At 36.5% G+C, this 57671-nt stretch carries 58 protein-coding genes and 1 riboswitch (2 of these 59 running past the window's edge); of the genes, 12 read left to right on the forward strand and 46 right to left on the reverse strand.

Translation table 11 applies throughout. From position 1 onward, the window contains the following. Nucleotides 1-862 carry the 5' portion of a PTS sugar transporter subunit IIC gene (locus AC6CHV_RS02845; protein WP_121445934.1) on the reverse strand. The gene continues 461 nt to the left of window position 1, outside the view, so only the first 862 of its 1323 coding nucleotides appear in the window; the start codon lies at nt 860-862; its stop codon lies beyond the left edge, outside the window. Nucleotides 863-1398: 536 nt separating this feature from the next. Between AC6CHV_RS02845 and AC6CHV_RS02850 the strand changes: the two genes are divergently transcribed. Next, a complete protein-coding gene (locus AC6CHV_RS02850) occupies nt 1399-2589 on the forward strand; it encodes an ROK family transcriptional regulator (RefSeq protein ID WP_341331376.1) in 1191 nt (396 codons plus the stop codon). A 182-nt stretch (nt 2590-2771) separates the two neighbouring features. Here the strand turns inward: AC6CHV_RS02850 and AC6CHV_RS02855 are convergent, their stop codons facing one another. Beyond that, nucleotides 2772-3665: a selenium metabolism-associated LysR family transcriptional regulator gene (locus AC6CHV_RS02855; protein ID WP_341331375.1), complete on the reverse strand. Its 894-nt coding sequence runs from the start codon at nt 3663-3665 to the stop codon at nt 2772-2774. 116 nt (nt 3666-3781) lie between these two features. Between AC6CHV_RS02855 and AC6CHV_RS02860 the strand changes: the two genes are divergently transcribed. Next, the gene (locus AC6CHV_RS02860) at nt 3782-4813 is read left to right on the forward strand and encodes a YeiH family protein (protein ID WP_341331374.1); all 1032 of its coding nucleotides are present in this window, start codon (nt 3782-3784) and stop codon (nt 4811-4813) included. A gap of 295 nt (nt 4814-5108) precedes the next feature. Here the strand turns inward: AC6CHV_RS02860 and AC6CHV_RS02865 are convergent, their stop codons facing one another. The 3 genes from AC6CHV_RS02865 to AC6CHV_RS02875 are packed head-to-tail and all read right to left on the reverse strand — an operon-like array spanning nt 5109 to nt 7784. After that, on the reverse strand, nt 5109-5528 hold the full coding sequence (locus tag AC6CHV_RS02865) for a hypothetical protein (RefSeq protein WP_341331373.1): 420 nt from the start codon (nt 5526-5528) through the stop codon (nt 5109-5111). Nucleotides 5529-5568: 40 nt separating this feature from the next. Beyond that, a complete protein-coding gene (locus tag AC6CHV_RS02870) occupies nt 5569-6804 on the reverse strand; it encodes a DnaB-like helicase C-terminal domain-containing protein (protein WP_341331372.1) in 1236 nt (411 codons plus the stop codon). Beyond that, nucleotides 6804-7784: a DnaD domain protein gene (locus AC6CHV_RS02875; protein ID WP_498078072.1), complete on the reverse strand. Its 981-nt coding sequence runs from the start codon at nt 7782-7784 to the stop codon at nt 6804-6806. Before AC6CHV_RS02875 ends, AC6CHV_RS02870 begins: the two co-directional genes overlap by 1 nt. Before the next feature lie 413 nt (nt 7785-8197). Here AC6CHV_RS02875 and AC6CHV_RS02880 point away from each other — a divergent pair, with 413 nt between their 5' ends. After that, nucleotides 8198-9367 (forward strand): P-loop NTPase family protein, encoded by a 1170-nt coding sequence (locus AC6CHV_RS02880; protein ID WP_498078073.1) that lies wholly within the window; start codon nt 8198-8200, stop codon nt 9365-9367. Next, on the forward strand, nt 9339-10922 hold the full coding sequence (locus AC6CHV_RS02885) for a tetratricopeptide repeat protein (protein ID WP_498078074.1): 1584 nt from the start codon (nt 9339-9341) through the stop codon (nt 10920-10922). Before AC6CHV_RS02880 ends, AC6CHV_RS02885 begins: the two co-directional genes overlap by 29 nt. A gap of 149 nt (nt 10923-11071) precedes the next feature. Here AC6CHV_RS02885 and AC6CHV_RS02890 read toward each other — a convergent pair whose 3' ends face one another. Then, on the reverse strand, nt 11072-12373 hold the full coding sequence (locus AC6CHV_RS02890) for a uracil/xanthine transporter (protein WP_498078075.1): 1302 nt from the start codon (nt 12371-12373) through the stop codon (nt 11072-11074). 400 nt (nt 12374-12773) lie between these two features. Between AC6CHV_RS02890 and AC6CHV_RS02895 the strand changes: the two genes are divergently transcribed. Continuing rightward, complete coding sequence (locus AC6CHV_RS02895) at nt 12774-13433, forward strand: hypothetical protein (protein WP_498078076.1); 660 nt, start codon at nt 12774-12776, stop codon at nt 13431-13433. Between the two features lie 164 nt (nt 13434-13597). On the opposite strand, the gene AC6CHV_RS02900 is transcribed toward AC6CHV_RS02895, so the two are convergent. The 24 genes from AC6CHV_RS02900 to AC6CHV_RS03015 form a co-directional block, all read right to left on the reverse strand. Continuing rightward, entirely contained in the window at nt 13598-14341 is a 744-nt protein-coding gene (locus AC6CHV_RS02900; RefSeq protein ID WP_498078077.1) for a hypothetical protein, read from the reverse strand. A gap of 134 nt (nt 14342-14475) precedes the next feature. Continuing rightward, on the reverse strand, nt 14476-14826 hold the full coding sequence (locus tag AC6CHV_RS02905; protein ID WP_498078078.1) for a DUF2178 domain-containing protein: 351 nt from the start codon (nt 14824-14826) through the stop codon (nt 14476-14478). After that, nucleotides 14816-15055 (reverse strand): helix-turn-helix domain-containing protein, encoded by a 240-nt coding sequence (locus AC6CHV_RS02910; RefSeq protein ID WP_121445920.1) that lies wholly within the window; start codon nt 15053-15055, stop codon nt 14816-14818. Before AC6CHV_RS02910 ends, AC6CHV_RS02905 begins: the two co-directional genes overlap by 11 nt. Before the next feature lie 261 nt (nt 15056-15316). Beyond that, entirely contained in the window at nt 15317-15694 is a 378-nt protein-coding gene (locus AC6CHV_RS02915; RefSeq protein ID WP_498078079.1) for a DUF1801 domain-containing protein, read from the reverse strand. Between the two features lie 307 nt (nt 15695-16001). Further along, entirely contained in the window at nt 16002-16820 is an 819-nt protein-coding gene (locus tag AC6CHV_RS02920) for an ABC transporter substrate-binding protein (protein ID WP_498078080.1), read from the reverse strand. A 33-nt stretch (nt 16821-16853) separates the two neighbouring features. Next, nucleotides 16854-17282 carry a bifunctional adenosylcobinamide kinase/adenosylcobinamide-phosphate guanylyltransferase gene (locus AC6CHV_RS02925; RefSeq protein WP_440273084.1) on the reverse strand — a complete coding sequence of 143 codons (429 nt, stop codon included), beginning with the start codon at nt 17280-17282 and terminating at the stop codon, nt 16854-16856. Further along, the gene (locus AC6CHV_RS02930) at nt 17234-17857 is read right to left on the reverse strand and encodes a histidine phosphatase family protein (protein WP_498078081.1); all 624 of its coding nucleotides are present in this window, start codon (nt 17855-17857) and stop codon (nt 17234-17236) included. The genes AC6CHV_RS02925 and AC6CHV_RS02930 overlap by 49 nt, the downstream gene beginning before the upstream one ends. Next, the gene (cobS, locus tag AC6CHV_RS02935) at nt 17809-18567 is read right to left on the reverse strand and encodes an adenosylcobinamide-GDP ribazoletransferase (protein ID WP_440273082.1); all 759 of its coding nucleotides are present in this window, start codon (nt 18565-18567) and stop codon (nt 17809-17811) included. The genes AC6CHV_RS02930 and cobS overlap by 49 nt, the downstream gene beginning before the upstream one ends. Further along, a complete protein-coding gene (locus tag AC6CHV_RS02940; RefSeq protein WP_121445913.1) occupies nt 18567-19115 on the reverse strand; it encodes a bifunctional adenosylcobinamide kinase/adenosylcobinamide-phosphate guanylyltransferase in 549 nt (182 codons plus the stop codon). The genes cobS and AC6CHV_RS02940 overlap by 1 nt, the downstream gene beginning before the upstream one ends. Beyond that, the gene (gene cobD / locus AC6CHV_RS02945; RefSeq protein WP_498078082.1) at nt 19115-20197 is read right to left on the reverse strand and encodes a threonine-phosphate decarboxylase CobD; all 1083 of its coding nucleotides are present in this window, start codon (nt 20195-20197) and stop codon (nt 19115-19117) included. The genes AC6CHV_RS02940 and cobD overlap by 1 nt, the downstream gene beginning before the upstream one ends. An 18-nt stretch (nt 20198-20215) precedes the next feature. After that, complete coding sequence (gene cbiB, locus AC6CHV_RS02950; protein WP_498078083.1) at nt 20216-21184, reverse strand: adenosylcobinamide-phosphate synthase CbiB; 969 nt, start codon at nt 21182-21184, stop codon at nt 20216-20218. Continuing rightward, the gene (locus tag AC6CHV_RS02955) at nt 21184-22692 is read right to left on the reverse strand and encodes a cobyric acid synthase (RefSeq protein ID WP_121445910.1); all 1509 of its coding nucleotides are present in this window, start codon (nt 22690-22692) and stop codon (nt 21184-21186) included. Before AC6CHV_RS02955 ends, cbiB begins: the two co-directional genes overlap by 1 nt. Nucleotides 22693-23025: 333 nt before the next feature. Next, the gene (locus tag AC6CHV_RS02960; protein ID WP_121445909.1) at nt 23026-23577 is read right to left on the reverse strand and encodes a cob(I)yrinic acid a,c-diamide adenosyltransferase; all 552 of its coding nucleotides are present in this window, start codon (nt 23575-23577) and stop codon (nt 23026-23028) included. A 32-nt stretch (nt 23578-23609) separates the two neighbouring features. Beyond that, entirely contained in the window at nt 23610-24650 is a 1041-nt protein-coding gene (gene cobT, locus AC6CHV_RS02965; RefSeq protein ID WP_207899836.1) for a nicotinate-nucleotide--dimethylbenzimidazole phosphoribosyltransferase, read from the reverse strand. A 2-nt stretch (nt 24651-24652) separates the two neighbouring features. Beyond that, nucleotides 24653-26035 carry a cobyrinic acid a,c-diamide synthase CobB gene (locus AC6CHV_RS02970; protein WP_121445908.1) on the reverse strand — a complete coding sequence of 461 codons (1383 nt, stop codon included), beginning with the start codon at nt 26033-26035 and terminating at the stop codon, nt 24653-24655. Further along, entirely contained in the window at nt 26032-27522 is a 1491-nt protein-coding gene (locus tag AC6CHV_RS02975; protein WP_121445907.1) for an adenosylcobinamide amidohydrolase, read from the reverse strand. Before AC6CHV_RS02975 ends, AC6CHV_RS02970 begins: the two co-directional genes overlap by 4 nt. Next, complete coding sequence (locus AC6CHV_RS02980) at nt 27519-28586, reverse strand: FecCD family ABC transporter permease (protein WP_121445906.1); 1068 nt, start codon at nt 28584-28586, stop codon at nt 27519-27521. The genes AC6CHV_RS02975 and AC6CHV_RS02980 overlap by 4 nt, the downstream gene beginning before the upstream one ends. Beyond that, nucleotides 28549-29541: an ABC transporter substrate-binding protein gene (locus AC6CHV_RS02985; RefSeq protein WP_246006365.1), complete on the reverse strand. Its 993-nt coding sequence runs from the start codon at nt 29539-29541 to the stop codon at nt 28549-28551. Before AC6CHV_RS02985 ends, AC6CHV_RS02980 begins: the two co-directional genes overlap by 38 nt. A gap of 176 nt (nt 29542-29717) precedes the next feature. After that, a riboswitch (cobalamin riboswitch) is annotated at nt 29718-29919 on the reverse strand. Between the two features lie 218 nt (nt 29920-30137). Then, the gene (locus AC6CHV_RS02990) at nt 30138-30728 is read right to left on the reverse strand and encodes a molybdopterin-dependent oxidoreductase (protein ID WP_440273079.1); all 591 of its coding nucleotides are present in this window, start codon (nt 30726-30728) and stop codon (nt 30138-30140) included. A gap of 105 nt (nt 30729-30833) precedes the next feature. After that, a complete protein-coding gene (locus tag AC6CHV_RS02995) occupies nt 30834-31517 on the reverse strand; it encodes a Crp/Fnr family transcriptional regulator (RefSeq protein WP_440273078.1) in 684 nt (227 codons plus the stop codon). A gap of 180 nt (nt 31518-31697) precedes the next feature. Beyond that, the gene (msrA, locus tag AC6CHV_RS03000; protein WP_440273077.1) at nt 31698-32651 is read right to left on the reverse strand and encodes a peptide-methionine (S)-S-oxide reductase MsrA; all 954 of its coding nucleotides are present in this window, start codon (nt 32649-32651) and stop codon (nt 31698-31700) included. Nucleotides 32652-33294: 643 nt separating this feature from the next. Continuing rightward, a complete protein-coding gene (locus tag AC6CHV_RS03005) occupies nt 33295-33783 on the reverse strand; it encodes a CBO0543 family protein (RefSeq protein ID WP_341331346.1) in 489 nt (162 codons plus the stop codon). A gap of 359 nt (nt 33784-34142) precedes the next feature. After that, complete coding sequence (locus AC6CHV_RS03010) at nt 34143-34586, reverse strand: carboxymuconolactone decarboxylase family protein (protein ID WP_440273076.1); 444 nt, start codon at nt 34584-34586, stop codon at nt 34143-34145. 84 nt (nt 34587-34670) lie between these two features. Beyond that, nucleotides 34671-35309, reverse strand: a complete 639-nt coding sequence (locus tag AC6CHV_RS03015) for an FMN-dependent NADH-azoreductase (protein WP_440273075.1) — start codon at nt 35307-35309, stop codon at nt 34671-34673. Between the two features lie 218 nt (nt 35310-35527). Between AC6CHV_RS03015 and AC6CHV_RS03020 the strand changes: the two genes are divergently transcribed. Further along, nucleotides 35528-36019: an RrF2 family transcriptional regulator gene (locus AC6CHV_RS03020; RefSeq protein ID WP_440273074.1), complete on the forward strand. Its 492-nt coding sequence runs from the start codon at nt 35528-35530 to the stop codon at nt 36017-36019. A 113-nt stretch (nt 36020-36132) separates the two neighbouring features. On the opposite strand, the gene AC6CHV_RS03025 is transcribed toward AC6CHV_RS03020, so the two are convergent. The 5 genes from AC6CHV_RS03025 to AC6CHV_RS03045 all read right to left on the reverse strand — a co-directional run bounded on the left by AC6CHV_RS03025 (nt 36133) and on the right by AC6CHV_RS03045 (nt 39780). Further along, the gene (locus AC6CHV_RS03025; protein ID WP_498078084.1) at nt 36133-36687 is read right to left on the reverse strand and encodes a CBO0543 family protein; all 555 of its coding nucleotides are present in this window, start codon (nt 36685-36687) and stop codon (nt 36133-36135) included. 113 nt (nt 36688-36800) lie between these two features. Next, nucleotides 36801-36998 (reverse strand): hypothetical protein, encoded by a 198-nt coding sequence (locus tag AC6CHV_RS03030; protein WP_440273073.1) that lies wholly within the window; start codon nt 36996-36998, stop codon nt 36801-36803. 185 nt (nt 36999-37183) lie between these two features. Beyond that, nucleotides 37184-38194, reverse strand: coding sequence for a DUF3231 family protein (locus tag AC6CHV_RS03035; protein WP_341331340.1), 1011 nt, complete (start codon nt 38192-38194; stop codon nt 37184-37186). 202 nt (nt 38195-38396) lie between these two features. Further along, a complete protein-coding gene (locus AC6CHV_RS03040; RefSeq protein ID WP_498078085.1) occupies nt 38397-39245 on the reverse strand; it encodes a sialate O-acetylesterase in 849 nt (282 codons plus the stop codon). 358 nt (nt 39246-39603) lie between these two features. Continuing rightward, nucleotides 39604-39780 carry a hypothetical protein gene (locus AC6CHV_RS03045; protein ID WP_440273072.1) on the reverse strand — a complete coding sequence of 59 codons (177 nt, stop codon included), beginning with the start codon at nt 39778-39780 and terminating at the stop codon, nt 39604-39606. 1381 nt (nt 39781-41161) lie between these two features. On the opposite strand from AC6CHV_RS03045, the gene AC6CHV_RS03050 reads away from it, so the two are divergent. Next, nucleotides 41162-41299 (forward strand): hypothetical protein, encoded by a 138-nt coding sequence (locus AC6CHV_RS03050; protein WP_165918121.1) that lies wholly within the window; start codon nt 41162-41164, stop codon nt 41297-41299. A gap of 337 nt (nt 41300-41636) precedes the next feature. On the opposite strand, the gene AC6CHV_RS03055 is transcribed toward AC6CHV_RS03050, so the two are convergent. After that, a complete protein-coding gene (locus AC6CHV_RS03055) occupies nt 41637-42341 on the reverse strand; it encodes a PH domain-containing protein (RefSeq protein WP_341331338.1) in 705 nt (234 codons plus the stop codon). Between the two features lie 459 nt (nt 42342-42800). Between AC6CHV_RS03055 and AC6CHV_RS03060 the strand changes: the two genes are divergently transcribed. Further along, nucleotides 42801-43211 carry a hypothetical protein gene (locus tag AC6CHV_RS03060; protein WP_498078086.1) on the forward strand — a complete coding sequence of 137 codons (411 nt, stop codon included), beginning with the start codon at nt 42801-42803 and terminating at the stop codon, nt 43209-43211. A 142-nt stretch (nt 43212-43353) separates the two neighbouring features. On the opposite strand, the gene AC6CHV_RS03065 is transcribed toward AC6CHV_RS03060, so the two are convergent. After that, on the reverse strand, nt 43354-44778 hold the full coding sequence (locus AC6CHV_RS03065; protein ID WP_498078087.1) for an amidase family protein: 1425 nt from the start codon (nt 44776-44778) through the stop codon (nt 43354-43356). Between the two features lie 379 nt (nt 44779-45157). Between AC6CHV_RS03065 and AC6CHV_RS03070 the strand changes: the two genes are divergently transcribed. Continuing rightward, nucleotides 45158-45556, forward strand: coding sequence for a hypothetical protein (locus AC6CHV_RS03070; RefSeq protein WP_341331335.1), 399 nt, complete (start codon nt 45158-45160; stop codon nt 45554-45556). Nucleotides 45557-45679: 123 nt separating this feature from the next. Here AC6CHV_RS03070 and nadR read toward each other — a convergent pair whose 3' ends face one another. The 5 genes from nadR to AC6CHV_RS03095 all read right to left on the reverse strand — a co-directional run bounded on the left by nadR (nt 45680) and on the right by AC6CHV_RS03095 (nt 49966). Then, a complete protein-coding gene (gene nadR / locus AC6CHV_RS03075; RefSeq protein ID WP_341331334.1) occupies nt 45680-46705 on the reverse strand; it encodes a multifunctional transcriptional regulator/nicotinamide-nucleotide adenylyltransferase/ribosylnicotinamide kinase NadR in 1026 nt (341 codons plus the stop codon). Beyond that, entirely contained in the window at nt 46702-47400 is a 699-nt protein-coding gene (gene pnuC / locus AC6CHV_RS03080; RefSeq protein ID WP_498078088.1) for a nicotinamide riboside transporter PnuC, read from the reverse strand. The genes nadR and pnuC overlap by 4 nt, the downstream gene beginning before the upstream one ends. A 61-nt stretch (nt 47401-47461) precedes the next feature. After that, nucleotides 47462-48244: an NUDIX domain-containing protein gene (locus tag AC6CHV_RS03085; RefSeq protein WP_498078089.1), complete on the reverse strand. Its 783-nt coding sequence runs from the start codon at nt 48242-48244 to the stop codon at nt 47462-47464. A 317-nt stretch (nt 48245-48561) separates the two neighbouring features. Further along, nucleotides 48562-49383: a nucleotidyltransferase domain-containing protein gene (locus AC6CHV_RS03090; RefSeq protein ID WP_498078090.1), complete on the reverse strand. Its 822-nt coding sequence runs from the start codon at nt 49381-49383 to the stop codon at nt 48562-48564. Nucleotides 49384-49681: 298 nt separating this feature from the next. After that, the gene (locus AC6CHV_RS03095; protein WP_498078091.1) at nt 49682-49966 is read right to left on the reverse strand and encodes a hypothetical protein; all 285 of its coding nucleotides are present in this window, start codon (nt 49964-49966) and stop codon (nt 49682-49684) included. Between the two features lie 616 nt (nt 49967-50582). Between AC6CHV_RS03095 and AC6CHV_RS03100 the strand changes: the two genes are divergently transcribed. Genes AC6CHV_RS03100 through AC6CHV_RS03110 form a run of 3 tightly spaced genes read left to right on the forward strand, consistent with a single transcriptional unit; the run spans nt 50583 to nt 54302 of the window. Next, nucleotides 50583-52064, forward strand: a complete 1482-nt coding sequence (locus tag AC6CHV_RS03100) for a spore germination protein (RefSeq protein ID WP_498078092.1) — start codon at nt 50583-50585, stop codon at nt 52062-52064. Nucleotides 52065-52072: 8 nt separating this feature from the next. Continuing rightward, entirely contained in the window at nt 52073-53167 is a 1095-nt protein-coding gene (locus AC6CHV_RS03105) for a GerAB/ArcD/ProY family transporter (protein WP_498078093.1), read from the forward strand. Nucleotides 53168-53171: 4 nt separating this feature from the next. Beyond that, on the forward strand, nt 53172-54302 hold the full coding sequence (locus AC6CHV_RS03110) for a Ger(x)C family spore germination protein (protein ID WP_498078094.1): 1131 nt from the start codon (nt 53172-53174) through the stop codon (nt 54300-54302). A gap of 872 nt (nt 54303-55174) precedes the next feature. Here AC6CHV_RS03110 and folE read toward each other — a convergent pair. The 4 genes from folE to queC form a co-directional block, all read right to left on the reverse strand. After that, entirely contained in the window at nt 55175-55741 is a 567-nt protein-coding gene (gene folE, locus AC6CHV_RS03115) for a GTP cyclohydrolase I FolE (RefSeq protein ID WP_498078095.1), read from the reverse strand. 64 nt (nt 55742-55805) lie between these two features. Beyond that, nucleotides 55806-56534 (reverse strand): 7-carboxy-7-deazaguanine synthase QueE, encoded by a 729-nt coding sequence (gene queE / locus AC6CHV_RS03120; protein ID WP_121449366.1) that lies wholly within the window; start codon nt 56532-56534, stop codon nt 55806-55808. Then, a complete protein-coding gene (queD, locus tag AC6CHV_RS03125) occupies nt 56527-57015 on the reverse strand; it encodes a 6-carboxytetrahydropterin synthase QueD (RefSeq protein WP_498078096.1) in 489 nt (162 codons plus the stop codon). Before queD ends, queE begins: the two co-directional genes overlap by 8 nt. After that, nucleotides 57015-57671, reverse strand: the 3' portion of a protein-coding gene (gene queC, locus AC6CHV_RS03130; RefSeq protein ID WP_498078097.1) for a 7-cyano-7-deazaguanine synthase QueC. It continues 6 nt past the right edge of the window; 657 of the gene's 663 nt are visible here — the last part of the coding sequence; its start codon lies off the right edge, out of view; it ends in the stop codon at nt 57015-57017. Before queC ends, queD begins: the two co-directional genes overlap by 1 nt.

Below are 57671 nucleotides of genomic sequence, written 5' to 3' on the forward strand. Positions count from 1 at the left end.
CACCGCCAATATAGACGAAGTTGTCCATGAAGGACACAGTTATAATATGTTGTAATTCTTCGTTCGCTTGATAAGCCAAACGGTTAGCATCTAAGTTCGCAATCCAAACTGGCTGCATCACAGAGTTGACAACGTTTCCTCCATGAATGCCCACAAACCAGAATAAACTGTTCAGACCAACCACGATAATTGTTCCGAAAACATTATTACCTAATAGTCCTAATGGTTTACCTAGGATGACTTGTGCAATGTCATGGACGTTAGGTAGATTTAATGAGGTTAAAGCCCCGTAAATGACTAACCACATCGTAATAATGACAGCACCTGGAATAATTGCGCTAAAACTTCTAGAAACGGCTTGTGGAACACTGTCAGGTAGTTTAATTTGAATATTTTTATTAATAAACCACTGATAAATATAGCCATTAATCAATCCCATAATGATTGCAATGAATAAACCTTTAGCTCCCATATAAGCAACAGGCATTCCAGCCCCAGCATCAGAAGAAATAAATGGGGTTGCCATGATAAATGCTGATAAGGAAATGATTCCTGATCCAATCCCATCTACTTTGTACTGCCTTGCTAAACTATAAGCAATTCCGAAACTGGCAACTAAACCAATCAATCCGAAACTACTATCTGTTCCTTTCCATAAATAATCCGCAACACCAATTTCACCTAACCATGCTTCCCAACTTGCAATCGGAAAGCTAGCTATAATCATAAAAAGAGAGCCTATAATAATTAACGGCATGGCTAATGTGATTCCATCCCGAATTGCAATTAGAAACTTGTTATTACCTACTTTCGAAGCAACTGGCATCAGTTTTTCTTCCAAAAAGCCATTCACTCTACTCACTTTTCTTCCTCCTTCTTTAATAAGTAAATATTCAAGCAATGAATCAAATACTAATTGCCCTTTATTTCTAATTGTTTACTATTCTTAGTATCTATGTATCTATTCTTTTTTATTAGCAGTTAGTCATCTACTCTAATGAAAACGCAACCATTTAAAAATGTTCATAAAATCCGGAGCCAGTCTTGATGCAAGAAAAAGTGGTCGCTCAAAAAAGAATGGATACTCCTCGGCTAGACCTCCTTAATTTTTATTTATTATTAAAAGTAAAGTAAAACCCAAAAAATTTACTTTAATTAATAATAATTTATAATTAAATACTAGTTCGTGTAAACGCTTTTGTCAATGGATAAAAAATAAAATATTAAATTTTCAATTTATTATCCACCTGCTTACTTGATATAGCCTCCACAATTCTTGGTGAATAACGAATTGTATGCAAATACATGAATATTGATTGATTTGTTATCATTTGTTTATTATAATTTATAATTAATAGGATAAATTCCTTTATTTGGTTGGGAAGGAGTAAAACCACTATGCAATTAACAAATAAACAAATGAAATTACTTGCGAAAATTTTAGATACAATCTATGTAAAGGGACCTATTTCCCGTATTGAAATCTCCAAACTAACCGGCATAACTCCTGCCACCGTTAGTGAACTTACCGGACATTTAATAGAAGATAAGTTGGTTTACGAACTTGGAGAAGATTCTGCAGATAACAAAGGATTAGGCCGTAAGAGGATTCTATTAGATATAGCAGAAGGCCATAGTTTTTATATTGGATGTGAGTTATCTGAAAAATATTTATCCTTCTGTTTAAGTAACAATACTGGAAAAATTCATGAAAAAAAAATCATCAAATTGGATTCTGGAAACCAAAGTGTTGTGTTAACAGTAGATTATTTTATAAATGAATTAAAACAGTTTATTCTTTTTTGTAGCTCCTACCAACCTAAAGCGATAGGTATAGCGTTACCAGGACATTTTAATGAAAAAGAGAAAACGATATACAGCAATAAGGTACTTTGGAAGAATTTCAATCTGGGAGCTGTGTTGGACAGTTTTGATTTACCGATTTACTTTCAAAATAATGTTCATTCTATGGCCATTTCAGAGAGGATATTTGGTGGGAATTACAAGGATCAGAACTTTATTTTCTTTCATGTGGGTAGAGGAATGTTTTGCTCTTATATGTACGAAGGAAACACTTATGGAAAAGGCAATTTCTTAGTGGGTGAAGTCGGTCATACAATTGTTCAACCAGGCGGAGAATTGTGTGAATGTGGTAAAATAGGCTGCTTGCAAACGTACGCAAGTGAAGCATGGATCATCAAAAAATCTCGGATACTCTTTGAAAATTCGAATTCAACTTTCCTGCGGCAATTAGCACCGGACAAGCATAGCATTACGATTGAAACGATTTTAAGATCCTATAAAATGGGTGACGAAGGCGTTATCAACATTCTTAATAACGCCATTAAATACCTCTCGATTACTATCAATAATCTACCAATGATGATTGATACAAATAAGATTATTTTACATGGGGAGTTATTTAATGAGCCTGAATTAACAAATATTCTTAGCCGTCATTTAACTCAAAATGAAATACTCCTCCCTATCGATAATAAATGGGACATCGTATTTAAAAAATATAATGATGTAAATGGAGCCCTAGCAGCATGCGGTCTCGCTGTTTCAAACCTATTATTACAGTATTAATAATAAAGATCATATTTTGTACCTGACCACCAGTACGGTAAAGCTATAATGCGCTAGGGATCAGGTTCTGTGAGTTAGTTAGTTGTGTCACTGAACCTGTCCTTTTTTTATTCTTTATTTCACAAAACACCCCGCTATCGCAGGAAAAACCAGAAGTTCCGTCTATAGATAAGAATCAAAAATTAATATATATTCTTTCCCTTTGCCTTTAGTAATCTAACAAACTCATCCAATACCTTCGTACGAAACGGCGAACCCAAAACAATGAAAAATTGTCTAGGAAACTGTAATCCATTCACATCAATTATCATCAAATCACCACTTTTAAGCTCACTTGCTACTGTAAGCTCTGACAACAAACTAATTCCTAACCCAGCCTTCACAGCTTCCTTAACTGACTGTGTACTACTAAACGTCATAATATTCTTCGGATCAATCCCAAGTTGTTCAAAAACCTTTTCCCCAGCTTCCCTTGTTCCAGAGCCCTCTTCCCTAAGAATCCACGCCTGCTCCTCAAGGTCTTTTAACTCCACGTCACCAAATTCACCAACCAATGCGTTGTTTGGTAAAGCAATAATCACCATTCGATCTGCCGCAAATTCCTCAATTTCAAGGTTCTTTTCTTCTTTGACGTGACCTTCAATAATCCCAATATCAAGTTGATGTGCTTTCACCAACTCAACAATTCTTTCTGTGTTATCAATCTTAACTGTTGGCTGAACATCCGGATACACCGTTTTCATATCTGCTAACACATGTGGAAGGACATACTCACCAAATGTATAACTCGCGCCAATTGTCAACGGTCCTCTCACCTTATTTGTTAGTTCATCCAAAAGTTTCTCCATTCGTGTATATAATCCGACAATCTCTTTCGCATGGTGGTAAACAATCCCGCCCGCTTTATTTAATTGCACATATTTATTTGTTCGTTCAAGAAGTCGAACCCCAAGATTTTCTTCCAAAGTACGAATATATTGACTAACTGCAGGTTGAGTCATATGAAGCTCCTCAGCTGCTCGCGAAAAATTCTTCTTTTCTGCAACCATAATAAATACCTGTAATTGCTGATCCACTTTTCCACTTCCTCTCCGTCTACATTTATTATAACAAATCACTTATCATAACTATAATTAACACTTATTTTACTTATACTCAGTCGCCTAATATAGTAAAAGCAGGAGGTGCACATATGGCGTTAGCTGAATTAAAACAATTACCAATAAAAAAGACAAAACCGGAATTAGCATTGGTTGGCGGGGTTGCTTTTACATTTTTATTAGCACTTTTAGGATACTTATTAGCACTTGTACCAGGATTTAGTAATGTAGGACAAATGGCATGTGCCATCATTATTGCAATCGTTTACAGGCAAATTTTTGGCTTTCCGGAGATGATTCGCTCAGGTATTGTCTTTTCATCGAAACGAATACTTAGACTCGCTATCATTTTGTATGGTTTAAAATTAAACATCGAAATGGTACTTAGCGACGGGATTGGGTTATTAGTAAGGGATGCACTAGTAATCATGTTTGCAATTTTTGCTATAATGTGGCTAGCAAAAGTTCTAAAAGCGGATCAAACTATATCCCTATTACTCGGTGTTGGAACAGGCGTATGCGGAGCTGCTGCCATTGCAGCGGTTGCACCCATTATAAAATCAAAAGATGAGGATACTGCAATAGGCGTTGGGATAATCGCCTTGGTCGGGACTATTTTCGCCATTATTTACACGATCTTAAGACCAATTCTACCAATTGAAGCAGTACAATATGGAATCTGGTCTGGAACAAGTCTACATGAGGTCGCCCATGTAGCACTCGCAGCTGCACCTGGTGGAGAAAATGCACTCGCTGTTGGATTACTAGCAAAACTAGGCCGAGTTTTCCTCCTTATCCCACTATGCTTCATTTTAATTTTCTTCATGAAAAGAAAGAATAACAACAGTGAAACCGGCAAGGCAAAAATCGAATTCCCTTGGTTCCTGGTAGGTTTTATCGTCATGAGTATTCTAGGAAGCTATGTATTTGGCTACTCCATTCCATTGCCCGATGATATAATGAATTTCGTTTTCACCCTTACCACATGGCTGTTAACCGCTGCAATGGTAGGCCTAGGCTTAAACGTAAGCTTAAAAGATGTCCGTGAACGGGCAATCAGGCCTCTCATAGCAATTTCAATTACATCAATAGTGCTTTCAGTAGTTGTGTATTTTACGGTATAACACCAAACTAAAACAAAGGAACAACATTCTTATATATAGAAAAAACTACTTAAATAACTTTAGAAAGAATAGCTATAACAAAGAGAAAGCTTAGGGGCATTTCATATAGTGGGTGGTCGGGCTTATGTAAGGAAGAAATGAACAACTAGCAGTTAGATTTGATAGTTGTTCGTTCTTCTTATTTGTAAGTTTATGTCACAGTGGCTCCCCGAATTTTGTCGCGAACTTATTTTTTTCAAGTCTAATCGGGGACAGGATCACGTGTCCCACGAAAACGATCACCTATTTCTAGTCCTCACCTTTCATAAAAACCCGCTATCGTAGGAAAGACCAAATGCTCTTTCCTCATTTCCCAAAACGTCGTCACTTTATGTTCTCGTAGCAGCTGTGTATTTAGTGAATACGGGTGACAATTTAGTGGTGTTTGATTAAACGTTTTGGCGAAGAACTCAATCGCCTCTTGTTCGAACTCTGCAAAAATAAATACAAACTCATGTTGATTCTTCTTCAATGCGTACACACCGATCTTATGAAAGCCTAATACATTGTGTTCAATCATTTCCCTTACCTTTACATGGTCTGCAGCATTAAGATCTAATTTAGATTCATCATCCTCCAATGAAATCTTGCCCTCTTGGAGTAAATGATGAATGTAATGGGCTAGACTAACTTCTTCGTAGCAAATCGCATCTATGTATAAATCTCTTACTTTCATAATCGTTCTCCCCCCTTTGGGAACTGTCCCCTTGTCCCACTTATTGTTCGATTATCCCTGTATATTCGTTATATGTAACTTGTATGGTTCCTACTGGGCCGTTTCTGTTTTTGGAGACGATGATTTCAAGGAACGGGTTATCTGTTTCCTTGTCATAATACTTTTCGCGATAGAGGAAAAGAATCACATCTGCATCCTGCTCTATGCTGCCGGATTCCCGAATGTCTGACATCATCGGTCGTTTTTCAGCTCTTGTTTCAACAGAACGATTTAACTGTGCCAAACAAATCACAGGGCAATTAAAATCCTTCGCCAATGTTTTAAGATTTCTCGATATTTCGGTTACTTGTAGGTGGGCGTTGCCTCCGTACAGTTCGCTCGAATGAATTAGCGTCAAGTAATCGATGAAAATAATGGGTTTCATGTTTGGAAACTGATGCAACATTTTTCGGGTCTTCGCTCGCATTTCTGAAACGGTTTGACCGGCACCATCGAAAATTTGGATATTGGTTTCATTCAGGTAGCCGATGATATCTGCCCAGCGATCCTTTTGACTCTGACTTAACAATTTTTGAGGATCCCTCATTTTCAACCGATTATAACCTCCTGTTGAAGCTATTAATCTCGTGGTAATAAGCTTTTCAGGCATTTCTAGTGAAAAGACGATTGGCAAATAACCTGCCCAACCCGCTTCCTTTGCAAAATGCAGCATGACGTCAGTCTTTCCCATTGATGGTCTTGCTGCAAGAATCGTAACCTCTCCATCCTGGAAACCTCCCGTCATTTCATCAAGCTTCCTGATTCCGGAGGTGGCCGTTTTCATAACTTCCTGCTCCTGCCATGGAGCCTCATACATCTGGACCAATGCTTGATCAAGTGGCGTATGATCGTTTATCTTCACCTGGTTGATTTTATCCAATTCCCCAATCACTCTAGAAATCTCCCAATTTCCCATACTAGCTAGCGTCAAGATGTTCTTCTTTTCCCGCTCTTTCCATAGATCAATAATAAGTCCCTCAAACTCTTCGTATTTCTCAACATCCGCATGTGAAAGCAGGCTCGATAAATAGGACATGCCCCCGAAGTTTTCAAGATCAGGCATAGTTGTTAGAGAGATCAAATCTATGCTTTTACCCGCATTACTAATGTCAACCATCCGCCGCATTAATTCTTGATGAAGGGCGCCTTCTAGCTGTTCAGGATAAATCACGGTATCCTTGATTAGGTAATTCGCTTTAATCAAGCACCCTAAATAGGCAGTTTCTGCAAAATTCATCAGTCCTCACCTGCCGTTGGATTAAAATGATAGCTGGTCGGAATTTCTCTACCCGTTTTAATGGTTCTAACAGATTTCTGTTTTTCCTCGTTATACAAATCAATTTCATCAACAGTGAGTAACGATTCGTTTTCCCAGTTTTTCAGAATTCCAACTACATAGTTTAGCCTTCGCTTATTGTTTCCACAGGCAATATCCATCGCTTTTAAAATCACCTCTTTCGGATTCAAAAAGCTAGAACCATCCAACCAAGCTAACAATTGTTCCTTGGCATTCACATTGTTCAAACCAAATCCGTTTTGGTCCCAACACTCCACAATCTCCTGAATATCCCCTGACTTTGATTCACTATCTATATTTGGGTAAAGAACCTGTTGTTGTTTTTTATTTTCTTTTTCTTTTTGTTTTTCTTTTTGTTTTTCTTTTTGCCCACGTATCGTACCACGAGTCGACAACGTATCGTCTGAACATGCGTTCGCGTGTTGTATAATAGGCTCTTTTTCCCATCCTGATTGGGTCACAGGGACAGGTCCCTCGTCCCAGTCTGAAGTATTTTCATAAAAAGATTCATAGATCGTAAAAATATCATTTCGATCAATATTTTCAGCTACATATTCAATCAGCGTCGTATCTTCCACTTCTTCCAGTTCTGATACAACACAATCGATAACCGGTTTCCCGCCTTTTTGCAGGTTATATTTTCCCCAGTTTTTAATTGCGATTTCTCTTGTTTTGGGATTGTAACGAATAATTTTGTGGTGGTCGATCATGCGATCCATCAGTGCATGAACCGTCTCAATGGAATACCCCATATCAAAAGCCATTTCTTTTTTCGTAATTCGATAGATTCCAATTTGGGTTGTGTGGGAATTTGTTAGAAGATATAAAAAGAAGTACTTATCCTCCGGCGTCATCTCCTCCGAAACAACCGGATTCTTCCAAAAATCAGTCTTCACAATTCTATACTTTGCCATCATCATCACATTCCTTCCTTTGGGACAGCGGCCCCTTGTCTTTAGGTCAGAGGGACAGGTCCCCCGTCTCAGTCCTGTCGTCATTCGAAGGGATATCAGACCTAGACCTTATCTCAAAATTGAACTACCCCTCGACATTGTTATAGGCAGGGGTTCAAGAAAAAGGGCATCTCTGTATGTGAAAGATTTGTGACGGAATGATGGTGTAATAAGATTATTCGAGTACGACAAAAAAACAGCCCAGAATATATTCAGTCCTACCTCGAGTTTTAAATTATTTTTTAAGCAATGATGGAGGTTCTTATTGTTCCCCCTGCTTTTTAACAATTAACCCTACTAGACTATTTAATAGTTTGTTATAATTCTTTTAATGGTAAAAATTGTGATTTTCTTACAACTATATGACTAGGGGAGAAAAGATGCTAAGATCAAAACTTTCTAACAAAATGTTAAAAAATACGGCTTCAAGGCAGTTTACAGATCGCGAAGAACCGAGAAATTCATTCAGGAAAGCATTCAAGACTTTAAGCGACGACCAGTATAAGGTCCTTATTTTTTACGGGGTTGGAGGAATTGGGAAATCTCGGTTATTGAAAGAATTGTACTCTCTTACTAGTTCGATTGACGCTTCTACTATAAAGGTATCTATTGATTTTCGAGAACAGAAACATCGAGACCCATCGGAGGCGCTCATTTGGTTGAGACAACAATTAACAAAAGAATATCAGATAAAATTTACGACCTTTGATCTTGCATATGCAGTTTATTTTAGTCGGATGAAGTCCCAACTCACCTTAAAATCCGAACGAAAATCTCTTCCTTTTTTAGAAGAAGGTAATTTTGTTGGTGAACTTATAAACGAGCTAGAGAATATTCCTGTTGCGCAATGGATTCCTAAGACCCTTAAATTAATTGATGGCTTTGCACGATACAAAGAAATCCTTCAATGGTGGAATCGAACTGGTAAAGGTATTTTAACAGACTTGAAAGACATGCATCCGAAGGATATTGAAGAAATGTTAGTAGTTTATTGGGCAGCTGATTTAAGGGAATACATGAAAAGATCGAATCAAAAAGCGGTGTTCTTTTTTGATACATATGAAGCTCTTTGGGAGTATGACCGTTCGATAGGTTCCTTTAGTGATAGGGATGAATGGATTAGAGAATTTATTCTTCAGTTCGAGGATGTTTCGGTATTAAATGTCATTTGTGGACGAGAAAAAATCACTTGGGGGGAAGAGGAACCTGAATGGAATCAAGTGGTAGATCAACATTTGATAGGTGAACTATCTCCTGAAGATTGCATTAGTTTTTTAGAATCTTGCCAAATTACAGACAAAACAATTCAAGAAACGATTATCCAAGGTAGTGGTGGCTTACCTTATTATTTAGACTTAATGGTAGATACTTTTCAACTGGTATCAAAAAAACGTATTCCTTGTGTTGATGATTTTTCCAACCGACCAAGTGAAGTGCTGAAACGATTTTTAAAATATTTAGACCGCACTGAGAAAGAAACGTTAAAAAATTTTATCTGTCCCGCGTTTTTGGTCGGAACAATTGTTTACGAACTTGGTAACAGAATTTAAGACATATTATCAACCTACTGCTTTTGATGAGTTCTGTCATTTCTCTTTTATCCAAGAAATTGACCGAAGTGGACTATGGTCCATGCATAAGTTAATGAAGGAAGGGCTGTACAATGATATACCCTCCCCAATACTCGAGAGGGTTCATTTCTTTCTATTAAACTATTATACAGAGACGTTAAAGAAGGATAATCCAGATGTTGAATTACATATAGCTTTTGTAGAAGGACTTCACCATGGAGAAATCATTCTAGACGAAAAGGAAATAACGGATTGGATTTCAACACACTCTCCCCTCTTAGTAAACGAAGGAAAATGGTCTACACTTATTCAAGAATTTGAAAGAATTCTAGATTTCAAAACGGAAAAAAAGAGATTACATGCTTTTGTAAACCATAAGCTTGGAGAGTTATATGCGTTAAAAGGCCAATATCGATTAGGAGAAAAATATTGTATAGATGCCATGAAACTCTATCAAAAACTACAACAATCACAGGAAATTAACTCCTTTTTTCAAGAAATTACAGATATTCAACAAATTTTGGGTGATATCTATAAACATACGAATGAATATGAGAATGCCGTTCATGCCTTTAAGAGCGCATTAACTTATTTGGAGCAATGGTCCAAGGATGAGCCACAGAAATTAAAAGATATTGCCATCGTTCTAACTCGTCTTGGAAAAATATATAAATTCATGTCTCAGTATGAGGAAGCGAAGCAATCATATGAACTGGCACTAGAAAAATGTCTACAAATCATAAATGGTGGTTTTGCGTCTTCGTATATCTATGCTGTATTAGGTGAGGTTCATGAGAAATTAGGAGAATTAGAACATGATGAAGTTCAGAATGAGAACACGAATATAAGCCATTTTTTCCAGGCAATTGATGCATATAATTATGCCTTACAGGATAAAAGTCTAGAAAACTATCTGACAGTCCTTGTTCATAAAGGTCTAGCACATAAGAGACTTGCTGAAGCATATCCGGTGAATACACATGCAAAGGAAAAATTGCAATCTTTCAACCAATCGATATCTTTCTATAATGAAGTTATACAATATGCACCTGATTATGTTGATGGCTATGAAAGACGTGGACATGCAGCTACTGATTTACTAGAACTTAACGTCGAATTGGGGAACGACGAAGAAGCCCTAAAAAACTTTGATTTAGCAGTAAATTCATTTGAAAAAGCAATCGAATTGTCAGAAAAACAAGGAAGTTCACGAAATAGACTTGGGTCAGCCTACCGTTCTCTGGGAAAGTTATATAGAAAGCAGAAAAACTATGCACTAGCCATTGAAGCGTTTGAAACAGCCTTGAAAAAAAGTGATGAAGTCCTTCTGTATACACCACAGTATATTTATACACATAATAGTAGAGGCAAAACGTACATGGAAATGGGTAATTGTTATCGAGATATGGGTAACACTACAAGTGCCAATACAAGTTTTATTAAGGCTATTGAATGTTTTAATAAAACCTTAGAAACATCTCCAAATTCGAGAACAGCGCTAGCATATATTGAAAAGTTAAATCAATTAATTTAAATTTTTAAGTTCGGTCACAGTGACTCCCCGAATTTTGTCGATAATCAATAAAAAAATGCCTGACCCCCATCACAGTAAAGCATTACCGCGCTGGGGGTCAGGCACTCTTATCGGGGGCCAGGCACTCTAATCATTCTAGTAAATGTCCACTACCTGTTCAATTCTACCGTCTCAAATACCTTCCAATTCACTATTTTCTCTAACGTAACTGATAGTAAAACACCTATAATTAAGCCATTGCTAATAAACGGCTGTATATATAGTGGGATGTCAGCGAAAACAGTGGGTGAAATGTTCATGATACTGATCCCAACTAGAACAGGTGCTGCCAATCGAAAAATTGTATTCGAATTAAACGTCTTCCCGTTAAGGCTGCTAAAGGCTGTACCGAATAATTGTAAATAGGCCACAAATAAAACAGCATTTCCTACTGAAATTGGCATGGTTGCAAGGAATGATCCGAACATAGGAACCAGTCCGATTGTTGTTAATAACCCACCACCGATAAGGAATGGTTTCGGATGAAATATTCTTGTGCTTTGTAGAAATCCGATTGAGGATGTAAAGGGTGTGTAAGGTACTAGCCCAAATCCCGTACCAATCGCCGTAAAAACACTTGTCACATAGATAGAATTACGAAATCTATGTTGTGGGGTTTCTTTGTTTATCAGTTTTCCGGCTGCATCAATCGAAGCAATTGTATTGCTCAAATTGATTACCACTGCAAAGAATGTCACGCCAATAATCCCAAACTCTAGATTTGGTTCTCCGATAGGAAATAAAGTGAAAGACATCAAGGATGCTTCTAAAGCCCTTTGGCTAACATCCATAAAAAATAGATCATGCAATATCCATCCAATCATTAAACCTATTAAAATGGAGAAATTACTAATAGATTTAGAGCCTTTAAGTTTTATAATCACAACTAGGATTACAATTCCGATTGATAATAAACTCAACGGTACGTCTAATACTCCATCCTTGGTTAAAGGAAACATTCCTTTAAAGAAGATAAAAATCAATTGGAAGGTTAAGAGAAAAAGATAGACTGACATGACCATTGGACTGAAGATTGACTGAAAAAGTGACAAACCATTACATGCTGCTAAAACGATTGTAAATACGCAAGCGAGTAGAATCCCAGTCGTGATCCCTCCACCAATCGTAGATAGGCTCATTCCCATCGAAGAAGCAGTGAGCCCTAGGTTTAATATAACGCCCCATAACAACCCAGAATGTCCTTCCATAATGGGCATTCGATGTCCAATCCATCCTTGAAACATACAAGCTACCCCTGTAAGGATTAAAGAGCATTTTAGCATCATTCCAATCGTATCTTGAGGCACCTCAAACACGGTTCCTATTGAAATCGGTACAACTACTGTATTAGCAAAAATAAAAATAAGCCATTGAACAGAAGAAAAAACTGTTACAACATACCCTTTACTCATCATTCACACCACTTTCTTGAAACATGTCGACAGTTCGGTCTTTTCCCTATTTTTTTCATCACCAAAAAGAGTCTGCGGAATTGATGTCAGACCCCATCTAGTAAACTTTTACAGAACTAAAGGACAAGCTTACATTCGGAATATAAAAAAGAGTCTTACTTAAACCAAAAGACTCCCTGAAGAATACCATTACTATTCTCCAAAATCAATATACTCCGTTCAGACAACTAAAAATTTTTTCTCTTTCTTGTGCAATAAATCGATACTCATCATGTTTTTATGGATATAACTCTAATGATATTTCAAAGTACTGGGGGGCCGGCACCAGAAATTAAATTTACAATCCAAAAGACTAACCTTGAAAAATTAGGTGAAAATAGAAAAAAAGGATGTGGTCACTATGGAATCCTTTCTCTACTTCTTCCTTGCATTCAGTTATCTTTGTCTATTTGTTTGGGGGATTTTTTTAGTTAAAAAAGCAAGATTACATCTTACCAATTTACTCTTATTCGTCATTATTGGACTTATATATGATAACTTGATCATTGCTTTAGGTAGATTTATCGGTGAAGGAAAAATGCTGGAGAGTATCAGCTATGTTCGATTTTTGTTACACGCCCTGTTTACCCCCACCCTGGTTTTATTTGCATTTGGAATCTGTTTGGGGACAGAATTACCTTGGGCCAAGAAAACCTTCTGGAAGGTCTTAGCATTTCTGATGACTCTCGGGTTAATTCTTTATGAACTATTTACATCAGTAATCAATCTTGAACTTGAACCCCATTGGAAAAATGGCATATTGACCTATACAAGTGCGGGTCATGCGGGTAGTCCGATTATGGTCATTATCGTAACGATTGTACTTGGGATTGTTGGCTTTAGTTTGGCTAAGAAATTTCACTTTTATTGGCTCTTGGTTGGTACAATCGTTATGATTACAGGGGGTCTGTTAATCATCTGGGTCAAACATGAATCAATGATGAATATTTTAGAACTTTTATTAATTGTCACTTTACTTATGACATGGCAATTTCAAGTCCGGTATCTACGGTCACAGTGATTCTCCGAATTATGTCGATAAACAATTAAAAGTGCCTGACCCCTAGTACAGTAAAGCATTACCGCGTTGTGGGTTAGGCCCTAGGAATAAAGGGAAAAACGCTACAACAAAGTCGATCATTCCCTTACAATTGCATAAAGCATTTTCTGTTCTTTCAACCTACCTTAACTACACTTCAATGAAACGGTCTTGTTGTCTTCGATTAATTTCTGGAGTTCTTCCGTACTTTTCTTTTGTTCCGTTGAGCCATGCCTTGACTGCTTCTTTGTAATTTCCTTGTATGAAATCTGATTCGTATTACTCCATTTCTTCCAAGGAACTTTATCGTATTTATGGTGCTGGTAATACTTCCATGGATGGATACTACCCGGCGCAAAATTATACGTGCCCATGTTTACCGGATCGTTAATGATTTGACCTGTTTCAGCATTATAGACAACTTCAAAGCGACCATCTGATGATATAAACTTCACATTATATGCGGCGTCATATTCGTTTACTTCATACCGGTGGTATCTAGCACTGAATAGCTGCCATTTGCCGCATGCCACTAGTTCAATCATTTCCGCTAAAAGCTCAGGTGCCTCTCCATATCGATTCAATTCGTTCCGAAAATAATGAATCTCTTCTGTGATATAAGGAAGTTGTTTGACATGGTGATCAAATGTCTCAACAAACAGATTAAATTGTTTATGTCCGTTAAGAAGCTTTTCATTTCCCACCAAATCATCCATCATTTTTGTTACGATTGCATGTGATGCAGTTGCTTTGGATGTATCAAATCTATACCATTTTTTATGCTCAGATTGGATCTGATCATATTGCTCTGAGAGTTCAGTAGAGTATTCCTCCGATAAAAAATCAGCCTCGACCGCTACAGGCATACTTGGATATACAAAGTCTTTCATTAGTTGGTGGTACCCAGATATCGACACTAATAACAGGAAAAAAAGAAGGAGATAAACCGTTTTTGGCAACCGATTTTTGATAACTATGCTAATTTTTCGAACCTCCTTTTTATCCCACTTCAATCATTCGTTCTTCAACCAATAAAATCTTTTTTATATCGAATAGCTAAATAGACTGCTGAGGCAAGGAAGGCAAACGAATATTTAAATAAGAAGAATATTTGCCACATATATTCTTTCGGGAAAATCACGTCGCACAAAACGATTCCACTTAACATTATGAACGCACTTTTTAATTTTATTTGATTTGTTCTTTCGTCAGCTTCTCCCATTTTTTTCTGTAATACGTATGATAGAATCCCACCGACAAAAACCAATAAAAAACCGCTAACAATAAGAATGTTCCAATTACCTTGTGATTGCTCAGCCCAAGACCTTAATGGATCAAAAATTGCGTTAGATATATTTGACATATTAATTTTCATTTTGATCATTTCCTTTCTCATAAGTAAAAATATCGTTAACATCAACATTAAAAAATTCGGCAATTCGAAAAGCTAACAATAGAGTCGGAACATAATTACCTTTTTCCATTACAAAGATGGTTTGTTTGGAAACTCCAACTTTCTCTGCTAATTCCTGCTGAGACATTCTGGCGAGTACACGATATTCATACACCTTATTTGAGATCGAATCACCAAAATCTTTCTTCATGACCATCACCTCTTGAATCAAATTATAAACTCAGATTTACCAAAAGTAAATTAAACTTATACAAAAATATAAAATATTTATATTTTAATTTAGATTACTTTGATTTAATAAAAGCAAGAATACAAAAAAACCTGACGGAAATCATAATTCCGTCAGGTTCACAGGTCGATCCGGAGTAATTTGGGGGTTGGTGGTCTAGAGGATGATAATATTCATTTTTCCTGACTTTATTTCCAGTAGGAAAACAAAATTATATCCATATTAACAATCTATATCTTCTCCGGCGCGCCACATATCAAGTGTTTTATGGATAAATTGTTCCAAGCCCGTATCTTCAACCTTTATCGATTTTTTTACGCGTATGCAGCCTTTTCCATAATTATAGCCCGCTAATAGGGATTCTGCATTTTCTACCTTATCTATTGTACCTACATAGAGGCTGACATAATGTTTTTGCGCGTTTAACGCTAAGACATAGTTGTCATCTTTACCATAATTCAACATTTTATAGCGAATCACTTCTTCTAACTCGGGTGCATAATCCAAAATCATTTCACGAATCGCGAGCAGTTTCTCTTTTCGCCAATCGTTCTCAAGTAATGCTAAATATTCATCAGAATTCTTAACATCATATTGCATATTAAAGTCTCACTCCTGCATGTTCAATTTACTGATAGTTTACAGGAAGTTTGCTAACTATGCATCTTCAAGATGCTTTCAAACACTCAAAAAATAATACCTATTACCCTACTTATTCTAAAATCTTCGCTCATACACCACATTATTGTACTCAATAAAATCAAAATATGTTTTTCCATTTACTTGAATTCTGACATGGCACCCTTTGAGTTAAGAATGAACTTAAAAAAACGGAAGTCATCATAAACTTCCGCAATTTCAAAACGTTACTTATATTTGGCCTAGATCATGCATCCATCCTTAACTGTTACTTGTGGATTAACAGATCTTTCCCTTCGATAAATGGAGGAAATATAGTTGGATGTAGAATGCTTGCAATCTTATTGAGTCCGAGCAATAATCTTGGAGATGGTCTGCAAAATAATGGTTCTTCTAAAATATACAATTGCTTATTTTGTATCGCCTGCATTTTATCTGATTGTGGACGTTTTAAAATGACTTTAGGGTTCACTTTGTCTTTTTGAACACCTACCCAGATGATGCACATCACATCAGGATTTCTTCGTCTAACTTCTTCCCAATCTGTTTGTACACTCGCTTGTTCCATATCTTGAAAAATATTTCTCCCACCTGCAAGCTCACTCATTTCAGATAACCAATTTGTCGCCCCAGGTGTAAAAATCGGCTTTGCCCACCATTCCCAATAGATTGATCTCTGATTTTCTACTTGCTTCGATAAACGTTGATAGCTTTCAAGAATTTGTTTATATTTATCAAATAATTGGGTCGCTTTTTCAAAAACATTTGTTGCTTTTCCCACAAAAAGTAAGCTTTCTCCTACCTCTAGTAAACTTTCTGGGTTTGGAACAATGACATAAGGAAGGTTTCTCTTCTTCAGTTCTTCAATATTTCGTTCCATCCCAGGTACACTTAAAGATGCTAACACTAGGTCTGGCTGTAGCTCTTCTACTTTATCCATGTCGATATGTAAATCAGGACCCAATCTCGGTAATGTTTTCACCTGTTCAGGCCAATCTGAGTAATTATCTACTCCTATTAAGAATTTAGTTAATCCAAGATATTCAACTATTTCCGTATTACTTGGACAAATAGAGATGAGTCTCATGAGCGATACCTCCTTCTTACAAGCAGAAAAGATTTATTTTAATTTCTTACTTAACCCATTCCATACGTACACCACTTCATCTGACATCTTTACAGCATCCTGCGCGATCCATCCCATCACATCTCGTAGCATTCTATCATTTTTTTGAATGGGTACTATGCCACTGCCAACCTCTAGCATGACAAGCACGATCGGCATATTACGCTTTTTCTCCTCCACATCAAATGCATGAAAAAGTTGTGAATAATCACTTCGAATCTCGTTCATGCTTTTTCCATGGGCAAGTTCAGTTTCAATCCATTTTTCCCAACCTTCAACGACTAATGGTGTATCATTCTCCCATTTGATACTCCAATCCGATAATGAATCACCCATATAAGCAGATGTCCAACTACAACTTTCATATTTCTCTCTCACGATTTTCCTTTTTCCTGCGAAGGCACCGCCGATAACGAGCTGCATGTCCATCCCCCCTCGTTCTTCTTAAAAGTTAAACGTATACAATGTCCATTCGGGATCGTGACTTCCCAGAACGAAAGAGATGATACATATTTTGAAACAACATACCGAATCACGCCTCCATGAGTCATGATAAGAATGGTTTCATTGTGACGCGTTTGTTGAAATCGTTCATTAAAGAAGGCATCAATTCGACCACTAAATGTGTCAGTTGACTCCCCATTCGGAATTATGCCTTTCTCCCAATTGTTAAGCCAGTTCTGATACGCTTTCTGGTCTTTCAATTCGTCATATGTTTTTCCTTCCCAATCCCCAAAATCCAATTCTCTTAATCTATCATCTTCCGTTTCCGGTGCTGGAATATTTAATAATTTCAAAGACTCCTGACAACGTCGTAAATCACTTGTAAAAATATGGTCAAAATGTATGTGTGTCAATTCTTTTTTAAGCTTAATTAGGCCTGATTGTTCACCTCTTATAATTTCTATATCCGTATGACCTAAATACCGTTTCTCCTTATTCCAAGCTGTTATCCCATGACGAACGAGATATACAACCATGTAATCGCAAGTCCCCATAATTCGCCTCCCTCTATGGCTGTACCTAATAAATCTCCATTTGTTCCTTTAAATGTATGCTTGATCCAAGCACCAAACAAGACCATAAACACAATATATGCAGGAACTAAAAAGAAACATTCAGGAAAGATGTATAAGAGTATCCCTACAGGAATCATCGCATATAAAAAGTCAAACTGATTTACGTTTTTCTTCCACTCCCATGCTAAGCCATGTTGTTTTGCTGTAGGTAAAGAAATCATTAATATAACGGCTCCTAAACGTGAAAACGCCATGATAAAAAGAAACGAAGACAAGAGAATATCCGCTTCAATCAATGAATAAATAAAAAACGTTTTCCATGCGAGTAAAAAAAGGAGTGAAATCAGTCCAAAACTTCCTACATGTGGGTCTTTCATGATCTCCCATTTTTTCTCAATGGGGGCGTTTGACCCCACTGCATCAGCTACATCCATCCACCCATCTAAGTGTAATCCACCAGTTATATAGACCCATAATGAAAGGATAAGCAATGTCAAAAACAGGATTGGGACGTAAGGCTGCAATACCGACAACACACTTATAATAATCGCACCTAATCCTACACCAACAAGCGGGTAACTCCTGATTGCCCATCTACTTGTCTGTTTTGTCCACGGACATTCGATAGTAAGTGGAATTCGTGTAAGGAATTGTACAGCAAGTATAAATCCAAACATCATTTGCTTCATCAGCCTTCACCCTTCCAATACAACGGAATCCCTGCTTGAACCTGGACGGCAATGTCTGATTGCTGCACAATATTGTAATGAAGACGTTGTAAGGTATACATATAGCTTTGAACAACATCATCACTGTGTGGGATTCCCTCATTCACATCATTTGAAACAATTAGAAGGTGAAGTTGCTTTTCGCGTGCAATTGATAACCAGCGGTTCACCCTTTCTTCCATCTCTTCCAACCTAAGTCCACGTTCGAACATGACATTACTTACCCATATCGTTAAACAATCTAGTAAAATCACATCACCTTTTTTAAAGTTTGACAGAATCGGTTCAAGATGAAAGGACTCTTCAATTGTATGCCACCTCTCCCCGCGATCATGTTGATGAATTCGAATCCTTTCTACCATTTCATCATCACTTTTTTTAGCGGTAGCAATGTATCGAAGAGAAATGCTATGATTTTCTTGCTTCATTTGATCAAAATACGACAGAGCTGTTTGTTCTGCAAAAAGACTTTTCCCTGATCTAGCGCCACCTGAAATAAAAATGACCATTACTCTTTTCTCCACTTTTGAAGTGCAGTAAGTAAATGTTGATTTTCTGTGTATGACCTGATGGCGATTCGAATAAATTTTCCATTAAGTCCTTTAAAGTTGTGAGTATGTCGCGTCAGGATTCCATTCTCCAATAAAAAGTAATAAAGTTCATCTGTTCGATTTGGAGATTTTTTATCCTGCAATAGATAAAAGTTTACTAGTGATGGTGAAACGTAGTAGTCTAATTCTTTTAAGCAACTAAATACATACCGAGATTCCCCATGTAACCAAACTTTTGTTTTGTCAACAAAAGTTCGGTCTTCAAGTAATCTCGGAACGACTGCATCAACTAAGGAGTTAATGCTCCAAGGAATTTGTTCGTTTTTCAACGCATGTATGACAGTTGGGTGAGCCATTATATATCCGATTCGAAGCCCTGGAATTGTATACATTTTAGTTAAAGAACGTAAAATGATTAGATTGGGGTATGCCGATAACCAAGACGTAAGGGATGCAATGGTAGTTGGTAAAAAATCGACAAAAGCTTCATCCACTACTACATATGTATCCTTTTTCTTCCCAATGTCTAATAAAAGCTGCAAATCTTCTTCTGGTATAACCGTTCCAGTTGGATTATTTGGACGACAAAGAAACAGAACATCTTTTTCAGCAAACCTATCTTGAATCAATTGGACTGGTAGTGTAAAACCACTTTCATCATCAACTATCAGATCCTCCACATCAATATGGTAATGTGTACAGGCACGCTCATATTCCAAAAAGGTAGGATGGGCTATGAGCGCCTTTCCTTTTTCGAAATACTTTGCCACTAAAAAAATGGCCTCTGCTCCCCCATTTGTTACTAGGACCACGTCTTGGTCTATTCCTTCATGCTCCGCGATTGCAGCGCTCGCTTTCGAATACGTTGGATCTGGATAACGGGTTATGGTCTCATACTCTTGTTGTAAAACATCTGATAACCAAATAGGCGGCCCCATAGGATTTAGGTTTGCGCTAAAATCGATTAATGATTTTTCTTCCTTCATATGTAACAGTTTTTTGATTGTTTCAGGTTGTCCCCCATGATTTGGCCATTTCATCATTTCACCTCATTTACACTATTTAACTAGCTGGAGTATGCACAAACCAAATAGAAAGAATACGATCCACCCTCCATGCATATATTGAATTGTTTTTTCGATATCAGAGCTCACCAAATTTCTAGAAGGGTCTCCCATTTGTGCACGTACTGATTTTCTACCTTGATAATAATTGATCCCGCCTAACTGAATTCCGAGTAATCCTGCCACCATTGCCTCTGACCACCCGCTATTTGGACTCGGGTGTTTTCTTGCATCTCTCCAAGTTGTTTTCCATCCATTTCTATAATTAGACCCTTTAATAAAATAAGCGGCTAGCCACATTGAGAGGGCTGTTAGTCTCGCAGGAATCCAATTGACTAGATCATCAAGTCTAGCTGAAGCCCACCCAAATTGATTAAATCGTTCATTTTTATGTCCAACCATCGAATCTAACGTGTTAATCGCACGGTACACCATCACAAGTGGTGCCCCTCCTATGAATGCCCAAAATAAGGGTGCTGTTATCCCATCAACGGTATTCTCCGCAACCGTTTCAACCGTTCCTCTGACAATTTCATTCTCTGGTAAATGTTCCGTATCTCGTCCGACAATCATACTTAGCTTGTCTCTCGCTTCCGTAACATTCCCATTCTCTATAGGAACGAGGACTTCTTTAGCAGCAGCCGAAAGACCTTTGATCGCAATCGTGGTTGAAATCAAATAAATTTGTATGAATATTCCAGCGAATGGATGCAATTGATAAGCGAGATAAACAAGGGATAAGGTAAGGAAAAAAACGAGTAGAATAACAGTTCCGCACAAGCAAATACCTTTCCAAACTCTCCCTTTTCCTCTATTCCAGCTCTTTTCTAGGTATGTGATCAATTTTCCCATTAACACAACAGGATGGGGAAACCACCTGGGGTCACCAATTAACAAATCTAATACAATTGCAGCGAATAAAATCGTGCAGAACATAATTGTGGGTTCCTGTACCATTCCCATCATTTCAATTCCTTTTGATAGTCTGTTATCAATTTATTTATTTGATCTAACTGGATATTTTCTCTCACAACATTGGCTAATACATCAAACCCTTCTTCTCTTTTTTTGGAGAAAGAGGCTCGATTCTTAATTGGCTCTAATCCTTTCTTCACTCTGATTTCATTTAGAAAGACCTCACGAAATAAATCATTATGGAAAATACCATGAAAGTACGTCCCGATTATTTGTTTGTCCTTCGTTATCGTTCCTTCCCATCTGTCAGCTAATTGAACAAAATGATCACATTCATTTTCAAAAGATGATTGTCCCATATGAATTTCATAACCTGAAACTGGAATGCGTTCCTCACCAAACTGCGCAATTCCTTCTGAATGAACGGTTGTCTTCTGTGTGGTCATCGAGGTTTTCATTGGAATCAGACCGAGTCCTTCAACACAACTATGCGTTGATTCAACTTCATGTTCATCTACAATAAGCGTTCCTAGCATTTGGTACCCACCGCAAATGCCGACAACTGTAGTTCTTTTTTGTACTAAATCCAATATCCGATTAGCTAGACCTGTACTGTGTAAGCTCATCAAATCCTCAATTGTATTTTTACTTCCTGGTAAAATCAGTACATCTGGATTTCGAACGTCTTCAATCGTTTTAACAAAGCGAACATGACAATCCTTTTCCTCAAAAAAAGGATCGATATCCGTAAAATTCGATATCATCGGATGACATATGACCGCAATATCAATTTCTTTTGACTCATCCGGTTTCGAAGTATACGTATTTAACACGAGTGAATCCTCTGCTTCAATTAAGAGGTTATCGATATATGGAACAACCCCTAGAATAGGCACACCCGTATATTCCTCAAACCACGTTAACCCAGGCTGTAATAGCGAAACATCCCCTCTAAATTTATTAATAATGACACCGATAACCCTTTTTCGATCCTGAGGCTCAAGAAGCTGTAATGTTCCTACTAAACTAGCAAAGACTCCACCCTTGTCAATATCCCCAACGAGTATTACAGGTGCATTCGCTATCCGTGCAACTCGCATATTCACAAGCTCCCGGTCATTTAAATTAATCTCTGCAGGGCTACCCGCTCCTTCTATCACAATCCGCTCATAGCTTTTGGACAATGTATCATACACTTCTCGAATCACTTGTAAACCTTGTTGAAAAAATTCCTCGCGATATTCTCCAGCTTTCATATTCTTAAATGGCTTACCGTGAACAACAATTTGTGATTCATAGTTTCCATTTGGCTTAATTAATATCGGATTCATATCTGTTGTTGCTACGATTCGTGCAGCTTCAGCTTGAACACCTTGTGCACGCCCGATTTCTTTTCCATCGACCGTAATATACGAATTCAATGCCATATTTTGCGATTTAAAAGGGGCTGTTTTATAACCATCCTGAACAAATATCCGGCAAAGAGCGGTAACAATTGCACTCTTTCCAGCATCTGAATGAGTACCTTGAATCATTAACGGTACAGCTCTATTCATATGTGTGAACTCCTTTTCTTTTGGGGTTCTTGACATTATCAAATGCGCCTTGGCGTATTTGCGCCCGATTTTTAGGCCCACACGATGTGGGTCATAAAGACGTTGCCACAGGATGTGGCGCTCTTAGTCTTTAATCTTACCGCTCGAAAAGCCACCTCTGAAAAATCGTGGCATCCGCCGGAGTCTTTAGGCCAATACGATGTTGGTCACTCAGACGTTGCCACAGGACGTGGCATTCTTAGTCTGAGTTCCTTAATTTCAGCCGGGGTTTGAACCCCCACTGAATTTGATATTTTTTTGCATGCATCCCCACGGGACTTCTGCTGAATAAAGTTAAAATTCAATACCTTTTACGGCTGGTATGCCTTCATCATAATAATGCTTTTCCACTTCAACAACTGAAACAAGATCGGCGATTTCACGTATTTCCCGTTTGGCATCTCTTCCAGTAATAACGAGATGAACATGTGGCGGTTTATTTTTTAATACATCTACCACTTCGTTTAGTGGTAACACATCATCAATTGGAAAGGTATCAATTGCTAATGCATTGTTTAATTCATCTAGTATGATCAAATCAGATTCACCGCTCATGACAGCTTCCTTAGCCTTTAACCATCCGGTCCTTAATGCTTCGCGATGTTCTTCTGGGGTCTTTGTCCAAGTAAATCCAATACCAAGTTGCTCCATCTCAACTCCAAGCTTACTTAAGGCAATTTGTTCACCATATGAACGTTCAGGTGATTTAATAAATTGATAGATTTTTACACTTAACCCTCTGCCAACCGCTCGAACTGTTAGACCTAGAGCTGCTGTTGTCTTCCCTTTACCGTGACCCGTATATACAAGTGTTAATCCCTTTTTCTTATCGTTAGCTTGTTTCATATAAACCTCCTAGTTTTATAAAGTTTGAATTACTATTTCTTAGAAATTCCTGCTGAGTCAAAGGTTGCCATTTCTTTTACCATGAGTGTAGCCGATTGGATAATAGGAAATGAAATGGCTGCTCCTGTTCCTTCTCCAAGTCTAAGTCCTAAATCAATAATGGGTTTCTTCCCTACTAGTGAAAGTGCAATATTGTGACCTGGTTCAACGGATTGATGTGTGACCATGATATAGTCGTTAACACTAGGGGAGATTAAGTTTGCAACTAACGCTGCGATGGTACAGATAAAACCATCTACAAGAATCGGTACCCTCTTGCTTGCAGCACCTAGCATTGCACCTGTCATTGCGGCAATCTCTAGTCCGCCCACTTTCGCTAGAATATCAATTGGATCATTTGGATTCGGATTCCTACGTATTAGCGCCTGTTTAATAATTTCAGTTTTATGTAAAAATGTAGCATCAGAAATCCCAGTTCCTCTTCCTACTAATTGGGATATATCTTTACCACTTAAAACGGCTAGGATTGCACTACTTGATGTTGTATTTCCGATCCCCATCTCCCCGAGTATGAGACATTGTGCCCCTTCTTCGATGATTTGTAAGGCTTGATTATATCCAGCATCCATTGCTTGTTCAGCTTCTTGTCGACTCATTGCATCTTCAAGATAAAAATTGCCTGTACCATAACGAACTTTTTGATTGATTAAACTCTCGTGTTCAATATCGGTAGCTACTCCTATATCGATTACCTTAAGAATGGCGCCTATTTGTCTACTAAATACATTTATTGCTGCACCACCATTTAAAAAGTTTCGAACCATCTGTTCTGTTACTGCTTGCGGATAGGCAGATACACCTTCTGAAGTGATCCCATGATCGGCCGCAAAAACTAGCACACCTGGTGGCGTAACACTAGGGAATGGTTCATTCTTCATTTCTGCTAGGTTAATAGCCATTTCCTCTAGTCGCCCAAGGCTTCCTATTGGCTTTGTTAACGTATTAATATACTCACCAACCTGTCTCCCCATCTCCTTGTTTACCTTTGGGGTGGATTCGTATATTTGTTTCATCCTTATCTCTCCTTACTCGCTTTATACTCTAGACATTTCCTAATCCAGTTCTCAGCAATTTTTGGGTTTGAGCCAAAATGAAGATGGGTGTAGCCAGCTACTAAATTGTATTTTAGACACCCTTCCTGCTTAACACCCCGCAGTCCTTTTGTTTTAAAAGCATGGGAGAATTCATTCTCATTTGCCATAAAAGAAGAATAATGAAATTCATGCCCTCTACCCATTTGATTGGAAAGAATGAAATTGTTATTGAGACCACTAACTTCTCTATATCCCAATGCTTGTAAATAGGAATGCATTTGGACTTTACCAGGAATGATCCCGATCATTTGATACGTCTTCTGTTCTGTCGTTTCAATGGACTCGGTCAAATACATGAACCCGCCACATTCACCAAGAGTTGGCAGCCCTTCTTTAATTGCTTTCTGAATCGATTCCTTGGTCTTTACATTAGATTCCAAGGTTAAAGCGAATTCCTCTGGGAAGCCTCCTCCTATATATAGACCATCTACATTCATTGGTAACTCTTCATTAGCCAATGGAGAAAAATAGACTAATTCTGCGCCATTAACTTCTAATAATTCTAGATTCTCAGGATAATAGAAGTTAAAGGCTGCATCCTTTGCAACCGCTATTCTCGTCATAGTATCTTGCTTCTTTTCAAACATTGAGGATTTATTTTTTTCATTTAGCGGTTCCGCTACAGCTAATTCAAGCAATTTATCAAGATCAATCGTCTCTAAAACCAAGTCACCAACTTTATCAAATAACGGAGTAAGTTCACCGCGTTCAATTGAAGGAATAAGTCCAAGATGTCTTTCTGGAATTTCAATCTCGACATCTCGTTTCAAATATCCAATAACCGGAATATGACATTCTTGTTCAATTGCTTTTTTGACAAGTTGGAAATGTCCCTCGCTCCCCACTCTGTTTGCAATAACTCCAACTATATTTGGACCTTCTGCAAACATTTGAAAACCCTTCACAATTGCTGCAGCACTACGAGCCATACTTTCACAATTGACTACAAGCAATACAGGACTTTTCGTTATGATACTAATCTCTGCAGTACTACCTTCATTCGTTTCCGGACTTTTTCCATCAAAGAATCCCATAACTCCTTCTATAATTGAAATATCTGCATCACGATTTCCATGTGTGAAAATATCCAAAACTCTTTCATGAGTGAGCATCCAACTATCTAAATTGCGTGAAACTCGTTTTGTTACAGCTGTATGATAGGATGGGTCTATATAGTCAGGACCACATTTAAAGCCTTGTACGCTTAGCCCTCGTTTCATGAATGCTGACATAATACCAATTGTTAATGTTGTTTTTCCAACGCCACTTCCAGTACCTGCAATTACAATTCGTCGTTCGGTCATTTACTTCCCCACCTTATTTCGTTTGGACTACTTTGTAAATACTTTTGGATAGCTTCTTTTGTTGCTTCATACACGATTTGACCTATAGCTTTTCCAACAGTGGTTCCTGAACCTGCATATGGTGTTTTCTCCCCTTGTTGAGTAAGACCTAGAAGTAGTGAATCCGTTGATGTACCAGTTGCAATCGTGTTGGAGTGTGGATCTTTAATATTCATGTCTAGTAATGCTTTTGTTTTTGCTTCTGTAGCTGACATAAAGCCATTTACAAGTGCACCATCTGTAAAATGTGAATCAATGAACAGCATGGTGTTGATTGTACCTACTGATTGACTCACCTTAGAATGGGTACGACTTGAAATATCGACAGCATTCCCGGTACCTGCAGTTACAACAGCTAGAATTTGAATACCTTCAAATTCTTCATGACGTATAACCACATCCTTTAATTGAACAGCTGTCATCATTCCAACCGCTTGCTCATAAGGAATAGCGTACTTTGTCATCCAATTTCGCAAATCACGGTCAGGTGCTGAGCAATTATAATTCTTATCAACATAAAAATTACAAAAATGCCTTAACCATTGAATACCATCACCGATGACCCCATTCGAAATTGTTCGTAAAGGGTGATCGAACTGAATGTGAATATACTCTTTCGTTTGATGAATCTGATAAGAATTTTCAAAACGTGTACAAGGTTCTGCTTGATGATAGCCTGGTGTCATAAGGAGTTGCGGTTTTGAAATTGTCGGATGAGACCCAAGCTTAATATCCACTTCATATACCTTCTTTAGTAGGTCGGTCTTTCTGAAATTGTCAACATCTCCAACTTCTAAGAAACAGCCCTTATGAAGCATGGCGATTCGATCTGCATATTGAGAAGCAACATTTAAATCATGCAGAATGGAGAAAATGGTTAACCCCATACTTTGCTGCCGTTCTTTTAATAAATCCAACATTTGGAATGTGTGTTTCACATCTAAATGATTCGTTGGCTCATCTAAAAGTAAAATCTCAGGTTCTTGCGCCAATGCCTTAGCTAATAACACCCTTTGCTTCTCGCCACCACTGATCATTCGGAATGGAATTTTTCGAAATTGACTTATATTCGTTATTTCCATCACCTCTTCAATGACGTTCCAATCTACTCGGGATAGCTGTTTAAATAAACCTTTTTGATGTGGATACCGCCCTAGACTCACAATTTCTTCCACTGTAAAATCAAATGAAACCTGCGCCTCCTGAGTAAGAACAGCCACTTTCTTCGCCTTCTCAAGCTTTGAAAGAGTGGAAATTTCTTTACCAGAAAGGAATATATCACCTTTTATGATCGGCAATTGCCCAGTTATCAATTTAAACAAGGTTGTTTTTCCACTTCCATTTGGTCCAAGAAGTGCAAAAAATTCTCCCTGATGAATCTCAAGATTTATTCCATTAATAATAGGAGAATTCGAATAACCACCAACTAAATTGTTAACAGTAATCATCTTCGTTCCCCTCCAACTCTCTCTCTGATTAATAATAGGGCAAAAACAGGTGCACCTATTAAAGCTGTAATAACACCAATTGGCAGTTCTTCTGGAGCAATAATACTTCTTGATACTAAATCAGCTACTATAAGAAATGCTCCACCTACCATTAGGGAAAGTGGTAGTACATGGCGATGATTTGGCCCTGTAACAATACGCACTAAATGTGGGATGACAAGTCCTACAAAACCAATCGATCCAGACACTGCAACGGCGGCTCCCGTTAATAATGAGGCTCCGATTAGGATATACAACTTTCCTTTCTTCACATCAACCCCAATATGATCTGCCGCCTCCTCCCCAAGAGCTAACGCATTCAACTCCCGGTAATGGTAGAACAAAATAAAGGAACCACACAACATAAATGGAAGAATCAACTGAACATGACTCCAGCCTCTTAGTCCTACACTGCCATATAACCAATAGATAATTTGAGTCATTGAATCTTGGTCGCTTAGTGAAATAATGAGGGAAACAACTGCTCCAATAAAAGAACTTACAATTATCCCCGCCAAGATAATGGTTTCAATCGCTAAGCTTCGACTACTCAATCGAACAAGTCCGAATACAATAAGGAGTGAAATAAAACCACCTACGATTGCAACAATAGGAAGAGTAAAGTTTCCTAACCCCAAAATCGTAAACTGAAAAAATAAAACAATTACTGCACCAAGAGATGCACCAGATGAAACCCCGATTGTATATGGATCCGCTAATGGGTTACGTAATAATCCTTGGAATGCTGCACCCGCTAATCCAAGAGACGCACCAACAAAAAATGCCAGCAATACCCTAGGTAATCGGATATTCCAAATGATCATTTCTTCATTTCTAGCAACCTCATTAAGCCAGCCCCAACCAAATGTGTTGTCTAGCACAATATGTAAAATGGTTGGAACAGGCACGTGGACACTACTAATGAATACGCCTAGGAGGGCTGTACTAAGTACAAACCCTCCACTTAGAATATATAACCAAGTAATTTTATTTATTAAAAACTTCTGGATAAATAAGCTTCGCAAGAGTCTCGACTCCTTCAATTAACCGAGGACCTGGTCTCGTAACCGTATCATTATCAACATCAAAGACCTGTTTATTTTTAACTGCAGGAACTTCAGACCAGCCTTCACGCCCATATACTTCTTCAGTGGGATTATCTATGTAGTAGCCATACGTTGTAATGATGACATCAGGATTTAATTGGACAATTTCCTCCTCTGTTAACTGTACCCACCCTTCATGCTCCTCTGCTGCATTAATAGCTTGAATTGCCTCAAGCATTTCATGCATAAACGTATTGGTTCCTGTTGTAAAAATATCTGGTGCTGGCGAAACCTCAACCCAGACTTTCTTTTTATCTGTAATAGCTGAAGCTTTTTCCTTGATTTCATCAAAGCGTTGCTTCATATTTGTCACAATTTCGTTTGCCTCAGTCGCAGTTCCTGTAGCTTTCCCAATCATTTCTATATGTTCATACGCATCTTCAAATGAAGAAGCACTTCCAACGACAATCACATCAATTCCTGCATCTTCAAACTGCTTTAATATTTCAGGATGTGTATTGTAATGATAATCAGTAACAAGAGCTAGGTCTGGAAGAAGTGAAAGAACCAATTCTGCATTGATATCCTGTGCACCTACTTTTTGTATTTCAAGTGCTTCTGATGGATAATTATCGTAATCCGAAACTCCAATGATTTTTTCTCCTAGGCCAAGTGCAAATGCAATTTCTGTATTACTTGCCTGTATGGAGACAATTGATTCAGGTTCTTCATCAATCGTAACTTCTCGATCAGCACTGTCTATAATCGTGATAGGGAACTCTTGATTAGCGTTCTCCCCTTCAACATTTTCAACGGTTTTTTGAGCCTTTTCATCTTGAGCCGTTTTTTCTTGTGTACCACAACCTGCAACAATACCCATGGTAAAAAGAAAAATAAGACTAAACAGACCCCATTTTTTCAACATTTCCTTCATTTTTTTATCCCCCTTCAAATTTTGAACACAAAAAAACGCCATTCCACAGGAAGAGCGTTTCGTAAAGGCATAATAAAGGTTATTTGCTTAGAACTCCAATAAAGCAATCCTAATATAACAAATATAGTAACATATGATCATTTATTTGCACTTTAAACGTTCCTTTCCTCGAGGAAGCTTAAAAAACAAAATAGGCAGGTCTCCTGACTTGCGAATCAACGGTCGGTTACTCCTTCCCATGTTACATACACAGTGGATATTTATAACCTTCCTCCTCGCTTACAGTGGCGGGACCGTGTTGGACTTACACCAACTTCCCTCTTAGTCTCACATTCTCTCATAGAAGAATGGTAAGAAACCTATTTGCGAAATATTCATTTTTTTGTATTCTGAGAAATTATAATACAACCCTATTGTTTTGTAAATAGGAGTTAAGGTCATTTCAGTTCCTTTTATGAAGTATAATAGAATTAACCAATACAGTTGAAGAAAACCTTTGAGAATCAATCATTTAATAGGAAATAGACGTGTCGATAAACACGTCTATTTTATTTTATGGGAAGCAAAGTATAAAAAAGTTTATGTACTTAACTGTGTTAACGGTATCGCTCTTCTTTAAATGGATTGGCCGTCATCGAATAGCCACGCTCTTCCCAATAACCAGCCTCGTCTTCCTTCATAAACTCTATCCCTGAAACCCACTTTGTGCCTTTCCATAGATAAAATTCTTCTGGTGGAATAAACCGTAGTGGATAACCATGTTTTAGATCAATATCTTGCCATTCATGATTTTTATCCTTCCATCGGAATACAAATAAAGAATCGTCCCCTAATAAAGGTTCTAGCGGTAAGTTTGCAGAATAACCAAATCTCTCCCTATTGGAGTAACCGTAAATTTTGATGTATTTTACGCCTTCATTCATTTCAACTAATTTCAATAACTCTCTAAGCGCAATGCCTTCAAAAGTTGTATCAAATTTAGACCATGTGGTAACACAATGCATGTTTACGGTTGATATGGTTTTTGGAAGCTCCATGAATTCCTTATAGGATAAGGACTTTTCTTGCTTCACTTCTCCAAAAAGTCTGAAATTCCATGTGATTTCATTAAACTCGGGAACATCCCCTGTGTGCAGAATTGGCCATTTTTCTGTTTCAAATTGCCCAGGTGGAAGCTGCCTTTTCATCTTACACCACCCCTTTTTCATTTTTAACGCTACTTAAATCACTGTGCTTTGTATAGTATGCTCCAAGCCTTTTCCTTTATAAACATGATATGAAAGCAGTATTGATTACACCTCCTCTACCCCATACACTTTCTTAGCCAGAGCTGTATTAATTTTTAATGGCTTCCTCGTAATGACTTGTTCCCTTTCTAATTCTCCTAATAATAAACTAACGGTTTCTCTTGATGACCCGATCATACTTGCGATGTCATGCTGAGTAATCTTGACCTCAACTGTTTGCCATTCCCCACTTCTTACACCAAATCGGTTACTTAACTGCATAAAAAGTAAAAGAATTCGATATTTGACATCTTTATAAGCAATGCTTTCTGTTATTTCGTACACTTCTTTTAACTTTGAGGTCAGTATAGTTATAAGTTTTAACGAAATATCGGGATGTTGACGTAGTAACTGTTCAAAACGCTCCTTTTCTAGCGAGCAAACAAAGGAATCAACCATCGCTTCTGCATAAATGTTAGATTCTGTTAAGGAAAAACTAGAAGTTTCTCCAAAGATATTACCTTCACTTAAAAGATCAATTGTGAATTCCTTTCCTGTTGAGGATATCTTATATAAACGAACCTGTCCTTTTTTCAAGAAAAACAACGACCTCATTTGTTGAGTCGGACTTAAGATAATTGTACCTTTTTTAATAGGGACGGTTACCGTTACTTCGTCTAACTTCTTTAATTCCTCTTCTGGTAGCTCATCTAGTAAATTAATTTGTGAAAGCAACATGAGTTTATCCATGTCTTCACTCCCCGTTATACCGTTTTATAATCATTTCATAATCAAAAACCAGTAAATAGATCGATTTCTTCTTTGCATTTACAATCACCTGATAATATATGTAAAACCATATCCATTGTAGCATTGATGCTTTAAATATAAAAAAACGTCCTAGAGAAGTCTCCAGGAACGTTTTCTAAATTATTTAAATAACCGAAGGTATTCCCCATAGCCTTCTTCATTTAGCTTTTCAGTTGGGATAAATTTAAGTGCTGCAGAGTTAATGCAATATCGAAGCCCGCCTTTATCTCGTGGTCCATCATCAAATACGTGTCCTAAATGGGAGTCTGCTGATGAGCTTCTGACTTCAATGCGTCTCATCCCATGGGACGTATCTAGTTTTTCAAGGACTTCTTGATGCTTAATAGGCTTTGTGAAGCTAGGCCATCCACACCCGGAGTCAAATTTGTCCAATGAACTAAATAATGGTTTTCCAGAAACGATATCAACATAAATTCCTTCTTCCTTGTTATCCCAAAATTCATTTTGGAAGGGTGGTTCCGTACCATTCTCTTGAGTCACATGGTGCTGTATAGGAGTAAGATTCTTTATGTTTTCTGCATGGTGTTTCTTCCAATTTTCCCGAATAAATCCCGCTCGTCCAGATCCTTCCTTGTACATATTATAATGAAAGGAATTCTTTTTATAATAGCCTTGATGATATTCTTCTGCTGGATAAAACACAGATGCCTCTTTGATTTCTGTCACGATTGGCTTTGAAAACTTTTTGCTTTTCTCTAATGCCTGTTTGGACTCTTCGGCTAGTCTCTTTTGTTCCTCAGTATGATAAAATATCGCCGTTTTATAGGACTCACCGCGATCACCAAACTGACCATGTGCATCGGTTGGATCTATTTGTTGCCAGAATAGTTCTAAGAGCTTTGTATACGGGAACACATTAGGATCATACGTAATTTGAACTGCCTCATAATGACCCGTTGTGTTTGAGCATACTTCTTCGTAGGTTGGGTTCTCTTTATGCCCACCTGTATAGCCTGAAACTACATCAATAATGCCTGGTAACTCATCAAATGGCTGAACCATACACCAAAAACATCCACCAGCAAATGTAGCTAATTCATAATTTGTTGACATAATCATGCCTCCTACTAGTACTTAGTTTTACCTAAACCCTATCTTTTCCTTCAATTTTGAAAGAATCCCTCAGAACATTAGGGGCACTCTTAAATCTTTTCTCAAGGTATCGAATCTATATATTAATTTCTTCTTTTATGGTATTACATTACATACACTACTTGGATCTCTTGCAAGCTGTCAAAACTACATTGCCAATAATACCACTTCAGTTACTACCTTATGAGAGGTAGATTCTATATTACAATATACAAATACCATGATTAGTTCCTCCTCCAAAGTGTTTCTAATAACTTACACTTACGATTATACTTGGAATCCCTTTTAAAAAATGTAAGCTGCCTTACATTTTTAATGAATAATAAAGTAAGTAATATTTGAACCTCTGCAATTAGTGAATAGTCTGTTTGACGGGATGGATAAGCTGCCTTTAGTTTAAGATAAATAATTTCACAATCTATTACATTTAAATAAAAAAGGCTGCCTTAGCAACCATAGCGGAGACTTACGCTTTGTCCTTTTGATACTATGAAGGTCTGCACTAAAATTATCTTTAAAAGAAATTCTTAATTAAATAACTACGAATAATAGACACTCCAGAGAATTGCTTCTAATTTATACGTTTTCTTCATTGTATAAACCTTTAGTATTCATTTATATATTGCTTATCTTTAAACTTATCTATTATTTTTATCAGACCAACCAAACCTCTAATAATAAACAAAGTAAAATTAACACTTGCAAATGTATGGAAGGCAGACCATTTTTTCCATTTGAATAATCCCGTGTTCTTTTCCATAAACCATTGCCCAATACTCATTGGAACACTAAAAATTAAACTTTTTAATAATATTTTGCCAAAATGATCATTATACGAGATTTTGACCCATATCACACTTAAAAGCGGGAAAAATAACATGTCGTAAATAATATTCGTTTTGAAAATTTTAGGAAAAGGACGAATTGGATATTCAAGTTTTTGTTTTCCAACAACGTAAGCATCAATTAGAGTAGCAATAACACCCTTTGCGAAGAAAATCAAAAGATTTTCTCTCATTTTTGGTCCCTTAAATAAAAATGGGATAGAACCAGTACATAACGCCACTAGTAATTTTAACAACTTTTTTTCCACTTATTAACATCCTCTCATTTGCATTAATCGTGCCATTCTTAAATTACCCAAAACTAAACATTCCTACCGGTCGTTTTTAGAATTTTTTTATTACAAAACGAACAAAACGGTCCTATGAATGAAAGCTTTCTCTTATTCAACTATCTATTTGTGTTAGCTTAAAAGCTACAATAAAAAGGTGCGTAATCCTTATGGATCAACGCACCTTTCGTTAAGTAGAATCTTTTACAATCTCTTGTGTATGAAGATGATTGCGATCAATTTATACTAGAAAATTTATTTTGTCGTAAAGTAGAAATTTAAAAGCATACAGACTGGTTCTTTTGGATTCCATTTGTCAAATGGATTGTTCAGATTAATTACATCTCTGTTGCTGTATTCCCCATTGCAATAGAAATTCTATTCCAATTGTTGATTTGATTAATTATTAGAATAAGGTCAACATATTGTTTTTCATCAAAATGTTCACGAACTCGCTGATAAAGCTCATCTGGCACACGTTTTGTTGGGATTAATGTCACGTATTCTGTCAACTCAAGTGCTACTTTTTCCGCGTCTGAATAAAATGTACACTCTCTCCAGGCACTAATACAATATATTCGTTGTTCTGTTTCTCCCATTTTTCTAGCATCTACCGTGTGCATGTTAATACAGTATGCACAACCATTTATTTGAGAAGCCCGAATTTTTATAAGTTCACGAAGTTTACGGTCTATACCTGTAGTTTTTGTATACTTCTCCATTTCCATCATGATTTTAAGGGCTTCTGGTGCTACATTGTAATATTCGATTCGTTGTTCCATTATTAATTTCCTCCTTAAATAGCTTAGTTTAATCTACACTTTTTACCTTTCCCTTTAATTCAAAAAGTCACGGGTTTTTCAAGTTTAGAATGATTGTGAATTAATATATCCTACTACTTCTTTTTCAGCTGATTTCATTATTTCTTCTCTGTCATTAGTAGACATGTCTAAGCCTTGAGCACGTATTAATTTCATTTGGTTAATTCCCATCATGTGCAATACTCCGCGAATATATTGTGGCGCTATATCTAAATTTACATATCGGTAATTCGTATCATATTCACTTCCACTCGTTAGAATAAATGTGACTTTGGTAGTTTCGTCTGACATTAATCCAACAGAACCAGTTTTAGTATATTTGAATGTTTCTCCTGCTGTTAGAATATTATCCAGATAGTCTTTAAACTTTGCAGGCACATTCCAATTATGCAACGGCATGTAAATATAAATATAATCAGCTGACTTCCATTGTTTAATTAATTTATGTTGTGCTTCATATTTTTCTAATCGTTCAGCTGACATTTCTTTAGGATCAGTAAAATTTAAAGTATCCGCAGTAATTTGCGGGATAAAAGTATTTGGATCGTAAACATTTACTACTTCGATTGTTCCTTGACCCTTTAATTTTTCTTGTAATGTTTGTAAACCAACATCTGCTAGACGGTTTGCAGCTCTTTCTTGATTATTGTAATCAGGATGAGCCATTAATTGTAAAATTCTCATCGTTTCACCTCCATGAATTTGATTCTTGTTGTCCTCTTAAATTGGTTATAATTAAAGACTAAGTTAATCGCCGATTAACACTATCCATAATATACGCTATCTGTATTTTTGTCAATTGAACAAACTTACCCAATCAATAGGTTCCATTTATTTGACTAGTACTCTAAATCCTCATAAGATACAATTAATATTCCTTTATTAGAAGTAGGTGAATTTTTATGCAATATGGTGTAGGTGTAGAATATGCTTTACATTGTCTCGTTTATTTAATTGATATTCCTTCCAAAGAAAGTGTTGGGATAAAGGATCTGGCAGAATTCCAAGGACTTTCTGAGACATTTCTATCAAAGGTTTTTGGTAAATTATCTAAGGCTGGAATTGTAAGTTCTGTCCCTGGTGTAAAGGGAGGATATAAGTTATCTAAGTCCCCAGAAGAAATTTCTTTTTGGGATGTTGTTGAAGCAATTGAAGGTCCTAAGCCCATTTTTCAATGTAAAAATATTAAAGACAATGGTTATGTGTATAGAGAAGGCTGCTGTTCAGCTCCCTCATTCTGTACCATCAATTTAGTTATGCTCGCTGCGGAAGAAAAAATGCGTGATGATCTACGTAGTAAAACTCTTTCATGGTTACATGAAGAGCTTAATCGTGTCTTGCCCAAACAAATCCGTGAAGAAACCCGTAACTTTTTTTCGAAAAGTAGCAAATAAAAAACTCTCTACATTCCTTAAATGAGGAATGTAGAGAGTTATTAAATTAACCGTATTCATTTATGCTACTCGCACACTCGTATTCAACTACAACGTTTGATTTAACTTGTAAATTAGAGTATTGGAACATGAAAATAAATAACAAAAAATAAGATAATGGGAATAGAGGTAAGTAACGCATTTATTGGTTTTTTGTAATGCAGCCATAGCATAGGAAAAAGAATTAAATTAAATAACACCGACCACCCAATTGTCCAACCATTATGGTGAAAAACTAAATTTAAATAGTGTAAATTAATATATTCTATTAGGGAATATAAACTTACCCAAAATAAAATCCAAATTATACGTTTATAAATCCCCTTTGGAAACTTACTTAGGTATATCAAAACTGTTGAAGGATAGGCAACAAACATGATTAATAAAGAAATAATCGTATGGTTTGAAAGGAGATTTTCAGCAAATATACTCTCTTTATATTCCCACATCATATAGTCGTGGCAAAGTATATTGTAAAGTAAGTCCCCAAACCAGAAGAACAAGATTGTAGAATGGTACTCCTTCCAATTTCTCCAATCACCCCATATTAATGTCGCGCCAAGAAATATTCCGTTCAAAATTAAATGCATGTAATCAGCTCCATCGTTTCTGATTACTATTTTATCCATATATTGTAAAATGCATTTATCTTTTTTATTTCATAATTATAATCCTAATCAGTAAGGCTTATTTGTCTGCGGTTCTATTGTTTAACATGCAACTAAAATAGGCAAAATCATGACTATTCATTGGCTTTACTCCTTATTTTTTTCATATACATCATGATTCCAAATACAAAAAGTACCCCTATGAGACATCCAATAATTAAACCAATCAAAAGCTTCCAATCTACTTCTTCATTTCTCCATACACTCATTATGACTACTGATAGAACTACACCAATAATCCACGTTAGACAAAATTTCAATGTATTTTTCACTTTTGCCCCCTCCAATACTGGATGCCTGTTACGTTACAATATTCAATCTATATTCTTACTTCGCTAAGTTGTTTCGTTCGTACAATAAATTCAATAAAAAAAGCGATAATCCGTCTCTGGATCATCGCACCTGTTAGATTAAAACTAAATATATTGTCAGAATGATACAAGTTACTAAGAGATCATCATTTTTTTGTATTCGCTAGCTTGCTTCTGTCTTCCGCCATTGGTGGTTCTTCCAGCCAGCCGTTCTTTATCATGATGTTAATCCAATCATTACCAATTTTTAAATCTTCCGCCATTGCCGTCATATATTTTGCTGTTAAGTCTCTTCTAATCGAAGATGCCCATCCCGTTCCATAATAGACCATGGCCGTTGAGAACAAAAATCCAACTTGGAACATCATTAGTTTATCTGAAAATGGTGATACGGTAGAATCCGTAATTTCAGCATCAAAAATAGGTGGACTTGGAAGATTTTCAGAAAGTAAAACCTCAAAAAACAGTTTAATATGGTCTTCTTTCTTACTAACTGCTTTCTTTAAGAAATTTTTTATTTTATTGGACTTTGTAACTTGATAGGCTGAAATGATAAAGGCTTTAGCAAATATACTCTTTTTTAGATTAAAATAAATATCTGTAATTTCTATACAGCTTAATGGTCTCTTTTCTCCTAACCAACCTGTTAGAAAGCTTTTATCATCTATGTAACTTGCACTATTTGGAGGGTTGACCACAGGCGGCCGATAATATAACCCTTTTTCTAATAACAAATTCTTTGTCCGATTACACAATTCAGCAGCGCTAGTGAGGCATTCAGTAAAATAATTACGTATATCCAATCGTGTACTAGTTGTGATAGCGCCACTATATCCATGACACCCATGAAGGGACATGATATTCAAATAGTTCAAACAAAATACATCAGAGTAAAGTCTAGGAACATTCCGTATATAATCCTCCTCCGTAAATCCAATTGGAATCGGGAAACCCTCACTCTTTAAGAACTCTTTTATACGTTCAATATGATTGGTGCTGAGAGACATTGCATATTCAAATGCATCCTTTATATCATTGTCCTCTAGATGTTCCATCATATGTTTATGAATACATATGCTTGCTGTTTCATTTGAATATTGAATCCAAAGTGCAGCAATCTCAGCAGAAGTTAATTTAGCGTTCGATATGTTGTCCAATTTTAAACACCTCACAGTTTTATTCATAAGGTGTCCTATTTATTACTTGAAAATTCCAATTTCTATAATCTTTCTAAGATCAACGAACCGTTTAGTAAGTAAAATTTTATCATTTTCACCATAACAAAATCTAATCCCTGTGTAGGGACATATCAAAAAGGCGCTTACCTACTAAAGGAAAGCGCCTGATTGTTTAACACTATTACTTACTTTCATTCATATTGGAGATGTTATTAGAAAACTCCTCAAAACTCAATTGTCCTAATGCAAACTTCGTACTTTGAACAAATATACGTTCATTTTTCGTTAGTTCACTTTTTGCTATCTTTTCAATCCATTCATTTTCTATGTCTAAAATATCTAATACATGCTTTTGTTTTGAAAAAGCCTCAAAGTATCTTAATCCAAATTTTCTTTGGGACAAAGCATTAATATGTATGCCATCTGGATTGGCAGTTAAGCCTTTTGACGTTACAAAATAACAATTTTTTTCGGAATGAGCAACTTGAGATAATATCTCGTTTATTTGTTTATATTCTACAGCACTTTTTCCAAATCCTACCTCTCCAAGATAATGTCCCAACTCACCAATCAAGATTGGGATATCCGGTGCATTCAATTCTTCTCTCAAGTGTTTAAATAATGAAAGTAATTTATCTTCATATGTCTTATAACGTTCTCCGTAACTGTCGCTTTCTCCTTGGTGCCAAAGAATTCCCACTAATTCACTTGTTTCCATTGCGAATTTTGCTTCAGAAATTGCATGTCTTGTTAAGATTCCATCAATAGCCCACTCATCTATCGAACTTCCTCCCTCAGCACATGGTATGAGCCCAATAAATTCGCCGGGATGCGCTTCTGTCCAAGCATGAGCAAAAGAGGCTGCTGGGCCAACACCAGAAACGTGACGATCAAAATTAAGCGGTTCTACCATCATTTGCCATCTGCCGTTTCGCAACATTTTTATGTGCTCATTATAAATCGGACTTACGTCTTCAATAAATCCTCTGCCTGCCATATTTGATTGACCGATTAATAGTACTGATTTCATAGTAAAACCTTACCTTTCAGTTTAAGTATCTAAAGAAATTTTTAATAGCATCCATTCGTATCTTATGACTACAATCTTCACAACAAAAATACTTAGTCTTATTTTTCTTAATTAGTTTAAAGTGTAGCGAACCTTTGTATACCCTAAATACTTTTCTGCAACTAGTACAGAGTACCTCATAGAAAAACATTTTATTATCTTCATTGTGAAACATATCGTCCTCCAAAGTGAAACACTCTTTATTTGGATACTTTTATTAAACGTAGGGAATCTCTTTCCCCTCGACAAGGCTTTTAAGTTTGCTAAAGACTGATAAAAGCCCACCGAATTAACAGTAACTCTTATTCCGGAATTTTCTTCATTTCTGATAATGGATTATTTTTTCAATCGTTAAAGTCATCGGATATTCCTCTTTCAGATTATTATGAGCATTGGGCATTAACGTAGAGATTACTTTCTCCCCAGCACTTAGGTTCGGTATATTCCACGGTGATCCTGGTGCGTACCGTTGTATGAGCATGTCTTCATTTGTCATAGCATTTCCAAACTTTTTCTTTATCTCCATTTTAAAAAACAGAACTTTATATCTGGTGAATTATCCATAAATGATTCCCCCTGAAACATTTATATTTAATAAACAGGATTTACAAATCATTATTCCCTTTTAAAAATTTCCACAAAAAATGGGATTTTCCTTCTTGGATCATCCGTTTGGTTACTATCATTCTATAACTTTAAAATAGATCATTTAAACAATCCACATGCTGCCCGCTTACGGAATTTTTAATTAATCATTTGCCTTGATCTGTCTGAAGATACCTCAACTTCGGACACACCCTTGTGGAAATTGCCTAGCGTTGTCCGAAGATACCTTAACTTCGGACACGCTCTTGTGGAAATTGCCTTGTGCTGTCCGAAGATGGCTAAACTTCAGACACGCTCTTGTGGAAATTGCCTTGTGCTGTCCAAAGTTGCCTAAACTTCAGACACACACCAGCAGATAGTGCTTAGCGTTGTCCGATGATACCTTAACTTCAGACACGCTCTTGTGGAAATTGCCTAGCGTTGTCCGAAGTTGCTTAAACTTCAGACACAACCCAGCAGTAATTACCTTGTGCTGTCCGAAGATACCTAAACTTCAGACACGCTCTTGTGGAAATTGCCTTGTGCTGTCTGAAGATGGCTAAACTTCAGACATGCTCTCGTGGAAATTGCCTTGTGCTGTCCGAAGATGCCTAAACTTCGGACAGAACCTTGCAGAAATTTCCTAGCGTTGTCCGAAGATACCTAAACTTCAGACACTACCCAGCAGTAATTGCCTTGTGCTGTCCGAAGATGCCTAAACTTCGGACAGAACCTTGCAGAAATTTCCTAGCGTAGTCCGAAGATACCTAAACTTCAGACACTACCCAGCAGTAATTGCCTTGTGCTGTCCGAAGATACCTAAACTTCGGACACAACCCCAGCAGTAATTGCCTTGTGCTGTCTGAAGATATCCAAACATCGGCCACACCCTTGCAGATTATGCCTTGCCTTGTCCGAAGATACCAAAACATAGACCACACTCTAATAGAAATTGCCTTCGATTGTCCGCAGACTTTATTTCCTGGTAGTCTTTTTGACTAAAATTCATTTGACATTTAGCAATCAAATGTTGCCGGGCAAGTGTGTCTGAAGTCAAGTAATACCTTTAATAAAAGGTTTTGCCGTACTCAAGCAGCTCCCGTTGGTTGTCAAAAAAATTAAAGAGGTTGGTACATTACTAGCTTAGAATAGTGATAAAGGAGAATTTGAGTAAACTCAACCTTAGAAAACGCCCCTTTGTTGTTGAACTAACTGTGCAGGTTTATCGAAGAAGGTTAACTATCTTTTTTGTAGAATATAGATAGGTAAAGTAAAGGAGGTAAAAGATAAGTATGCATATACCGTGGATAGCTGTTCTAGGTCCAATTATACTTGTTTGGATAGCATCGTATATCGTTTATAGACTTATTACAGAACATATAGATGAGCGTTTTGAGGAATTGAAAAAATGGTTGAAAGATAATCAGTAAATATATATTGAAACCTTAGAAAAAAAGTAGAAAATATAGCTATTCAAGCCCCCCAGAATTACGTTAGCCAATTAGCTAAAGTGGCCGGAATGAATCCAAGCTATCTGTCTGTTATTTTCAAAAAAGGTCGGGATTTCACTACGAGAATACATTCAATTGTAAATTAAGACTCTTTGTGTTCAATCAAGTTAACCAGCAACCATTAAAATGAGAGATTCATTTTGTACCCTTAAATACGTTGGAAGACTTTACATGATTGTTTTAAAACAGCATACGTTAGAAAAACCTCCGAATTTAGTTTAGAGTATTGTCCAAAAAATTACGGAGGTTAAAAAGCCTATAGTCCGAGAAGCTGCTTTTTCTTGGATTCAAATTCTTCTTCGGTAATGACTCCAGAATCTAAAAGTCCTTTAAATTTTAAAATCTCATCAGCAGTAGAAGTATTGGCTGTTTGCTGTGGGCTACTATTTTGAGCATTAGAAGTTTTTAATTTATCCAAAACTTCATGAATCGAATTATTTATGGATGAAGCGGAAGCGGAATCTAATGCAATATTAAACTTTTCCTGTGGAGTATCGATTGTGAGAATACCAAATATCATTCCTTTTTCAAAAGAAATATCATTTATTTTTTCGTGATTAACAGCTTTAAACTTTTCTCCAGCAAAAGACTTTTGACCAAACAAAATTCGTTTGTTGGTAATTGCATATGCATAGTTACTATCGTGTTTAGTAGGGGATTGATAATTATGTAAACCGATGAAGGTCATTAATACCTTTTCACCGCGAATTAGGTTATCTTGTAACACTTTGAAGTGTTTAACCCCCCACTTTTCGTTAAAACCAGAACCAAATTTATTCTCTTTACAATATTGGTACATATTTTCTGCACGTGACATCGGATCATCACCAAGTTTGTCTTCCTTTTCTTGAATAATCGCTTTGATCTCTTCAACTGTAATTTTATTAACATTAATCGCCATAGCTCCTCCAACTTCTTTATTACACACACTGCAAATAGCTTTTCGATCAAAGAAACCCACTATAACATCTCCTTTAAATGAATAAAGTGTTATATCAATTGCTATTATAAAAAAGTATATTTAAAAAAGGGTAAACATAAAAAATCATGGTGATTGAGGAAAAATCCGTTTTCCCCAAATTGGCAATCCCTCGTTTTTTACCTTGTTTCTTAAAAATGTGTTTTTTAAAAGTTAAGACCAAGAAGTAAAAATAAAATCTCTTCACTTTTTTTAAATAAAAGGATGTAAATGCTTTTTCATCACTATTCTCCTACTATTTATTTTTTTATACTGCTTAAACCATAATGTTTAATGGGCAGACCCTGCAATGCTCCAACCTTGCACAAGCTATCATTCCGGTATTCCACTATACACAGTAGTTTTTAAGGTAAATACCCTTTTCATGGATACTCGCCCATAACTTTTATAGGTATTTGCATATGCTGTAGGGACAAAGAATTGATGAAAAGAGGAAACGTTATGAAATATGAATGGTATCAAATGAATCCAATGCCTATTCCGTACCAACATGATTATTCACATCCAGGAATGATGCGTGAGTTCAAGTATGGACACGGCGGCGGACAACATGGAAATCACGGTAAACCAGGACATGGCGGTGGACATTATGGTAAACCAGGACATGGCGGTGGCCACGGTAAACCGGGACATGGTTCATACGGAGGTTTTCAAGGTGGACTCCCATTTTTGGGTGGATTAGCAGGTGGGTTACTTGCAGGAACATTGCTCAATTCTCCTAATAACTATCCGTATTACCCATCCCCTAACTACGGATACTATCCAGGATACCCGCCAACGCCATACCCACCATATCAAAATTACCCAAATTACCCTGGATACCAGAACCCTCCTTACGGTGGATATTACTAAAATATTCTTAAACCACAGTTGCAACAGAAGCCATTACAAGAAGGAATTTGTAATGGCTTTTTCTATTTGTTTTATTAACTTAAGTCAGCTTCACTTGTATTACCGGATTAGTGTACCGAGGGCAAACTCAAGTATCCGATTCTTAATAACTAGGATTATCTTTTACCTGAATCCATGAGTCAGTCTTTTCAAGCTGACCTGCAAACTGTAACAGAATGTCTTCACGACCGCGTCTTGCCATAACTTGAACACCACACGGGAGACTTTCCTTCGTCAGATGCATGGGCAAACTCATTGCGGGTTGTCCGGTTAAATTCGCAAGCTGGGTGAATGGAGTTCTCTCTAGGCTTTTGTTTGCTAATTGCTCAACAAAGCCCGACTTTTTCAATATTCCTCCTAATCGTAAAGCCCCCACTACTTGGATTAGTCCTTTCTCAAATGGAGTCTGATCGAGCTCCCCAATCTTTGATGGAGGGTGGGCGGTAGTTGGGGTTATGTAAAGGTCATAATCATCATGAAAGTTTTCCATTTGAATGGCAGCTTTATCCCAAAACTTTAGACTTGCTAAAAATTCATCAGCTGAAACGGCTTTTCCAAGTAAATTCAGCATCCAAGTTGCCGGTTCTACGTCGTTAAATGTGATCTTCCGTCCGATCACATCCTCAATTTCGGTCAAGGTCGTGGCAACTTCTGCAAAATACAACATAAAATAGCTATTCGCTAATCTTTTTCCATCAATTGGCGCCGCTTTTTCGATAACAGTATGTCCCATCTCTTCTAAGAGCTTTATCGTTTTATGTACGGCCAGCTTACACTCCTGATCAACAGTCGTGCCTATTGGAGAGTCTGTTGTAAATGCAATCGTAAGCGGTCTTGGTAGTGAAGTCTGCAATGCATCTAAATAAGACCCTTGAAAAGGAGGTGCACTAAACGCATTCGCGCGGTCCATTTGATAATGGTCAAGCATGGTCGCACTATCCCTAACAGTACGGCTTAAAATATGATCGACCGATGCCCCCTGCCATACCCGCCCTCTACCTGGACCAGTTGGTGTTCGTCCGCGAGTTGGTTTTAAACCAAACAATCCACAAAAAGCAGCAGGAATCCGAATTGACCCACCACCATCATTTGCACCTGCAATTGGAACCATACCCGATGCGACAGCTGCAGCTGAACCCCCACTTGAACCACCTGGAGTATGATCCGTGTTCCAAGGATTTCGCGACGGTCCATAGTGAACAGGTTCTGTTATTCCCAGTAACGCAAACTCTGGCACATTGGTCTGTCCCAACAAAGTAACACCCGTTTTCCGGATTTGACGAACAAACTCACTATCATGATCCGCCTTAATGTTTTCAAGGAGCTTTGAACCACTTCTAACTGGTCGTCCTTTTACTTCCTGGTTAATACTCTTCGTTAAAAAAGGCACACCCGCAAATGGTCCCGTTGATTGATCGTGTGCAAGTTCCTGAGGATCCTCGTAAAATTTATCAACAACCGCATTCAGCGCACCATTTTTCTTTTCAATCTCACGAATCGCAGCATCTCGGACTTCCTCTGCCTTCACTTCTTTCTTTAGAATTAACTCAGCAACCCCACGCCGTCATATTGCTTGTAATTGAACATTAACCATCGCCCCCTTTTGGATTGCACAACAATTACTAACGTCCTACAATTAGGTCATTTTAATTACCACTATTTACCTATTATATTATCATTTTATGATCTATTTTTTTATGAAATCTTTTATGAATGAAAAAGAGCCACATAGAGAAATTGTTTATTAAATTAAGGCTAAAAAGTTTTAACAATTTTATATATTCTGCATCTCAATTATTGTACAATTTAAAAGATAAACTAACACGACTTTCACTTTGAATGCCATGCGGTGCAAGTATCCCTTATACGGGAGTTTGTTCAGACGTGTATTAATAAGGGAGATGCCCATGTTAATAATATTAAAAAGAAAGATTTTAACGGCCATTATTAGTAGCTTGATAGTTGCGCTCATTTTTATGGTTCCAGGTGGATTTAATCTGAATGGATTTGCTGGCTTATATTATTTAAATTTAATGATTGTGATTACCTATGGAGTTATTACATCCATAATTAGTGATTGGATGAGTAAAAAGATGTTTACATCTACATACTCACGTGAAATTTGTTCTTTTCTATTCCATTGTTTTTTTGGATTAGTGTTCCTGGTTCTTAGTCTTGTTTCTGCCATCTCCTTTTATATTGTTGACCGTTTACTAACAAGAGTAGAAATTAAATGGTGGACGGTTATTTTGGCTTTATTCATTGTATTACTACTCTTTTTTATAGGTATAAATATTGGGGATTAAGTTTAACGGCTAAAAGAATAATAAAGAAGACCTGAGCCTAGTAAAATACAGACTCAGGTCCAATAAATTGCTTACAATGTCTTATTGGAATTCACTTCGATTCTCAATAATTAAAATATGTTCTTAAACCCCTACCCTTTCCCCTATCAACTCAATTGCCTTTTCTAACCGCTCACGGTAGTTCCCGCTTATGCTTACGAACGGGATTCCATATTCATTCAATAATTCCTTCAAGCGCTGATTGTTTTCTTCACGAATCTGTTGTTCTCCGTGCACTCTTAATCCGTCATCTACCCATTCGACATCTGGCTCTAAAAATAGGCATAAATCGTATTGTTGGAGCCTAGCGATTTCAGCTAGTACCCGTTGCGTTTTACGATTATACAGTTCTGAATAGAATTGAGTGACAGCTGCCTCGGTGTCAATAAAGAAAATTTTATTCGCTTTTTTTCTAGCTTCATACTCTTTTAATTTATGGCCGTATGCAATAAGGGGATAATCCTCGTCTACCATAATTCCATCACAACCTCCCAACTCCTCACAGATATCCCTGCCATATTCGCTTACATACGTTGTGTTATACATAAGTGCCAGATTTCTCGTAAGCGTTGATTTTCCACAACTTTCCGTGCCCAAAATGACCACCTTTTTGACAAAATAAGGCTTCGCTACCTCTGGAATGTAGTCCCAGTATTGAAACACACCCTTTTCTCGAATTTCGGTAGCCGATATTGGAACGTGTTCTCTTTTTTCATCAACCAATATGTGAGTTGCCTCGGGATATAATTCTTGAAAAATCGAATCATATCCTTTTTCAGAACTGAACACCACATCAATGTTCCTGCCAATTTTCTCTTTTATTTTTACGGATCCTTCCTCCCAATTGTAATCCGCATCCCCATCATGATCCTCTACTTCGATGACCTTGACGTTTTTCATATCCTTCGTAAGTTGGGATAGCCAGCGGAGCCTGATCCGACTTGGTATATAAGGAAACTTGCTCACTTCACAAAGTTCCCGATCCCTCTTTTCGCTATGAGACAACACTACATACAATTCATCAACCATTGTGGAAGCTTTAATAATGGCGTACACATGTCCCTGATGCAGCGGTAAAAACTTTCCACCGTAAAACCCAACCTTTTTCATACCATTTCCTCCCCTTTTTGATTTGTATATACTTTCGACCAGTTGTAATATCCATAAATGCTATTGATCAGAAAGGCCGACCACATGACAAGCATGGATACATCGTTTCCTCCTTGTAATATCAAAGCCTTCAGCCAAAGTGCAATGGATAATACATTTACCGCGATCCAAAATAGCCACTGTTCAGTAAATCGTTTGAGCATTAAAATCTGAGCAATCACAGATAATGTCGTCGTTGCCGAATCGATCCAGACGACATTACCACCTATTTTTTCTAGAAGGTAAGCATACAGAACAAAAATGACGATGAATGAAGATAGGGTGAGGGTCCATCCTTTTTTCGTTAAAACACTGACTTGAATTTCTTCCCCTTGTACAGTTTGTTTTGCTTTATGTTTATTCCATAAATAAAGTCCTACAAATTGTAGTGGAAAATAAAACAAGGCATTTAACATGACTTCGCCATATAGGCCATAACCGTAAGCAATATAGGCATAGGTACCGGTTTGGATAATTCCAAAATAGTAATTACTGATCTTCCCTTTTGCAACCAACACAACACACAGCATTCCTGAAATCGAGGTAATAAATCCAAGAAGCGTATCATCCCAGACAAAAAACAAATACACATTTACGAGCGTAAACGTCACAAGCCATATCTTTTCAAATAAGGTCCAATCTTTTAAAATCTTCATTTTGCCTCACTCCTTAATGATTATTAATTAACAAATTGTTAATTATAATAAAGAAAAAAAATTAATACTTAGCATTATAGATGGATACATATGGATCGAAATCATTAAATCGATAGAGCTGTGCTTTGTTTTTCGACCAACGATTCGTTTTTTGTGGTTCTCCATCCTTCACGACTTTTTCAATAAATGGAAGCGTTGGAGCCTTTCTAAAAAATTGAGAATCTAGTTTAAGCCAAGGTTCATCCATGACCGTTAGCAATACCCCTTGTAGCTCAGATAAGACAAATTCCTTTGGTAAAAAATTTTTCGCGAGCGTTGTTAATGACATATCCTTTCTAATGAACCATAACGCATCATCGATGATTTCCTTATGATCAAAAGCAAGGTCCAGCTTAAACACTTCATCCATGGAAAATAATGCTACCTCGGCTGCGTCATCTGCTGCTCTCCTTTTCACAAGCTCATTTTCTGGAACTATCGCATAATGCGCATTCGAAATTATCCATCCCCGCTTGTCACGACCAAATTTGTCGTATACGCCAAAATGCTTGATCTTTAATCCTTCTATACCGGTCTCTTCTCTTAGTTCTCGAACAGCTGCTTCATAGGCCGTTTCCTCAGGCTTAATAAACCCACCAGGCAAAGCCCATTTTCCTCTTTCAATATTAGGCTCATCTTCATTTGTTTTCTCTGCCCGCTTAATTAACATTAGCTTTAGTATCTTTTCTGGTGGCTTATAAGGACCCACTTCTGTTGAAATAATCGTAAAAACAGCAATATCACTTGTATATCCATCAGGAGTACGATATTTACTTACATCGTAACCCAACAAATCCTCACTCATCTCTTAGACACCTCGTTCAGCTTCTTATTAATTAACATTTTGTTAATTGTTATTAGTATTATATCAAACACTTGCATAAAGTGTTACATAAAATTTTCGACAAAAGGAATCTTTTTCCGAAAACCCACTTATTAGTCAGGTAATATTTAGCTCATTCACAACTATTAATGCGATGAAGGTATCTATTAGTTTAATGCTTTACTTTTACTAAAAATGACAATGATAATGAACTCTTGATAATTAAACTGCTAAACTTTAAGACTTATCGAAGAATAATTAGCAACTTTATAAAACTTTCGCCAATATTTGAAATCTAATTAAACTTCCCCATTTGTTGATTTAGAAATACTAACTTCGTGCTCAAAATTCGCACAAGCCCATTCACCCTCTCTCTTAAATAGCTTGCATACAGTTTCTCGGTCCGCTGTTGGTTCCTCTATCCATTTTAGCAAGGTGTGAATTGTAGATCTCTTATCTGGGAAGTGGTGGATAAAGACTTCTGATTGCTCGTGGAGTCGGGTCGACCAAATTTGAGAGCGCACCATCACTATAGAGTAGAATGTTCGAATGAGTTTACGAGCAAAGTTTTGGGAAACTATTTTAATCTCCTCGTTTGAAGCTGTTTTACACTTATTTAATGTCCGAGTAAGAATTTCACAAATATCTCCATTAAAGCGAATAGCTATTTCTGATGTTAGTTTGTATGGACCAAACCGTTCCCCTTGATCCTCCCCGTACACACAAACACAGAGTTCTTTAAGAAATGCATTTTCATAGTAATTCGAGGGATCAACTGTATAGTCATAATATGCAACTGCAATACCAACATCACGAACCAAAGAACGATATTTTTGTGACAATTCTCTAGCCAGGTCCTTTAATTCATCCATTTTAAACGTACTCAGTTTACGATCAAAAAGCGCGATTAGGTCTAGATCTGATTTTAAAGCTAAGGCCTCTCCTCTGGCTACGCTTCCGTACACATAAACACTGTGCAATTGTTTAGGAAACAATTTCTTAAGGCTGTCAACAGATTGCTGAATACAAGGCACAAAGACATGATCAATTTTATCTTTACTAACATCACTTACGATAAATCCATTAGGGTCTAGACCATATCCCGCTTTTAACATCCCCATTCAATCCCTCTCTTTCTTGATCCAGTGTTTTCTAACTGTAGACCAAAGACATGACCAATTTCATGTTGTGCAATTAAATTCCATTGTGTCGTTGAATAAAGATCCTTGTCAGCATTATTTAACTGCAAATACCAAAAAGTTTTATGCTGCCCTGAAGTAGAAGAAACCACTCTTGCTGACTGTTTACAATTGATGAAGTCTAGCTTCTACATAATTATTTGTCCCTATAGCTGATTTATTTACCATATCATTACTTAATGAGTTCAGGTTCTCAATTGGCATACAAATCATGTGTTATTCAATAGAACCAGTATTGCAATAAATCTTGAAGAGCAATGATAAATAAAACAATTCCACCAATATAGAAAATAACTTTTTGAGCAACGATTCTATTTTTCTTATACAACCGAAAACCACTTATAAAAAAACATAGGCTAAGTGACATAAAAAAGAATGGTAAAACAACCATATTGTCCGAAATCGCGAGGTAAATAAATAAAAATAGAGCAATCATTACAGTGTGTATCTGAATTAGCATTATGGATTTATAATCAAAAACTCTCGTCCTCTTCGATCCATTCATTATTAAATCACCTCAAATCTAATTCATATATTTATGAATAATCTCCAAGTTTAATGCGCAAACCTGCCCGTTTGTTCAACAGAAAAATATCTGCACAGGGATAACAGCTTCATAATGCCAATTTCTTTTCTTCAATAAAACCTTCACCTTTTGTACAATCAATTCAATAAGCATAGCGTTAATCAGTCTTAATCTGCAAATGTTAATTGAATAGGAATACACAAGTAAATTTAACACATATTTCCTAAATTGGCATTAAAAAACAGTGTGATTTCATCTGTGAAATCCACTGCTTTTATACTTTTTTATATCTGTGGGTACCTCAAAAGAGAACACTTTAACTCATAAGTGTCCTTCTTTATATACAAACGACTCTATGCATTTTCTACTATTCTCAATTACAAAATAACCAAATGCTTGTTCAACTAAACTCCCTCAATAAACTAAAGTGAAAACTCACATTTTCTCCTGTATTCTCAGGATTTTAAACAAGACACAATAATGGTTTAACGCAGTCCATGATGATGTATTGGTTTTACAACCCTTCCCATCCATATTCTGTATAAACTGATCTTTTTTACAGACACTATAAAAAACGTTGAAGGAAATGTTAAGAATGACAGAGCGTCATAATAATGAGAACTTCCCAGGTTATGAAAAAATTAAATCGATTCTTAATGAATCGCCCGACTTGAATTGTCGAAAGATTGAAGCAGGACAAGCGGGGATTCATATTATTTTCATGAAGAATTTAATTAAGCCAGAGATTCTTAATGAATATGTCATTAAATACATTGAAGAACTTTCTGTAGAATTCTTACATTACACCTATTTAATGAAAAACATACCTATAGAAGAAATAAAGGTAAATATAGAGGAACAAGAGGTAATCTCTTCCCTATTAAATGGATTTGCTTATATTTATTTCTTAGAAGCGAAAAAGGGATTTTTGGTGAACTGCGCAAATCCGATTGAACGCTCCATCGAGAAAGCAGAAACCGAATCATTAGTATATGGACCTAAAATTTCGTTTACTGAATCAATAACTTCTAACGTTAAGATAATAAGACAAAATCTAAAAGATAAGAATTTGTGCACGGATGAAATAAAAATTGGGGAACGCGTTCAAAAGCAAGTAAGAATTGTGTATATCAAAGATATCGCGAACGATGACACTCTTCAGATACTTAAGGACAGGATTAATCAATTAAAAACAGAAAATATAATTGACAGTTCCGTTTTGGCTCAATGCCTAGAAGATAATCATTACTCATTACTTCCACAATTTATTTTAACCGAGCTTCCCGATCGGTTCATCTATTCGATTTTAAACGGCAGAATTGGGGTTTTTATAGATGGTAGCCCAGTAGCCATTATTGGGCCAGCTAATTTTTTCTCATTTTTCGAATCAACAGAAGATATCTATTTGAGATGGTCTTTAAGTACATTTATCCGTTTTATCCGATTTTTTGCTATGGTAGGTTCTCTTTTTTTAACAGCCATATATGTGGCTGCGATGACTTATCATTTTGAACTTATACCATCTAAATTGTTGATTATCATTGGACAATCACGTTCACAAGTTCCTTTTCCACCCTTATTAGAAGCACTCTTACTAGAGTTCTTAATTGAGTTACTTAGAGAAGCCGGGGCTCGTCTTCCTTCAAAAGTAGGGCAAACAATGGGAATTGTAGGAGGAATTGTTATTGGCCAAGCAACGGTTGAGGCAGGGTTAACTAGCAATATTTTAATTATTATTGTTGCATTTAGTGCATTAGGGGCATTTTCGGCTCCTATTTATGAAATGGGCACTGCTGTCAGAATTGCTAGATTTCCAATTATTATTTTAGCAGGTGTTTGGGGGTTAAACGGAATCATAGTCGGTCTGTGTATTCTAATGGTTCACTTGTTAAAATTAACTTCTTTAAATAAACCTTATCTTGCCCCTCTATATCCGCTAAGAATGAAAGATTTGAAATACTTTTTAATACGTCTCCCCCACTATTTTTATATGAGACGACCGTTAGTAAATCGACCAAAAGACTCCATCCGCCTAAAGAAGCGATTTAAAAATTTAACAGATTTAGATGATTTTTGAGGTGCAAGATGAAATCAAATATACGTTTTGTTAACGCCTTTATGGTTTTTTTTATCATACACACATCGCAAATTGGTATGGGGATTCTTGGAGTTCCAAGAATTATATATCTAGAATCAAAAAAAGATGCTTGGATCTCCATTTTACTTTCTGGTTTATTTGTTAGCTTAATTACATGGTTAATGATATCTATCCTAAATAAAAATGAAGGTGGTACTCTATTTGAAATTCATGAACATATGTTTGGACGATTGATTGGTAGTATTTTTAACTTCTTTATTGTCATTTACTATATTGCTGTCCATTATTCGATTATCATTAGTTATGTCGAGTTGTCACTAACATGGGGATATGAAGGAGTCTATGAATGGGTCGGGGTATTGGCTTTGTTAATGATAACCATTTATGCTGTATCAGGCGGTTTCAGAGTAGTGACCGGTGTTTGCTTCTTATCCTTTTTATTGACTATATGGTTGCTATTTGTTGTTTACCAGCCACTTCAAACCATAAACTTAACTAGAATTTTACCTATAATGACGGCAACTCCTTCAGAAATTATGAAAGGAGTTTTCAAGAGCAGTTATACAATGTTAGGGTTCGAAACGTTGCTTTTTATTTTTCCATTTATTAAGGAGAAAAATAAACTTCAACTTTTTAGTCAAATAGCAGTCTGGTTTACGACCCTTCTTGTTTTAATAACAACTGTAGTTTCTATATTATTTTTTAGTGCTAAAGAATTAGAGAAGAATGTATGGCCAGTTGTCAGCATGATTAGCACGGTCCATTTTCCATTTATTGAACGTTTTGAATTTGTTGCGGTTCCATTATGGATTTTAGTTATTTTTCCAAACCTATGTATCACTTTATATATTTCTACCAGGGGTATTAAGCAGATTTTTAATATAAAACAAAAATATGGAATATGGCTTATCTCCATTATCCTTTTTATCTGCAGTTTTATAATTACTAAAAGAGTAGATAATAATTATTTTTTTGATCAAATTGGCAAAACTGGATTTTTTCTTTGGTTTATCTATCCGATTTTATTGTACGGAGTCACCCTTATAAGATCAAAAATCATTACTCGTTCCAGACGGAGTTGAAAGAATGAAAAAAATTGTTATTCTGCTGTGTTTTCTTTTTTGTACTGCATGCATGGCCCCTGAAAAAATAATAGAAATGCAAGGGATTTCAACGATTATTGGATATGACTTGCTTGATGACAATACATACAAAGGCACTATCAGTTTGTTACAATTTGACCGAAAAGAAGAAAAGACCAGTGTAACCCTTTCAGCTGAAGGAACGACTAGTAAACAAATCAGACAAAAACTAGAGGAACGAACTAGCCATGACATTACGTCTGGTCAATTAAGGACCATACTGTTTAATAAAAATATGGCAGAAACAGTAGGAATTACTTCTTTTCTGGATACAATGCAACGAGATAGTAGTATTGGTTCTTTAATTTTTTTGGCCATTACTGATAATGCTGAGGAGACGATTAACAATACAAACTATGAAGAATATCCCGAAATGGGATCCTATATCTATCAACTATTGGATAAACACGAAAAGAAAGAAATGTTAGTCAACTCCAACTTACATGATTTTATAACTACACTATATGAAATTGGAATCGATCCTACACTACCCATGATTAAAAATGCAAATGGGGCAGCACCTTCTATAAGTGGTGTTGCATTATTCAAAGATGATAAAATTGTGGGGTCTATTTCGTTGATAAACACCTTTTATCTAAAATTATTCACAAATAATAAGGCATTTTTAGGTGATATAACTGTAGAGATTCCTGCTGATGAACTAGAAAAAAGGGGGATGGCAAAACTCAACCTTCCTAAAAGTGATATTTATAAGATTACACTTCATCCAATAAAGTACAAAGGAAACATTGAAATAAAGAACGAAGAATTTGTTCATTTAAATGCAACGATATCCGTTTCAATATTAGAATTTCAACCCACTACTTCTTTGAAAAATAAAGATTCACTAAACAAGACGGAGCAATTAATTGCTGAAGCCCTAAACAAAGAATTTGGATATATACTTGAGGAATTAAAAAATTTAAATACTGATCCCATTGGCATCGGAAGAAAAATAAGAAGTGTAAGAAAATATTCCCATTTAACTGAAGGAGATTTAAGACAAAATTACTCTACACTAAAAATAAAACCAAATATAAAGGTGGAAATTAAGCGAACTGGATCAATTGATTAACATATTTTTAGGAACAAAAGCACTAACACCGACTTAACACGACCCAAGTGTTGATTATTCACTGGGTCTTTTTCTCTTTTTGGCGTGACTCCAGCGGGAATAGCGTGAGACTAAGCTACGCCCGAAGAGAGCGTCAACCTGGAGTGGAAGTCTACGATATAAAAAACACAAAGCTTTGGAAAACAGTCTTTATCTTTAATCACCACTTCGTTTTTTCTAAACTACAAAAAGAATTTATTATTAGAAACAGGCAATTTTAATTCAGCAACCCCTTTAGTACAATAAAAAGGAAAATCCACCTTAGAAATGCATTATTCTTTTTTCAAGCGAAGAAGACGTTTGTTACATATTCTTCAACTCAATTTTCTATTGTATTAATTTCTCAAAAAATACCAATTGATTATAAAACGTTTTCTCTGATATGTTGGATAACGGTTCAAATTCAGATACTAGGGGGCATTTTTAGTTGGTAAAAGGAAGCAAAGTTATATTCGAATCAAAAATTTATGTTATTCATTGGGTATATGATAGTGGGTACTGTGAAATTAAAAACGATGAACATATTAAGTTAGTTAAACTTTCAGATCTAACACCTCTAGAATAAACATCAATTAGAATGTCTGATTTGAGAACTATTAAGCACTCTTTCTACGAGTGCTTTTTTATTGCCAAAGATCCATAACATTGGTTTTACCAAATTCCTACTACACTAATCTGTATCGTACTTGAATAAGGAAAAAGCGATCCATCGCTAAGGAAGGATCGCATCTTTAACTGAAAAAGCATATATAACCTTTACTTTTGCGTAAAGTAATGGGGAAACACACGGTGAGTCTATACAGAACATTTAAATCTTTTGTAGTAACTATTAATTAATTATTAATATAGCTTAAAATTTCCGAACGTGCATTACTGTCTTTTACCAATACCCCTCGTACCGCCGATGTAATCGTTTTTGTTCCGTTTTTTTTAACTCCACGCATTGTCATACACATATGTTCCGCTTCAACCACTACCATAACTCCATGTGGCTCTAATGTTTCCATAATAGTATCTACAACAATAGAAGTAATCCTTTCTTGAAGTTGAGGTCTACGGGAAACAGCTTCAACTGCTCGGGCAAGTTTACTTAATCCTGCTACTCGACCGTCTCTAGGAATATAAGCGACATGTGCAGTCCCATAAAAAGGTACTAGATGATGCTCGCACATAGAGTAAAATGGAATGTCCTTTACTAATACAAGTTCTTCATGATCTTCGCTAAATATTGTTTCAAAGTATTCTTTAGGATCAATTGTTAATCCTGAAAACATTTCCTCATACATTTTAGCTACACGTTTAGGAGTTTCAATAAGCCCCTCCCTGTTTACATCCTCTCCAATTGCCTCTAGGATTAAGCGAACTGCTTCTTCAATTTTGCTACAATTAATGTTTGCCAATAGGTTACCTCCTCATGTAGTATAACTAAATATTTAAGTCTATGAGTTTAACTTTCCTTCTAAACTACACACCTCGTTTATTTCCCCAAATATAAGTATGAAGTTGAGGTAGTACTTTCACATTTTTCAACTCTTTATCTAACATAGTTTTATTAATTAACCATTCATATTTCTGTAATAACTGGGAAAGTAGTTTTAGATTGTCTGTCGTATGATTATTGTCGTTTCCTACTTGTAAGAAGAATGGAATGTCGGGGTAACGATAATGCACTTTCTTCGCATAGTCGTAATCTTGATCATCAAATACAACCACTTTTAAACTAGTGTTTTGTCCTGTGGGGATTTCATTTAGTTTATGAATAATCATATCAAGAGCATCAAAGTTTGTTACCATCTCAGAACTCGGTGGTTTAGGAGAGATTGTTAGTTCATCAATTTTTAAAAACCATTCCTGCCACTTGCTTCCCTGTGTTTCCAAAGCAACTCTTATGTTGTTTTCTTTTAATAAACAAATTAAATAATCAAGGTTTTTTAATAGTGCAGGGTTTCCACCTGATATTGTTACAAATGAAAAACCTTCACCGCCTATTGATTTAAGTTCTTGCCATATTTCTTCTGCATCCATTTGTCTTATTAAATCTCTTCCCGAACCGTCCCAAGTGAATGCAGAATCACACCAAGAACAAGAATAATCACATCCAGCTGTTCTAACAAACATGGTCTTTTGGCCGATAACCATCCCTTCACCTTGAATAGTAGGACCAAATATTTCGATTACCGGAATTTTACTCAACTTCCATCCACTCCCGTCTTACCTCCGCATAACTAGTAGGGGTTTCATATAAACGAACAAATTCAACTCTTAAATCATTATATTTTTCTGATCTTTTATTCAAAGATTCCTTCATTTTCTCATAAATCCAAACAACCATATTTTCTGCTGTTGTATTCATTTTTGGTAAAGTTTCATTAAGATATCGATGATCAAGGTAAGTTTCAATTTCCTGTTTCCAGATTTCTTTGATGTCCCCAAAATCAATTACAAGGCCAATCTCATCTACGAAACCACTAATGCCAAAAACTACTTTATATGTATGTCCATGAAGGTTCTTACATTTTCCTTCATAACAGTGAAGGTGGTGTGCTGCATCAAATGTAAATTCCTTGCTTACAAGCACGCGTTTCCTATGGTATTTTAGTTCACTTCTTTTAATATCTTGGTTAATTTTTTGCAGGTTTTCTACTATTCTAAAACCAAAGAAATCGTTCCCCATTATATCTCCGCTCCTTCTTGTGTGTTAAGATACTTGTCTAACCCACGCTTTCTCAATTTACATGCAGGGCACTCTCCACACTCATCACCTATTACTCCTTCGTAACAAGTTAAGGTTTTCTCGCGAACATAATCCAATACATTTAGTTCATCAGCAATTTTCCATGTTTCTGCCTTATTTAACCACATTAATGGGGTATGGATTACAAACTGCTTATCCATTGATAAATTAATAGTGACATTAAGGGATTTAATGAAAGAATCTCTACAGTCCGGATATCCACTAAAGTCGGTTTCACACACACCAGTTATAATGTGCTTTGCTTTCACTTGACTTGCTAAAACAGCAGCAAACGATAGGAAAATCAAATTACGTCCTGGAACAAAAGTAGATGGTAACTTTCCATCTTCTCCCTCAAATATTTCAATATCATCTCTTGTTAATGCATTGGGAGCCAGTTGATTTAGAAGTTGCATATCTAGTACATGATGTTTAACATTAAAATCTTCCGCAATTTTTTTTGCACACTCAATTTCAGCTTTATGCCTTTGATTAAAAGTCACAACTTCGACTTCTTTAAAGGTTTTTAATGCCCAAAACAAACATGTTGTACTATCTTGTCCACCGCTAAAAACTACTATCGCTTTTTCATCCTT

Source organism: Ferdinandcohnia sp. GQ5 (assembly GCF_059759275.1).

Coding starts and splice junctions, on each gene's coding strand:
- AC6CHV_RS02850 (WP_341331376.1), top strand. CDS start 1,399: ATGCAATTAACAAATAAACAAATGAAATTACTTGCGAAAATTTTAGAT.
- AC6CHV_RS02860 (WP_341331374.1), top strand. CDS start 3,782: ATGGCGTTAGCTGAATTAAAACAATTACCAATAAAAAAGACAAAACCG.
- AC6CHV_RS02865 (WP_341331373.1), bottom strand. CDS start 5,528: ATGAAAGTAAGAGATTTATACATAGATGCGATTTGCTACGAAGAAGTT.
- AC6CHV_RS02870 (WP_341331372.1), bottom strand. CDS start 6,804: ATGAATTTTGCAGAAACTGCCTATTTAGGGTGCTTGATTAAAGCGAAT.
- AC6CHV_RS02875 (WP_498078072.1), bottom strand. CDS start 7,784: ATGATGATGGCAAAGTATAGAATTGTGAAGACTGATTTTTGGAAGAAT.
- AC6CHV_RS02880 (WP_498078073.1), top strand. CDS start 8,198: ATGCTAAGATCAAAACTTTCTAACAAAATGTTAAAAAATACGGCTTCA.
- AC6CHV_RS02890 (WP_498078075.1), bottom strand. CDS start 12,373: ATGAGTAAAGGGTATGTTGTAACAGTTTTTTCTTCTGTTCAATGGCTT.
- AC6CHV_RS02895 (WP_498078076.1), top strand. CDS start 12,774: ATGGAATCCTTTCTCTACTTCTTCCTTGCATTCAGTTATCTTTGTCTA.
- AC6CHV_RS02900 (WP_498078077.1), bottom strand. CDS start 14,341: ATGAAAGACTTTGTATATCCAAGTATGCCTGTAGCGGTCGAGGCTGAT.
- AC6CHV_RS02905 (WP_498078078.1), bottom strand. CDS start 14,826: ATGAAAATTAATATGTCAAATATATCTAACGCAATTTTTGATCCATTA.
- AC6CHV_RS02910 (WP_121445920.1), bottom strand. CDS start 15,055: ATGAAGAAAGATTTTGGTGATTCGATCTCAAATAAGGTGTATGAATAT.
- AC6CHV_RS02915 (WP_498078079.1), bottom strand. CDS start 15,694: ATGCAATATGATGTTAAGAATTCTGATGAATATTTAGCATTACTTGAG.
- AC6CHV_RS02920 (WP_498078080.1), bottom strand. CDS start 16,820: ATGAGACTCATCTCTATTTGTCCAAGTAATACGGAAATAGTTGAATAT.
- AC6CHV_RS02925 (WP_440273084.1), bottom strand. CDS start 17,282: ATGCAGCTCGTTATCGGCGGTGCCTTCGCAGGAAAAAGGAAAATCGTG.
- AC6CHV_RS02930 (WP_498078081.1), bottom strand. CDS start 17,857: ATGGGGACTTGCGATTACATGGTTGTATATCTCGTTCGTCATGGGATA.
- cobS (WP_440273082.1), bottom strand. CDS start 18,567: ATGAAGCAAATGATGTTTGGATTTATACTTGCTGTACAATTCCTTACA.
- AC6CHV_RS02940 (WP_121445913.1), bottom strand. CDS start 19,115: ATGGTCATTTTTATTTCAGGTGGCGCTAGATCAGGGAAAAGTCTTTTT.
- cobD (WP_498078082.1), bottom strand. CDS start 20,197: ATGAAATGGCCAAATCATGGGGGACAACCTGAAACAATCAAAAAACTG.
- cbiB (WP_498078083.1), bottom strand. CDS start 21,184: ATGGGAATGGTACAGGAACCCACAATTATGTTCTGCACGATTTTATTC.
- AC6CHV_RS02955 (WP_121445910.1), bottom strand. CDS start 22,692: ATGAATAGAGCTGTACCGTTAATGATTCAAGGTACTCATTCAGATGCT.
- AC6CHV_RS02960 (WP_121445909.1), bottom strand. CDS start 23,577: ATGAAACAAGCTAACGATAAGAAAAAGGGATTAACACTTGTATATACG.
- cobT (WP_207899836.1), bottom strand. CDS start 24,650: ATGAAACAAATATACGAATCCACCCCAAAGGTAAACAAGGAGATGGGG.
- AC6CHV_RS02970 (WP_121445908.1), bottom strand. CDS start 26,035: ATGACCGAACGACGAATTGTAATTGCAGGTACTGGAAGTGGCGTTGGA.
- AC6CHV_RS02975 (WP_121445907.1), bottom strand. CDS start 27,522: ATGATTACTGTTAACAATTTAGTTGGTGGTTATTCGAATTCTCCTATT.
- AC6CHV_RS02985 (WP_246006365.1), bottom strand. CDS start 29,541: ATGAAGGAAATGTTGAAAAAATGGGGTCTGTTTAGTCTTATTTTTCTT.
- AC6CHV_RS02990 (WP_440273079.1), bottom strand. CDS start 30,728: ATGAAAAGGCAGCTTCCACCTGGGCAATTTGAAACAGAAAAATGGCCA.
- AC6CHV_RS02995 (WP_440273078.1), bottom strand. CDS start 31,517: ATGGATAAACTCATGTTGCTTTCACAAATTAATTTACTAGATGAGCTA.
- msrA (WP_440273077.1), bottom strand. CDS start 32,651: ATGTCAACAAATTATGAATTAGCTACATTTGCTGGTGGATGTTTTTGG.
- AC6CHV_RS03010 (WP_440273076.1), bottom strand. CDS start 34,586: ATGGAACAACGAATCGAATATTACAATGTAGCACCAGAAGCCCTTAAA.
- AC6CHV_RS03015 (WP_440273075.1), bottom strand. CDS start 35,309: ATGAGAATTTTACAATTAATGGCTCATCCTGATTACAATAATCAAGAA.
- AC6CHV_RS03020 (WP_440273074.1), top strand. CDS start 35,528: ATGCAATATGGTGTAGGTGTAGAATATGCTTTACATTGTCTCGTTTAT.
- AC6CHV_RS03025 (WP_498078084.1), bottom strand. CDS start 36,687: ATGGATAAAATAGTAATCAGAAACGATGGAGCTGATTACATGCATTTA.
- AC6CHV_RS03040 (WP_498078085.1), bottom strand. CDS start 39,245: ATGAAATCAGTACTATTAATCGGTCAATCAAATATGGCAGGCAGAGGA.
- AC6CHV_RS03045 (WP_440273072.1), bottom strand. CDS start 39,780: ATGACAAATGAAGACATGCTCATACAACGGTACGCACCAGGATCACCG.
- AC6CHV_RS03050 (WP_165918121.1), top strand. CDS start 41,162: ATGCATATACCGTGGATAGCTGTTCTAGGTCCAATTATACTTGTTTGG.
- AC6CHV_RS03060 (WP_498078086.1), top strand. CDS start 42,801: ATGAAATATGAATGGTATCAAATGAATCCAATGCCTATTCCGTACCAA.
- AC6CHV_RS03070 (WP_341331335.1), top strand. CDS start 45,158: ATGTTAATAATATTAAAAAGAAAGATTTTAACGGCCATTATTAGTAGC.
- nadR (WP_341331334.1), bottom strand. CDS start 46,705: ATGAAAAAGGTTGGGTTTTACGGTGGAAAGTTTTTACCGCTGCATCAG.
- pnuC (WP_498078088.1), bottom strand. CDS start 47,400: ATGAAGATTTTAAAAGATTGGACCTTATTTGAAAAGATATGGCTTGTG.
- AC6CHV_RS03085 (WP_498078089.1), bottom strand. CDS start 48,244: ATGAGTGAGGATTTGTTGGGTTACGATGTAAGTAAATATCGTACTCCT.
- AC6CHV_RS03090 (WP_498078090.1), bottom strand. CDS start 49,383: ATGGGGATGTTAAAAGCGGGATATGGTCTAGACCCTAATGGATTTATC.
- AC6CHV_RS03095 (WP_498078091.1), bottom strand. CDS start 49,966: ATGAATGGATCGAAGAGGACGAGAGTTTTTGATTATAAATCCATAATG.
- AC6CHV_RS03100 (WP_498078092.1), top strand. CDS start 50,583: ATGACAGAGCGTCATAATAATGAGAACTTCCCAGGTTATGAAAAAATT.
- AC6CHV_RS03105 (WP_498078093.1), top strand. CDS start 52,073: ATGAAATCAAATATACGTTTTGTTAACGCCTTTATGGTTTTTTTTATC.
- AC6CHV_RS03110 (WP_498078094.1), top strand. CDS start 53,172: ATGAAAAAAATTGTTATTCTGCTGTGTTTTCTTTTTTGTACTGCATGC.
- queD (WP_498078096.1), bottom strand. CDS start 57,015: ATGGGGAACGATTTCTTTGGTTTTAGAATAGTAGAAAACCTGCAAAAA.